Here is a 40,975-nt window from a genome sequence, read left to right on the forward strand (position 1 = left end):
CCGACGCCGGTGGGCAAAGGCGTAAGCAAAGACAAACGGACGCGGCACGGGGCCGCGTCGAAAGCCTGTCTGCACATGGGGGTGGCGCGGCACGGAGTGGCTTCGCCGCCGTGCCGCGCAGGAAGCGAAGCCGGCGCCAATGCAGGCATGTCCGCGTGCTTCGCACGACCGGACACGCCGGAGCTTGCGGGAGCGCAGCCATGACCGACCGGCGCGATGACGATTTCCGCGTGCGCCCCAACGCCCCGAAGAACCCGGGCAAGGCGCAAGGTCAGAGCTTCATTTCTAAGGTGCTCAAGCAGACCGGCAAGGCCAGTGGCGGTAAGTCCTCAATGCGCCATTCCGCAGCCGGCGGCAGCGGTGCACGCGCCGGCCAGCGCCCCGGTTCACGGCTTGGGCGCGGCCACACGGCGGCGCGCTTCGCCGGGGCGAAGCTGACATCCATGTCGCGGCGCGTGACGATCAAGACGCTGCTGGTCAATCAACGCAATGCCAGCCCGCAATCGCTGGCGAAACATCTGCGCTACATCGAGCGCGACGGCTCCGGCCGCGATGGCGAACCGGGCCGGGCCTACGGGCCGCAGACTGGCGATGCCGACCTCGATGCCTTCAAGGAGCGGGCCGCCGAAGACCGGCACCATTTCCGCTTCATCGTGTCCCCGGAAGACGGTGCCGAGCTGGATGACCTGCGCACCTATACCCGGCATCTGGTGAACCGCATGGAGGCCGACTTGGGGACACGGCTGGATTGGGTGGCAGTCGATCACTGGAACACCGACAACCCGCACACGCATTTGATCGTGCGCGGGCGTGACGACACGGGCAAAGACCTCATCATCGCGGGCGACTACATCGCCCACGGCTTCCGCCATCGGGCTGCCGAACTGGCGACGGAATGGCTGGGGCCGCGCACCGAACTGGAGATCCAGCAGACCATGCAGCGCGAGGTGGAGCAGGAGCGGTGGACAAGCCTGGATCGCATGCTGCAACACGAGGCCGGCGACGATGGCCGGGTGCAGATCGAACGCTTCAACGAGCCAACGCTGCAACGCCAGCGCCTGCTGTTGATTGGCCGCCTGCAACGCTTGCAGCGCCTGGGTTTGGCCGACGAGACGCAGCCCGGCACCTGGGCCGTCCATGCGGACGCGGAGAAGACCTTGCGCGCCCTGGGCGAGCGTGGCGACATCATCCGCACCATGCAGCGGGCCATGAGCGGCCGGCCGCGTGAGCTGGCGGTGTTCGAACCGGGCCAAGATGCAGATGGAAGCGGCCGCAGCATCGTCGGTCGCGTGGCTGCCAAGGGGCTGGCCGACGAGCTGCACGACCGAGGTTATCTGGTCATCGACGGCGTGGACGGCAAGGCCCACTACGTTGCGCTCAACGCCCGCGACGAGTTGGCGAACTATCCCACCGGAGCCGTGGTGGAGGTACGCGGCTCCGCCGAGGTGCGGGCGGCCGACAAGAACATCGCCGCGCTGGCCAGCGATGGCCTGTACCGCACCGATCATCACCTGGCGATCGAGCAAGGCCGAGCAAGGCCCGGACGTGACCCGCAGGAAGTGGTCGCCGCCCATGTTCGTCGGCTGGAAGCCCTGCGGCGGGCTGGCATCATCGAGCGCGTGGCCGAAGGGCTATGGAAGGTGCCGGACGACCTGCCCGAGCGTGGCCGCCAGTACGACGCGCAACGACTGGGTGGTGTCGCCGTGGAGCTGAAATCGCCCCTGCCGATCGAGCGGCAGGCGCGGGTGATCGGCGCGACCTGGCTGGATCAGCAGTTAATCAGCGGCGGCAAGGGACTGGGCGACCTGGGCTTTGGCGGGGAGGCCAAGGACGCTTTGCTGCAGCGCGCCGACTTCTTGGCCGAACAGGGGTTAGCCGAGCGACGCGGGCAGCGCGTGATCCTCGCCCGCAACCTGCTGGCGACGCTGCGCGGGCGCGATCTGGCGAAGGCCGCACAGGACATTGCCGCCGAAACCGGCCTGGAGCATCGGCCTGTCACGGACGGGCAACGCGTGGCCGGCATCTACCGGCGCTCCGTCATGCTGGCGAGCGGGCGCTACGCGATGCTTGATGACGGCATGGGATTCAGCCTGGTGCCGTGGCACCCGGTGATCGAGCAGCGGCTGGGGCAGCAGCTTGCCGCCACGGTGCGCGGCGGCGGTGTGTCTTGGGAGATTGGGCGGCAACGTGGCCCGTCTATCTGATAACAATGGAGGAAAGATATTTCCTACGAGTCAACCGTTGTTCCCTTTTTCGCTTCGTCGAGCAGCCATTGAGCAAACGCTTGTATTGGCTCTCTGCTCAATCCGATGGGCTCGGGGAGGATGAGGCAGAAGGTTTTGGAAATGGTTTTCCCCTCTGGCCACGGGGCCACCAGACTTCCTAGCGCAAGTTCGGTTTCAACGTAGAGGCGCGGTACTAGCGCAACACCGAGGCCGGCCAATGCGGCTTCTATCAACATTCCATGGAGATCATAGCGTGCACCAGTTGCAGGATTGGTCAGCGGGGTTCCCGTCTCCTGGGAGTACTGAAGCCAAGCTTCCGGGTTCTGTCGTCGGTGCAAGCGCGGTAATTCGTCCAGTGCGGTTTTTCGTTTGCGTCCTGTCAGAAGTTCAGGATGGCAAACCGGAACCAGCACTTCGTGCAAAAGCTGGTGAGTCCGCATTCCCGTCCACGCTGGATGCTCGAAATGGATGGCGCCATCGAAACCGCTTCCGGCGAGCACGAAGGGGTCCATGCGCTCGGCCAGATGCACAGTGATGTTCGGATGCTTCTGCTGGAATCTTGACAAGCGAGGGATGAGCCATCGCATCGCGAACGTCGGGATGGTGGCAATGTCCAGGCTCGCGCCATCGCTCGGCTGCCCCATCAAGTACTGGCTGTCCCGATCCAGGCGGTCAAGCGATTCGCGGACTTGGGCCGCGTAACGCTCTCCGTTGGGCAGGAGGCGCACACGATTGCCGACCCGCTCGAACAGCGTGACCCCGAGGAAGGCTTCCAGCCTGCCAATCTGGCGACTGATGGCTCCTTCAGTCAGAGACAGTTCCTCTGCCGCGCGCGCGAAGCTGCCGTGGCGCGCAGCCGCCTCAAATGCTGTCAGTGCCGTGCTGCTGGGAATCTTCCTTCGCATGAGCGTTCCTGGTACTGGAGCTAGTGATCGGTATAGCTTGATTTTTTATCACTGAAGCATACCGAAAGATCGTTTTATGCGTCGATATCCGGGACATACCATGATGGAACATCAACAAAGAGGGCCGGATGCACAAGAAGTCCGGTAGCGAGTGATCCATGATCTATACCGTCGAATGCAGCTTTTCCAACCCATCCAGCGAAGCGGAGTGGAATGATTTCTACAGCCTGGAAAAGCTGCCCGCTCTCATTTCAGTGAGCGGATTCCATACTTCGCAACGCTTCAAGGCGTTGAGCCCTGGCTGCCCCGTCTATCTGGCCATGCACTCGATCGACGGTCTGGCCGTGCTTGAGGGCGATGATTACCGCCAGAAGGGTGGCGGCAATTTCGCTCGTTGGCAGCAGCACATCACCGATTGGCACCGCAATCTTTATGGCGGCCTTGAACGCGCGCCTGCCATCGGTGAAGGAGACCATCTGATCGTGAGCGCAGTCGGTTCCGAGCCGCTCATCGAGATGGGGCTCAAGCCTGATCTGATGCGGGCCGTCGCATTGGAGAAATTTCCTGAAAACAGGTGGCTGGCGAAGCTGGATAGCTCCATCAGTCTCAGTGTGGAAACCCTTCCGAAGGACGTGCACCTCTATGCCCCGATGACCGCGCAATTGACGAGTGGCAATGACGCAGTGCCCCAGACGGAGGGACAGAACCGACATGCCTAACCTGACGATCTTCATCCAGGCGGAAAAGATGCCGCCCGAAGCGAATCTGGCGGAACTCACCGAACGATGCACTCGGCTTTGCACGGACGTCCTCCAGGCTGCGCTGGACAACGTGCATGTCATCTATGTCGCTGCTCGCCAGGGACGCGGGCATCCTGCTTACGCGGAAATCAAGTACCGCCTCGAACCGCTCAGAACGCCATCGGTCATGGACGCCTTCATGGCGCGACTAGATGAGGCCATAAAGCGCCATACGGGGCTAACGGCGCGCATCCGTTGCTTCGGCTATCCGGCCCCCGCCATCTATGCGCGGAACTGATTACGCGCAAGGAGCGCCGCAATGAACAAAATGAAATTTCCAGGCCAGCAGATCGGCGAGTTTTCGATCACGGCCATCAGTGACGGATACCTTTCCGCAAGTCTAGATCTTCTCTCCAATATCGATCCTATGGAGGCGTCCAAGTTGCAGCAGGACGCAGGCGTGAGCGACCCATCCTCGATCCACATCAACTGTTACCTGGTGCGTGGAAGGGGTCGCACGATCCTCATCGACGCGGGAGCTGGTGGGTTCAAGCAATGGGGTGGAAAGTTGATAGCGAATCTCGCACTTGCTGGTGTGCAGCCCTCTGACATTGACACCATTCTTCTGACCCATGCACATCCCGACCATGTTGGGGGGCTGCTTGACTCGTCAGGGGAAGCTGCCTTTCCCGATGCAGAGTTAGTCGTCCACCAGCGTGAGGTTTCTTTTTGGAAGGATGATGGCAACCTCAGCCGAGCGAGTGAGCGGGCTCGTGGCAACTTTATGTTGGCTCGGAAGGTGTTCGATCAGTATCGGGAGAAGATGCGCACGTTTACTGATAGCGAAGTTCTCCCTGGCATTAGTGCCATGTCCCTTCTAGGACATACCGCAGGGCATTCCGGTTATCGCATCGAATCCGATGATCGTAGTCTGCTGGTTTGGGGGGATATCGTTCATTTCCCGCAGATCCAAATTGCTCGTCCCGACGTATCCATTGCATTCGACCAGGATCCGATTCTCTCCGCCGAAACACGATCAAAACTATTGGATGTTGTCAGCTCGGACAAACTTCTGATCGCTGGGATGCACCTGGGCGAACTCGGGTTCGCACATATCAAGCGCAAAGGTACGCACTACGAGATTTCCTATGAAGCTTAGCGGCCGGTAGACATGTCTGGGTTTAGCCGGCAGCGGGGAATGAGATCACTGGTCCCAGGGGGCCTGCTGCCAGCGATCAAGCAAAAAGTCGCTGAATGCCGTCAGTCGGCGCGGCACCGGCTCTCGCCTTGCCCGCACGATGCTGATCTTCGAGGGCGTGGCTTCCCAGTCCGGCAACACGCGCACCAGCTGCCCGTCGCGCAGTTCCTCGTGAATGTCCCAGGTTTCGCGCAGCGAGATACCCAGCCCGGCCAGACACCAGGCATGCAGCACGTCGCCGCTGTCGCTGCACAGCGTGCCGCTGACCGCGACAGGCTTCTCCCGGCGGCCCTTGCGTAGCGGCCAGATGCTTTGCAGCAGGCCTGGATAGGCGAACACCAGGCAGTTGTGCCGTTCCAGCTCTTCCGGCTGCGCGGGACTGCCATGCGCTTTCAGGTAGACGGGAGACGCCGCCAGGATGCGCCGGTTGTCGGCCACGCGACGCGCCACCAAACGCGAATCGGCCAACTCGCCCATGCGGATCGCCAGGTCGAGGTCGCCGCTATACAGATCCTGCACCTGATCAGACAGGCGCAGGTCGAAACCGACCCTTGGATGCAGGCGGCAGAAATCGTGGATAGCCGGGGCCACGAACTTGCGCCCGAACGGCGTGGGCGCGGTCAGGCGGATGGTGCCGCTCAGTTCCTGGCTGCCGCCGGTCGCCAGTTCCTGCACTTCTTCCAGCACCGCCAGGGCGACCCGCGCCCGTTCGGCGATGGCGCGGCCTTCGCCGGTGATGCGCAGGTTGCGGGTGTTGCGCTCGAACAGCGTGGTGCCCAGCGCCTGTTCCAGCCGGGCGATCTGCTTGCTGACCGTCTTGGGCGCGAGGTGCAGGTCGCGTGCGGCGGCGGAAAAGCTTTGGCGCTCCACCACATGCACGAACACCGCCAGGTCATCGAGGTTGCGCAGGGCCATTTGGGTCATTCCGGGGAAAGTGTTTGTCTATTTTGGTCATTTAAAGGATATACCGAATTCACCAGAATGAGGTTCCTTACTTCGCATGCCGCAACGCGCACGCCTCCGCCGGAGGCGCTCGGCGGTGTGCTCGACTCGCTTGCAGGAGCCTCCGATGACCCAACGCATTCTTTTCGTCTTGACCAGCCACGACCGCAAGGGACCGGCCGGCGCCGCCGACGCCGTGCCCAGCGGTTTCTATCTGTCCGAGGTCACGCATCCGCATCGGGTGCTGGCCGATGCCGGCTATGCCGTCGACTTCGTCAGTCCCAAGGGCGGCAAGACGCACGTCGATGGACTCGACCTGGACGACCCGATCAATGCCGCGTTCTGGAACGATGCGGCGCTGCGCGGTGACACCGAGAACACCTTGGCACCCGCGCAGGTCGATCCCGATGCCTACGCCGCGATCTTCTACGCCGGCGGCCACGCGACGATGTGGGATTTCCCAGACAACGCCGAACTGGCGACCATCGCTGCGCGCATCTACGAGCGTGGCGGCGTGGTCGCGGCGGTCTGCCACGGACCGGCCGGGCTGGTGAACCTCACGCTCTCCGATGGCATCCATCTGGTCGCGGGCCACGACGTGTCGGCCTTCACCAACGACGAGGAACGCGCGGTCGGCCTGTACGACACGGTGCCGTTCCTGCTGGCCGATGCCCTGCGGGAACGCGGTGCCCGGCATCTGCCCGCGCCCAACTTCCAGGCGCAGGTGGTGGTGAGCGAGCGGCTGGTGACTGGCCAGAACCCCGCTTCGGCCAAGGGTGTGGCCGAAGCGATGCTGCCGCTGCTGGCGGCGGCGTCCGTGGATCGGGCCTGAGCCATGAACGAGCGCATGCCTTTCGTCATCTACGTCTTCGCGCTTTGCGCGTTTGCCCTGGGCTTTACCGAGTTCGTCACCATCGGGCTGGTGTCCACCATTTCCGCTCACCTGCATGCCAGCGTCGCGCAGGTCGGCACGGCGGTCACAGCCTATGCGCTGGGCGCTGTGATCGGTGCGCCGGGCCTGACGGCGCTTGCCACGCGCTGGCCGCGCAAGCGGCTGCTGCTGGTGGCGATGGGGCTGTTCACGCTGGGCAATGCGGTGGTCAGCCTGTCCGATGCACTGACGCCCATGTTGGTGGCCCGTTTCGCGTCGGGCCTGGGACATGGGGTATTTCTTGCCGTGGCCTCCAGCGGGGCAACCCAACTGGCGGGCCGGCATCGGGCCGGTGCGGCGGTGGCCGTGGTATTTGGCGGCTTGACTCTGGCCCTGGCGCTGGGCGTTCCGCTCGGCACCTACCTGGGCAGCGTGTTGAGCTGGCAGGTCATCTTCATGGCGGTAGCCGCGAGCGGCGCGATTGGCTTCCTCGGCTTACTGGCCTTGATGCCGACGGATCGGGACGACGCCTCAGTGCAGGCCAACGCGATGGATGGCCTGAAAGCGATGTTCAATCCGCGCCTGCTGGCTGGAGCCGGCATCACCGTGCTGGCGTATGCCGGGTCGTTCGCGCTCTACACCTACATTTCGCCGATCCTGCTGCAAGTGACGAACGTCAGCGAAAGCACGGCCAGCCTGTTGATGTTGGGCTACGGCGTGATGGCCGCCATTGGCAACATCTGGGGCGGACGCCTGACCGACCGCAAGGGTGCGGACTTCGCCGTGATGATCGTACTGGTCGGCCTGGCCGTGGTGCTGCTGGCGATTTGGGTATCGGCGCCGTCGTTGCCGTTGATGGTACTGCTGACGGGCCTGCTGGGTGCGTTGACCTATGCGGCGGTGCCAGCCTTGCAAGCACGGGTGATCGGACTGTCGCATATCCACGCGCCGCAAGCGCCAGCAGTGGCCGCAGGTCTGAACATCGCCGGCTTCAATGGTGGTATCGCGCTGGGTTCGCTGCTGGGGGGGGGCAGTCTGGAGATGATGGGCCTGACCAGTACCGCCTGGGTCGGTGCGGTGGCCGTGGGGCTGGGAATTGCCTGGATGCTCTGGCAGATGCGACGTTCCGCGTTCCTGGGCTCAAGACTTCATGGATAGCCGAGCCGGTATGGAGTGATCCGCTGATGGTGGCCGTGCCGGCACGGCAACCCCTGCTGGCCCACAAGCGCATCCCGCTCGAAGCACTGCTACGTTTCCGCTGGTGCTTTGCGATCAGCAGGCGTGCGAGGGCCGCGCGCGGCAGGTGGCGGCGGAACGGGTCGCGTCGTGCGACCTGATGATGGCGCTGGTATCTGCCGGCCTCGCCCCGGGCGTGCGCACATTGCGGCCAGCGGAGAGCAGGGCATCATCGAACGGGCACTGGCCGGACGCTCGCCGATGCTCGTGACCTATCTACGACGCCTGGACGGCGAACCCTCGGAAACACTGGACCGCTTCATTGAGCGCGTACAGGCCATCGAGTCACCGGAAGACGCACGGCCAACACCGGACGACTATCCTCCCTCCCTGGAGGACCCCGAACGATGAATAAGACGATCCCATTTAACGCCGGGGGGCTAGCTCGCTAGACATCCTTGGTATAATTTGTAAACCTAGTATTGATTAGCGCCTTGAATCGCCTAAGCACGCAACAGGAATTCGTCATGCTTGAGATAGAACCACTCTGCTTTTCGTCCGACTGCCCCAGCCGGGCCTTGTTCGACCAGATCGCTGACAAGTGGTCGATGATGGTGCTGACGGTGCTTGATGACGGCCCGCAACGCTTCAACGCCATCCGTCGCCGGTTGCAAGGTGTGACCCAAAAAGCGCTTACCCAATGCCTGCGCAAGCTGGAACGCAACGGCTTGGTATCGCGAGAGGTAATTTCGCTCTCGCCAGTCGCGGTGCAATATCAGATCACGCCGTTGGGCCGCACGCTGCAACAGCCTTTTCGGGCGCTGCACGAGTGGACTCTCGCGAAGCTGCCGGAGGTCGATGCGGCCCGGCGAACGTTCGACGCCGCCGCCAGCGGCGCGAGCAGTCCGGACGGAAGGCTGCTTCATTTAATGTCATGAGCGCGCCGTCCACTGATCGTGGATCGGCCGATCCATGTCCGAAGGTCAATTCAGCACATGTTTATGAAACGGCTTGACCTGCTACCCAGACCGATGCGCCGCTGGCGAGTCTCGTGCGGGGTCTGCACTTCGAGCTCGATATAGCCAAACTTAGCGAACTTCGACCATATCTACTGCTGGCGTTATCGATCGAGAGGACAGACGGTGCCGCCGCTAGTCATATGCGCGGGGCCATCTATCGATGCTTCAACCAACAAGCGCCAACGAATGTTCTCAGGCAGTAGGTTTCCTCAAACCTACTAGGGCGACGCAAAGTGCCTAATAGACACTAGGTTTATTGCGTATACCATTCTGATAGCCCTCACTTTCGAGGCAAGCGGTCCGAGCCGTCACCTTCGTTCGTTGCTCCTGTGGGCAAGCTGCTATTCGCTAATTGCTCATACACAGGAAGCACCTCTTCGGTGAAGCCGCGCCTGACTAAACATCGGGTGTGGGCGGGACATCAAAAACGGTAGATGGAGAAAACATGGATAAGCTGAAGCTTTTGACCCCCTTGAGCAATAAAGAGCTCACCTTCAAGAATCGGGTATTTATGGCGCCGATGACCAGAGGTCGATCCAAGGATCAGGTCGCCAACGAATTGACTGCAACGTATTACGCGCAGCGCGCATCAGCAGGACTCATTTTCACGGAAGGCACCCAGATCAGCGCCCAGGCGGTCGGCTGGACGAATACCCCAGGAATCTATACTCCCGAGCAAATTGCGGGGTGGAAGAAAGTAACCCAGGCAGTTCATGAAGCGGGCGGTCTGATCTTTGCCCAACTCTGGCATACCGGGAGAGCATCTCACCCGGACTTTCATGGTGGAGAACTGCCGGTGGCGCCATCGGCCGTCCCCTTCAATAGCCAAGCATTCACGCCAGAAGGCGTCAAGCCTTCTGTGACCCCACGCGAAATGACCCTTGATGAAATCAAGGCCACCATCGCGGACTATGAAAAAGCTGCGCAGGCTGCAAAGGATGCGGGCTTTGATGGCGTTGAGGTTCACGGCGCCAATGGTTACCTGCCTGCGCAGTTTCTGGAAGACGGTTCAAACAAGCGAACCGACGAGTATGGTGGCACCGTAGAAAAGCGGGCTCGGTTCCTGCTCGAGGCTACCGATGCTGCAATAAAGGTCTTCGGGCCGGCCCGAGTGTCGGTCAGGTTGTCACCACGCATTCCGTACAACGACATGGGCGACTCCAATCTCGAACAGACCTACATGTATGCGGTAGATGCGCTGGAAAAGAAAAACGTTGGCATTCTGCATTTCATGGAGTCTGCAACTCTGCCGGAAGGTGCTAAACCTCTGGCACCAGGCGCTCGCAAGCGATTCTCAGGGATTTTCGTGTTGAATGTTGGTTACGACCGGGAGTCTGCGGAACAGGTGCTGGAAAGTGGCTTGGCTGATGCAGTCACATTCGGCACGCTGTTTATCAGTAATCCTGATCTGCCTGAACGCTTCCGCCAAGGTGCTCCACTGGCAACACCGGATGCTTCCAAGTTCTACAGCGGTGCAGAAGAAGGCTATACAGACTATCCGCTGATGGCGTGATTAATCCCAATCGAAGCGCACTGGCTGAAGTCCAGGTTTTGGCCTGAGCCGGTCCGCTCCTTCACTCGCCGTGCCTTCTGGGCACGGCGTTTTTATTTAGTTAATTTCATGGCTCACGCCTTCGTGATCAAAGGCCATCCGAGTTGTGCGGCGCTACGAAGACTGGATCGAACCACCAAGCGGTGGAACGGGGCGATGACAAAAATATAAAGGCGACCAAAGCGATTGTGGCAATTGACAGCGGTTGAGAAAGTCAGTTGACGTTTGCCGCTTGGCGACAGCTGGTTGGAGCAGAAAACAGAGAGCCTGAAGTCCAAGTGCTTGTCTTCTCCACCAAGGACAATTTCGGTCGGACTGGCGCCGTAGATCTTGAAGATGCCGATATGGCCTCTCTTGCTCTCCGCTGCAAGTGAACTGAGTTGCTTGGCAGTTTTGAGGCCGAACCTGCCAACCGTCGCGTCTCGGATCGCTATAAGGCCGCTGATCCAGGGCGCTCGGCGGGAGGGGATGAACCTCGCCAAAAGTTCAGGATTGGATGACGCTCCGGATGGGAGCTCGATCGAGTAAGCATCAGCGAGATTCGGCGATGAATAGGCTTTTGCAATTCTCGAATCTGAAGGGATCGATACAAGCGTTACGCGAAGGCATTCGGTCGACATTGTGTGTTAGCCATTTTGACCGCAGGGCCTGGAAGGTAAAAGATGTGCAGCAGCCCTACTCAACGATCAATATTTACACCCGCGACCACAGATGCGCTTTTTCCGGCTAGGAGATCTCTTGCCATGTTCATAGCCGCATCGCGTGAAGGGGCCAACAACAGAGGGTAGCCCCAGAATTTGCTGAACACTAAAGCGAACGCCTTGAAACCCAGGCGTTTTGCGGCACTAGGCTCAACCATAATCATCGCTAGCACCAGTTTGCGAAGTTCGGCCTTGTGCTTTTTCATCCAGAGTGCTGTCCGTTTCTTCTCTTCAGGCGCGTGCTCATGGCTTTCGGTCGGTGGAGTATCGCTCAGGAGCACGAACGGTTCCCCACGTTTGAGATTGGCGTCGAATTCATCGAAGTCCTTTTGCGAATCCTGTCCGGGATCTTGCCCAAAACTCATCCAAACGAAGGGAAACTGCGAACTATTCATCGACATGATGCGTTCCTTTTTTTTGCTTGAGTTGGCGCCAAGTCGCCACGATGGCGCACAGGCCGGGAAGGGTGATGAAGAAAAGCGCCGAGAAAGCGATGTGCCCACCATCGCGCAGCCCGTCGAACACGCCAGTAAAACTGTTCACAAAGACCAGAACGCCACCAAGGATTAATACAGTCCACTGGGATCGGACGGTTCCGATCAATGCGAGCAAGACCGTGACGATCCAGGCGCCGTAGAAGATGGAAAACATCCACAGTGCGCCGGCGTCGAAGGTGATCGCGGGCGTCGTGCCGTTCGCCTTAACGTAGTCGTTCACATAGGAAAAGGACTGGAGCGTCACAAACAGCACAGCGCCGACGGCAGTCGTCAACCAGAATAATGCGAGCCTGTTCTTCTGGTGGCTCACGATCGCGCCTTGGTAGGCGGCTTTCGTATTTTGGGGAGGAGAAGACATGTTAGATCCTTGCTCATTCACGAAGGCAATTGACAGTAGTAACTGGACTAGTACTTGACGCTGACCGTTGCCATCATATTGCGAGGCTCTCCATACAACATCTGATTGAAGAAGCCGTTCATGACGGTGTATTTCTTGTCGAACAGGTTGTTGACGTTAACGGCCAGTTCAATGTTGTCTGTGGCGGCATAGCGCGCCATTAGCGACGCCAGCGCATAGGGCTTCTGCTCGGCGTTGACCGCGCCGCTGGGGCTGGTGGCGGACTGGTAAAAGCGGCTTTGCCAAGAAACTCCGCCTCCCACTGTCAGTTTGTTCCATGCCCCCGGGAGCCGGTAGGTAGTGAACAGCCGCGCTGTGGTGCGTGGCAATTGGCTGCTTAGCCTCGCATCCGACGAATCGGATCCGGTGAAGTGAGACACTCCGGCGTAGAGATTCCAGTCCGTCATCAACTCGCCCTGCAGGTCCACATCGATTCCACGAGACTTGGTCCCGCTAGCGCCGTAATAGGCCTGGGTGCCATCGGAAAGAATCTGGCCCGCATCGATCTGGCCCAGGTTGTCCAATCGTGCCTCGAACAAAGAAACCGACGCATTCAGGCGCCCGTCAAGATATTCGCCCTTCAGGCCAATTTCTTTGTTCTTGCCCGTCGTGGGTTTGAGCACGTTGCCATCGCGGTCGCGGTAGGTCTGCGGATTAAAGATCTCCGTATAGCTGACGTAGGCCGAGTACGTGTCGTTGATGTCGTAGATCAGCCCAGCATAGGGCGTGAACTCACCGGTCTTTTTGTAGTGGAATCGCGCGCCGTTGGTGTCCTGGTCAAGCTCGTAGTTGCTAAACCGTCCGCCGATGATGAGCTTCAAGGGATCGGCCAGTGAGAAGCGCGCCGCGGTATAGATTCCGCTTTGCTTGGTCGTGATGTTGGTTGGCGTGTAGCCCGCTGCGGCGAAATCCAGTTCAGGATAATTACCACGCCAGTCATAGATGCTGCCCAGTGGGGTGCGCCCAAAGACAAAGCCGGTGCTGTCCTGGTTGGATGTTCGCTTCGATCCCATGACACCCACCACCAGTTCGTGTCGGCGACCGAAAAGCTGGAATGGGCCGGATGCCATTGCATCAAAGCTGTTTTGACGTGTATCGGTCTTGCTCGCCAGCCCCACCGGAAGCAGGCCCTGACCGGTTACGCGATCCGGGTAGCCGGAGCCGCTGAACAGCTTCGCCTCTGAGTCGGTCTCCTGATGCGTGAACACAGCGCGTACTGTCCAGTCATTGTCGAAATGGTGCTGGATACTGGAAAAGGTCGTCTTCAACGAGTTGTCCCAGCCGCTCCAGTCAGCGGCCAAGGACTTCGAGCGCGACCAGTTGGCTCGGTAGCCGTCACTGAACCAAATCGGCATGCCACCCCAGGTCGTGCCATCGGCCCGGATGTCCTGGTAGTCGTAGCCCAAGCTGAAGGTCGTGTCCGGCGTGAGGTCCGCCTCGATGACGCCGTAGAAGGCATTTTTTTTCTGCTGATAGCGATCCAGGTAGGAATGTCGGTCGTGCTGGACGCCCACCAGTCGTGCACGAATACGGCCGTCTTCGGTTAGCGGCGTGGATATATCGGCGACGCCGCGGTAGTTGTCCCAGGAGCCGGCGCTGACTGATGCGGAGGCTGAAAACTCGCGGGTCGGGCGCTTGCGCACCAGGTTCACCGACGCAGATGGATTGCCCGCGCCGGTCAGCAGGCCGGTGGCGCCGCGTACGATCTCGATGCGGTCGTAGAACGCGGTATCCAGGAAGCTCGTTCCCTCAAAATATGATGTCGGGATGCCGTCGAACTGGAAGCTGTCAATCTGAAAGCCCCGTGAATAGAAGCTCACCCGTTCGGTGTCGTTGGTGCTTGAGGAGATCCCGGTACTGTTTTCCAGCACGTCCTTGACTGAGTTCAGTTGCTGGTCGTCCATCCGCTGGCGGGTTATGACCGTCACCGATTGTGGCGTTTCACGCAACGACAGAGGCAGGCGGGTCGCAGCCGCGGTTTGGCCTGTGGTGTAGGAGCTCGTGCCTTCAGTCGTGGATTCATCGCTTCGGCCCGTCACTGTGAGGGTCGGCAACGTCATTGCCTCTTGAGCGGCTGCTGTGCTGTTCGGGCCTTGGATCTCTTTTGATCCTTGGGCAAATGCGCCCTGAGCGCTCATGGAGATTGCGAATGCAACTGCCGAACTCAGCAGGGAGCTTGGCGCGCTCTTCCACGTTTCTTTACACGCCGTAGCCGAGGAAGCGTGCACAGCTTGATGTGCAAGCCTTTGGTGTTGGCAAAGAAACCTATAAATCGAGAAATAGCGCAGCATCAAACAAGACTCATTTGTATTTGGATGCGATATTTAACGACGAGATGCCGTAGTCTCGATGGCGAAGTTAAGCCAATTTATTATCCAGTTAGGCCAATTTCCACGGATGCCTTTCGAGGCTCCCCGATTGCTAGGCCTTTGCGGTCATGACGATTTCTGATCAGGAAGCACAATGCCGCGCAAGCCCGCACTGTCCGTGTCGGTAGTTCTTTCTGATAGGTACCTTGCTGGCGGCTTTCCTACCGCCTTTCGGAACATAGTGATGAATCCGCTGGCGTTTTCATAGCCCAAATCCAACGCTACCGTTTGCACGCTTTCGCCCTTGGTAAGGCGCTGGAGTGCAAGGATCACGTGCAACTGCCGGCGCCAGCGTCCAAAGCTCATGCCGACCTCGTGCATGAGAAGCCTGCTCATACTCCGCTCGCTCATGCCGATGCGAACAGCCCAGTTGCTCTTTGATGTTTTATCCGTGGGGTCGATTAGCAGCAATTCTGCAAGGTGGCGTAACCGTGGATCATGTGGCATCGGCAGGTGGAGGTCTTCCACGGGAGCAGTTGCCAACTCATCCAGTAGTGTGGCAACGAGCCGGTCCTCACGACTCCCGGGTGCGTACAACTCGGGAAAGCCAGCCACCCTCAACAGCAATTCACGTAGCAATGGCGAAACTGAAATCGTGCAGCATCTTTTCAGCAGACCGGATGCGGCGGTGGGCTCTACGAACAAGCAATAGCATTCCGTTTCACCCGAGCCCCATACAGAATGAGGCAAGTCTCCTGGAATCCATACAGCACATTGCGGCGGCACGATCCAAACGCCGGCTTCGACTTCGCAATTGAGCACGCCTCGGACGGAGTAGAGCAGTTGCGCTTTGCGATGCTGATGCGTTGCATGCTCCCAGTTATCTCCTACAGAGGCAGCTCTAAGAGCTACAACAGCGCGAGGCACATTGTCGAAATCCCTGGTTTCTGTCTTATCAGTGATGCAGATGCTTGCCATGACGTGCATCGAACTCCAATGAGGGTTAGCGGTTGGCCTAAATGAAAAGTATTATGGCTAAGTTGCGCAATGGCGGCTAGTCCTCGTTTGTGTATCGTGCTGATGCAGACTCCCGCGTGATGCAAAACTCGGTGCGCTAGGTGGCCTTCTCTACTGCTGCCGTTGAGCTGTCCAGCTTCGCTTGTCGGTGGCGCTGCGGCGCATGTTGGCCATTGAAGTTGGTTGTCTGGCCGCGCCGCGCTGTTGCCATGAAATGAGCGGCGTTGCAGTAGCCGTTCGCTTGGGACGAGCAGGCCTACTGCCTGTCGCCGCTCTAAAGCTGGGATGCTAAAGAACGCTCAACGCAGCATGCAGCGCACGTTGAATTCTGCCTTTGCGATAGACGTTGTGGGCATCGCGCTGGCGAAATGGTGGGTGGCAGTCTGATCGTTGAGCAGAGGAAAGCGCTGGCGCCGCGACCGGGCGTTGCGCTTGGAATGCTGGCGCGAGCGTCTTTGCGGTGTTTGTTGCGCAGCAAGACTTGATCCGCTCATGAAACGTATATCAAGGAGCATGGACATGCCGGCTACCAATCCCATCGTCCCGCTGCAAGCGTCGGAGGGGCGCATTGGGGGACTAAGTGCCGTAGTGTTGACATTGAGCGAGGCCGGCCTCCAGGTGTCGGGCTATATAGACCATTGCGTCGCGCAAAGCGGCACATCCGTCGACTGTTTCCACCTGTTGGAGCAGTGGGTCTATGAGGAGGCTGTTTCACGGCATGAAGACCCGGCACGATTTACAGGCGACGCATCTAGCGTGCAGGAGACGCGCTGGAAATCGGGGAGTCTTCAGCCGATTGGCTGGCTACGGAAGTGAGGATAAGGCATGGAGTTGCGCCATCTTCGTTGCTTTCTGGCCGTCGCCCAAGAACTGCATTTTGCCCGAGCGGCCGAGAAGCTGCACATCGAGCAATCGCCGCTCTCCCGTACCATCAAAGAGTTGGAAGACGACCTGGGCGACCAGCTGTTTGTCCGCACTAGCCGTAGTACGAAGTTGACGCGGGCGGGGAAACTGTTCCTTGAGCATGTGCCGCGTGTGTTCGCCGCTCTGGAACAGGCCCGTGATAGCGTGAAGGCGGCAGCCAACGGCTTCAATGGCCAGTTACGCATCGCGCTATCCGACGGCATCACGCCATCGCGCCTACCTTCCTTGCTTGCAATGTGCAGGCAAGAAGAGCCCGAGGTGGATCTTCGACTTTTTCAGGTACCGCTGTCGCAGCAGATAAAAGGCCTGCACGAAGACTTGTACGATGTGGGCTTTTCCCAATCCGCTGAAGTAGGCGAAGGCGTCGCGGCGGAGGCGGTCTGGAATGATCCGTTGATGGTGGCAGTACCGGCTCGACATCCGTTGCTCAAGCATAAGCGGATTCCACTGGACGAAGTGCTGCAATTCCCGCTAGTGCTGTCCGACCCGCAAGCGTGCGAAGGCCACGCACGGCAGGTTGATCGAGTGCTGCGTCACTCCGAACGGGAGCCCTTGGTTGCCGAACGTGTTCCCTCGTTTGATTTGATGATGGCGCTGGTTTCGGCGGGCTTTGCCCTGGGGTTGGCTGGTGCGCCTCATATCGCTTCTAGCCGCGAACCTGGTGTGGTGGCTCGGCCTCTAGCAGGCCGCTCGCCCATGCTCACGACCTACTTGCTGCATCGTGAGGGCGATTTTTCTGAAGTGCTGTCCCGATTCATTGAACGTGTTCGGGCCATCGACTTGCCGGAAGGCACGAAGCTCACCGTGCCACCCGACACCGATCCACTGGAGGAAGCCGACCTATGAGGAGACCAATGCTTCTCTTGCTCGCCGTGATGCTGACCGCTTGTGGCCCGCAGAAGACACCAAGAAAAATCACTGTGCCGACTGTGGAGGAATTGGCAGCCGATCCGGCGCGTTTGAAGGAGTTGCGTCAGCGGTGCAAGACAGACCGTGCGTCGCTTGGCGACGTCCTCTGCAACCGCGTGGCAGAAGCCACGCGCAAGCGGTTCTATGGCGACGGCAACACGACCTATACCCCGCCCGAGGCGCCACCTAAGTTCTAGTCGTTAGTCCTTCACAAATTATTCTTCCTCTTCGCCAAACACGCCGCAGCGCGCTCGCACCTGCGGCGTTTCTATTGGTTTCGCTCCAGCCTGGAACGATGCTTTTTGCATCATCTTGCTTTCGATAGCGGTCTTTGACCGGCACCCACCCGGCACCGATCCTCCCTCTAAGCGGCACGTCCCTGTGCCGCTTTTAAACGAGGAATCAGCGCAGGGAAATCGGAGGCCAGTCAATGCAAGCTCAGGGCGTGCTGTTCGGGCAGATCGTGGTTGTTTTCAGCATCGTGATCGCGGGTGTGTGGAGTGCAACGCAATGGACAGCCGCCGCTCTGGCCTACCAACTACGCCTTGGCTCGCCCTGGTTTGATTTCTTCGGAATGCCGGTCTATCACCCCTGGCGGCTGTTCGAGTGGTGGTTCTTTTTCGATGCCTACGCGCCGCACGTCTTCGACATAGGCGGTGCCATTGCGGGCGGCAGCGGCCTGGTCGCCGTGGTGGTTGCCATCGCCATGTCGGTGTGGCGTTCGCGGCAATCGCGCCTGGTCACGACCTATGGCTCGGCACGTTGGGCCAACGCCACCGACATTCGCAAGGCCGGGCTGATGCAGTCTGCCGGCGTCCTTCTCGGCCTGCATGCCGGCCAGTACCTGGGTCATGAAGGCCCGGAACACGTCCTGACGTTCGCGCCCACGCGCTCGGGCAAAGGCGTGGGCCTGGTGGTGCCGACCTTGCTGTCCTGGCCCGCATCGGCAGTGATCCACGACATCAAGGGCGAGAACTGGCAGATCACCGCCGGTTGGCGTTCGCGTTTCTCGCATTGCCTGCTGTTCAACCCCACCGATGCGAAGTCGGCCGCGTACAACCCGCTGCTGGAAGTGCGGCGCGGCGCGCATGAAGTGCGCGACGTGCAGAACATCGCCGACATTCTCGTTGACCCCGAAGGCGCACTGGAGAAGCGCAATCACTGGGAGAAGACTTCGCACGCGCTGCTGGTCGGCGCCATCCTGCATGTGCTGTATGCGGGCGAGGACAAGACGCTGCGCGGCGTTGCCAACTTCCTCAGCGACCCGGCGTGCCCGTTCGAGCTGACGCTGCATCGGATGATGACGACGAAGCACCTGGGCGATGCACCGCACGCGGTTGTCGCGTCCGCCGCGCGTGAAGTGCTCAACAAGAGCGACAACGAGCGGTCTGGCGTGCTCTCCACCGCGATGAGCTTCCTGGGCTTGTACCGCGACCCCACGGTGGCCGAAGTCACTTCACGCTGCGACTGGCGTATCGCCGACCTGATTGCGTCCGAGCATCCCGTTTCGCTGTACCTGATGGTGCCGCCTTCGGACATCAGCCGCACCAAGCCGTTGATCCGGCTCATCTTGAACCAGATCGGGCGACGTCTCACTGAATCGCTCGATGGCAGCGACGGCATCGAACGCCGCCACAAGCTGTTGCTGATGCTCGATGAGTTTCCGGCGCTGGGCCGGCTCGACTTCTTCGAGACGGCGCTTGCCTTCATGGCCGGCTACGGCATCCGCAGTTTCCTGATCGCGCAGTCGCTCAACCAGATCGACAAGGCGTATGGGCAGAACCATTCCATCCTCGACAACTGCCATGTGCGAGTGACGTTCGCCACCAACGACGAACGCACCGCCAAGCGCATTTCAGAAACGCTCGGCACGGCAACGGAACTGCGCGCGCAGCGCAACTACGCCGGCCACCGGCTCGCGCCGTGGCTCGGGCATCTCATGGTGTCGCGGCAGGAGACCGCACGCCCGCTGCTGACGCCGGGCGAAGTGATGCAACTCCCGCCCGATGAATCCGTGGTGATGGTGTCCAGCGTGGCGCCGATCAAGGCCAAGAAGCTGCGCTACTACACCGACGCCAATTTCAAGCAGCGCGTGCTGCCCCCGCCAGCTCTCGCGGATGGGCAGTACGCCGACGTGCCACCGGCCCGCGCCGACGATTGGAGTGGCCTGGCGATCCCCGTCGTGCCCGCCGCATCAGCCACGGCCTCAGTCGATGACCTGGGTGGCGCCGACGACGGCGGCCCGGGCCGCCAACCCGAACTCTCCGAATCCGTCGCTTACGACCCCGAGCTGGATGCGCCCGATGACCTCGCGCTGCTCGATGACGACGACGACCTGCCGCTGCCTTCTTCGGCCTCGCTCCCCGGCCAGCTTAACCCGGCCATGCAGCGCACGGCGCGGCTGGCCTCTCTCGACCCTAACGACGGAATCGACCTATGAGCCAATACCGCCTCAACCTTTTCATCCAGCACGAGCACGCCAAGCGGCTGGAAGAACTCGCCGCCAAGAAAGGCGTCTCGAAATCCAGCATCGTCGCGGCGGCGCTCGCGTCCTGGCTGTCGCCTGACGCGGGCGACCAGCGCGAAGCCGCCATTGCCAAGCGACTGGATCGACTGTCGCGGCAGGCCGAACGACTGGAGCGCGACCAGAACATCCAGATCGAAACGCTGGCGCTGTTCATCCGCTACTTCCTGACCGTCAGCACGCCGGTGCCCGAGGCGCATCAGGACGCGGCCCGTGCCCAGGGCAAGGCGCGTTTCGAGCAGTTCATCGAACAGCTCGGCAGGCACCTGCTGCGCGGCCGCAGTCTGGTGCGCGACGTGGTGGAAGAACTCCATCCCGACCCGATGCGGATGGATGACGCGGCGGCGCTGGCGGAAGCGCAGGAGCGTGCCTCATGAGTGCCGTTCCGCAGGTCCCGCCCGAACCACGCTCGTCGGCCACCACTTCACAGGATCGCCGCATCCAGATGCTGCGCACGGCAATGGGGCCGCTGATCGCCGCCGCGCTCGAAGACCCGGACGTGGTGGAAATCATGCTCAACCCTGATCGCACCCTGTGGGTGGATCGGCTGTCGTCGGGCCGCGCACCGCTGGGCGTCGAGCTGCCCGAAGCCGACGGCGAACGCATCATCCGCCTTGTCGCCGCCCACGTTGGCGCGGAAGTGCATCGCGGCCAGCCGCTCTTGACCGCTGAATTGCCCGAGACGGGCGAACGCTTCGAGGGCATCTTGCCGCCGGCAGCGCCGGGGCCGGCGTTCGCGCTGCGCAAGCGGGCCGTGAGCATCATCGGCCTGAATCGCTATGTGGCCGACGGCATCCTGACTGCCGGCCAGGCCGACTTCCTGCGCCGCGCCGTGCGCGAGCGCCAGAACATCCTGATCGCCGGCGGCACCAGTACCGGCAAGACCACGCTCGCGAATGCCTTGCTCGCGGAAATCGCTGCCACAGGCGACCGCGTGCTGGTGCTCGAAGACACCATCGAGCTGCAATGCGCCGCTCGCGACCATGTGCCGCTGCGCACGCGCGCAGGCGTCGTGTCGCTGCAGGAGCTGGTGCGCGCCACGATGCGCCTGCGTCCTGATCGCGTGATCGTCGGCGAGGTGCGCGGGGGCGAGGCGCTGGATCTCATCAAGGTGTGGGGCACCGGCCACCCTGGCGGCATCGCCACCATCCACGCCGGTTCCGCCTTGGGCGCACTGCTGCGCCTGGAGCAATTGATCCTTGAAGTGGCGGTGAATCCGCCGCGCGCGTTGATCGCCGAGGCCATCAACGTCGTCATCCACATTGCCGGGCGTGGCCGCAAGCGCCACGTCGAAAGCATCGCCCGCGTCGTCAGCTTCGACGGCGTGGGCTATCGCATGGCGGATGCGCTGGGAACACCGTTTCCCGAGCTGCCGCCAGTTTCTTCCCCGTCCCCTGAATCCTCTGGAGAACTGCTATGACGCAGATGCACATTCTTGCTTTCCGCATTTCCGTAAATCCGGCTTCGGCCTTCGCGTGCCTGCGGCGCCTGGCCGCGCCGGCGCAGCATGGCCTGCTGCTGGCCGCCATCATGCTGATGACGGCCGGCACGGCGAAAGCCTCCGGTTCCTCGATGCCCTGGGAAGGCCCGCTGACCTCGATCCTCGAATCCATCCAGGGGCCGGTGGCGCGCATCGTCGCGGTCATCATCATCATTTCCACCGGCCTGGCGCTGGCCTTCGGCGATACCAGCGGCGGCTTCCGCAAGCTGATCCAGATCGTGTTCGGCCTGTCCATCGCGTTCGCGGCGTCCTCGTTCTTCCTGTCGTTCTTTTCATTCTCCGGCGGGGCGGTCGTATGAGCGCCCCGGATGCCTTTGCGGCAGGCTTCGAGGTGCCGCTGCATCGCTCGCTGACCGAGCCAATCCTGATGGGCGGTGCGCCGCGCACTGTGGCGATCGCCAACGGCACGCTGGCCGCCGCCGTCGGGCTGGGCCTGCAACTGTGGATTCCCGGTGCGGTGCTCTGGATCGTCGGCCATTCGCTGGCGGTCTGGGGCGCGCGCATCGATCCGCAGTTCATGCAGGTCTTCGCCCGGCACATCAAGCACAAACCGCTGCTGGACGTGTAGGGGACGCCGCCATGCTGAACCTTGCCGAATACCGCCAGCGCCCGGCCTTGCTCGCTGACTGGCTTCCGTGGGCCGGGCTGATCGCGCCGGGCGTCGTCTTGAACAAGGACGGCAGTTTCCAGCGCACGGCGCGCTTTCGCGGGCCTGATCTGGACAGTGCCACGCAAGGCGAACTGATCGCCACTTCGGCGCGGCTCAACAACGCGCTGCGCCGGCTGGGTTCGGGCTGGGCCTTGTTCATTGAGGCCGAGCGCCGGCCGGCGGCGGACTACCCACACTCCGACTTTCCCGAACCGCTGTCCTGGCTCGTGGACGAGGAACGCCGCGCGGCCTTCGAGGAATCGGTGCATCACTTCGAGAGCGGCTATCACCTGACATTGGCTTACCTGCCGCCCGAGGAATCGCGCGCCCGCGCGGCCAAGCTGCTCTACGAGAACGCGCCCGGCGATGGCGTGGACTGGCGCGGCCGGCTCGATGCCTTCGTGGCGGAAACCGATCGTGTCTTCGACTTGCTCGATGGCGTGATGCCGGAAATCGCCTGGCTCGATGACGCCCAGACGCTGACCTACCTGCACGCCACGGTGTCCACGCGGCGCTATCCGGTGGCCGTGCCGGAGGTGCCGTTCCACATCGACGCGCTGCTGACCGACTCCGCGCTGGTCGGCGGTCTGGCGCCCACGCTGGGCGACCAGCACCTGCGCGTGGTGTCGGTGCGGGGCTTTCCGACCTCGACCTGGCCGGGCCTGCTGGACGACCTCAACCGCCTGGGCTTCGCCTACCGCTGGAGCACGCGCTTTCTCTGCCTGGACAAAGCCGAAGCGGAAAAGGAACTCGGCCGCCTGCGCCGCCAATGGTTCGCCAAGCGCAAGAACGTCATCGCGCTGCTGCGCGAGACGATCTTTCAGCAAGAAAGCCCGCTGGTCGATACCGACGCGAGCAACAAGGCGGCCGACGCGGATGCCGCGATGCAGGAGCTGGGTGGCGATCAGGTGGCCTTCGGTCACTTCACTGCAACGGTGACGGTGCTCGATGCCGATCCGGCCGCGGCCGACGAAAAGCTGCGCATGGTGGAGCGCGTCATCCAAGGACGCGGGTTCGTGACCATCCCCGAAACGCTGAACGCCGTGGATGCGTGGCTGTCGTCCATCCCCGGCAACGCTTACGCCAACGTGCGCCAGCCCATCGTCTCGACGCTGAACCTGGCGCACATGATGCCGCTGTCCGCCGTATGGGCGGGGCCGGAGAAGAACGGCCACCTCGATGGCCCGCCGCTGATCGTCACCCGCACCGATGGCGCCACGCCGTTCCGGCTGGTGACGCACATCGGCGACGTGGGGCACACGCTGGTCGCCGGCCCGACTGGCATGGGCAAGTCGGTGTTGCTTGCCATTCTGGTGCAGCAATTCCGCCGCTATCGCGGCTCGCGCGTGTTCGCCTTCGATATGGGCCGCTCGATGCGCGCCACCATCCTGGGCCTGGGCGGCGAGCACTACGACTTGGGTGCCGATGGCGGCATTGCCTTCCAGCCGCTCGCGCGGATCGACCGGGAAAGCTATCGCTCCTGGGCGGGGGAATGGGTGGAAGGCCGCCTGTTGCACGAAGGCGTGACGGTCGGCCCGGACGAGAAGGCGGTCATCTGGTCGGCGCTGGGCAGCCTGGCCGGGGCGCCTGTTGAGCAACGCACGCTCACCGGGCTTTCCGTGCTGCTGCAATCGAACGCGCTACGGCAGGCACTCGCGCCCTATGTGCTCGGCGGCGCGCACGGAAAGCTGCTGGACGCGGACACCGATCGTCTCGGCTTCGGTGACGTGCAGGGCTTCGAGATGGAAGAACTGATGCACAGCCCCGCCGCCGTGCAAGCGGTGCTGCGCTACCTGTTCGCCCGCTTCGATGAACGTTTCGACGGTGCGCCCACGCTGCTGATTCTCGATGAGGCGTGGCTGTTCCTCGATGAGCCGTCTTTTGCCGCGCGCATTCGCCAATGGTTGAAGACGCTGCGCAAGAAAAACGTGTCGGTGATCTTCGCCACGCAGTCGCTCGCCGACATCAAGGATTCGAGCATTGCGCCAGCGATTATCGAGAGCTGCCCGAGTCGGATTTTCTTGCCTAACCCGCAGGCCACCGAGCCGCAGATTCGCACGATCTACGAGGGCTTCGGCCTCAACAGCCGGCAAATCGAAATCGTCGCCACCGCGCAGCCCAAGCGCGACTACTACTACCAATCGCGCCTCGGCAATCGCCTGTTCGACCTCGACCTGGGGCCGGCCGCGCTCGCCTTCGCGGGCGCATCCACACCGCAAGACCAACGCGACATGGATCGCGTGCTGACACAGGCCGGCACTCCCGGCTTCGCCGGCGCGTGGCTGCGCCATCGCGGCCTCGACTGGGCCGCCGACCTGCTGCCGTCCTCACCTGGGGCGGCTTCGTTCCTCAACTCCCAATCACTGGAGATTTCGCCATGAAGACCCGTGTGCTTTCCGCTTCGCTCGCCGCCGCGCTGGCCGGCTCGCTGATGCTCGCCCAGCCGGCGGCGGCGCTGACCTTCGTTGATCCCGTCAACTTGGTGCAGAACACGCTCACCGCCATCCGCACGCTGGAGCAGATCAACAACCAGATCAATCAGCTTCAGAACGAAGCGCAGATGTTGATGAACCAGGCGCGCAATCTCGCGAGCCTGGACTTCAACATCGTCAACCGCCTGAGCTCGACGCTAGCCACCACCGAGCGCCTGATCGCCGAGGCCCAAGGGCTGGCCTATGACGTGCAGAGCATGGATGCCACGTTCGCCCGTCTCTACCCCGAGCAGTACGCCGCGACCATCAGCGGCGACCGCATGGCGCAGGACGCTCGCGAACGCTGGAAGAACACGCTCGATGGCTTGCATACCGCGATGCGGATGCAGGCGCAGGTGTCGCAGAACCTGGCCCAAGACGAAAGCGCGCTGGCCGACCTCGTGGGCCAGAGCCAATCGGCCACCGGCGCTTTGCAGGCGCAGCAGGCGACCAACCAGCTTCTTGCCTTGCAGGCCAAGCAGTCGATCCAGTCCCAGCAGCTCCAGATCACGCAAGACCGGGCGGCCTCGCTGGAACTGGCGCGGCAGGCGGCGGCGACCGAGCGCGCCCGCGAAGTGCGGCGGCGCTTCCTCGGCAGCGGCACGCCGTACACGCCGCAGTCCGTCAATTTCTACAACAACTGACGGAGGCGGCCATGCGATGCGCTCCCGTCTTGTCGGTTTCGCTGCTGGCCGTGCTACTGACCGCCTGCGGCCAGCAGTCGGCCGAGAGCCTGGCCGACGCTTTGACCGCAGATCCCGCGCGGCTCAAGGCGTTGCGTGCGCAGTGCGCGGCCGACCGGCAGGCCGAGGGCGAAGACGACTGCCGAGCCGCCGCCGACGCCTTCCGGCGGCGCTTCTTCTCCGGCCAGGCCGGGCCGGATGAATACCGGACGCTGGCCGAACTGCCACCGATTCCGGCGAGTTTCGATGAACCCATTGGAGGGGACGCGCCATGAACGACGTGACCATCATCGACCGTTTCCTCGATACGTTCTCGCGCTACATCGACTCGGGTTTCGGGCTGCTGCAAGGCGAAGTGGCGTTCCTGACGGCTACGCTGATCGTCATCGACATGACCATCGCCGGCTTGTATTGGGCCATGAGCCACGCCACCGGCCAGGGCGAGGACGTGATCGCCAAGCTGCTGCGCAAGGTGCTCTACGTCGGCGCCTTCGCCTACATCATCGGCAACTTCAACTGGCTTGCCGGCATCGTCTTTCGCTCGTTCGCCGGGCTGGGCCTGACGGCCACCGGCTCGGCCATGACGATGGAGAACTTCCTGCAACCGGGGCGGCTGGCCAAGACCGGCATCGACGCGGGCACACCGATTCTGGAGCAGATCGGCGACATGGCGGGCTTCCCCGAAGTCTTCGTGAACATCGACCCCATCGTGGTGATGTTTCTCGCCTGGCTCACCGTCATCCTGTGTTTCTTCGTGCTGGCGATCCAGCTATTCATCACGCTGATCGAGTTCAAGCTGACCACGCTCGCGGGCTTCGTGCTGGTGCCGTTCGCCTTGTGGAACAAGACCTCGTTCCTCGCCGAGAAAGTGCTGGGCAACGTGGTGTCATCGGGCATCAAGGTCTTGGTGCTGGCCGTCATCGTCGGCATCGGCTCGGGCCTGTTCGCGGAGTTCCAGGTTCACCCCGACGAACCCTCCATCGACCACGCCCTTGTCGTGATGCTGGCCTCGCTCGCGCTGCTGGCGCTGGGCATCTATGGGCCGGGCATCGCAACCGGCCTGGTGTCCGGTGCGCCGCAGCTTGGCGCAGGCGCGATGGCCGGTGCTGCCATTGGCGCCACCGGCACGGCCGTTGCCATTGGTGCTGCCGCGACGGGCGTGGGCGGTGCGGTCGTGGCCGGGGCACGCATGGCGCCGGCAGCCGCGAAGCTGGCCGGCGCCGGTGCGCGTGCCGCCACCTCGGCGGCCGGTAGCGCACGCTCGGCGTTCCAGGCCGGTTCCGCCGCTGCGGGCGGAGGGGCCAAGGGTGCGATGGCCGGCTTGGGCAATGTCGCCAAGACCGGCGCGCAGGCTGCCGGGCGCAGCGCCGCATCCGGGGCGTCCGGCGCTGCACAGAAGATGACCGGCTCTTTCCGTGCTGGATGGAACGGCACAGAGGCAGGTAGCGGCGCTGCGCCCGGTGCGGCTGGCTCCGGCCAAGCGGCCGCAGGCGAAGCCGCAGACGGCGCCGCCAGCTCGCAGAAGCAAGAGCAGCCCGCATGGGCCAAGCGGATGCACCGCCGCCAGCAGATCACCCATGCCGCGACCACTGCCGCACACACGTTGCGCGGTGGCGATGGCGGCGGCTCCGGGCAAGGCCCGAGCCTGCGCGGCTCAGACGATTAAAGCGATTCACAAGGAGAACTGACCATGCGATTCAAACGACCGCAGGTGCGCTATGCCGATACGCCGCAGCCTGCCACCCCGTATCAGGCCGCCGCGCAGGTGTGGGACGAGCGTATCGGCTCGGCCCGTGTGCAGGCGAAGAATTGGCGACTGATGGCCTTCGGCTGCCTGGTGCTGGCCTTGCTGATGGCGGGCGGCCTGGTCTGGCGCTCGGCGCAGTCCATCGTGACGCCCTACGTCATCGAAGTCGATCGATCCGGCCAGGTGCGTACCGTGGGCGAGGCCGCCACGCCGTACCGGCCTGCCGATGCGCAGATCGCGCATCACCTGGCGCGCTTCGTGACGCTGGTGCGTTCGCTGTCCATCGACCCCATCGTCGTGCGGCAGAACTGGCTCGATGCCTATGACTACACCACCGACAAGGGCGCGGCCGTGCTCAACGACTACGCGAGCAAGAACGATCCGTTCGCCCGCGTCGGCCGCGAGTCGGTGACGGTGCAGATCACCAGCGTCACGCGCGCGAGCGATGCCTCGTTCAACGTCCGCTGGACGGAGCAGCGGTTCGTCAATGGCGCACCCGCTGGCACCGAACGCTGGAATGCCGTGCTTTCCATCGTCCTGCAAACCCCGCGTACCGAACAGCGCCTGCGCAAGAACCCGCTGGGGATCTACGTCAACGGCCTGTCGTGGAGCCGCGAACTGGATTCTTCCGAAGGAGCCAAGCCATGAACCTGCCTTTCCGCTTTTACGCTTTCGTGCTGATGTTCGCGGCCACCACGTCGTCATTGCTGGGCTGCGCCTCGCAGGGCAGGCCGCCGCCGACCATCTCGCTCGATGAGCCGGTGCAGGCGCAGCCGTTGCCCGAGCCGCCCAAGCCGGTCGAAGTCGTCGCCGTGCCCGAGCCGCTGGCGCTGCCCGCGCAGTTGAAGCCGCTACCGGAGGTGGACGAAGCAGCGCCCGCGCCGGAGCCGGCCGACGAGAAGGTGCGCGTCTCGCGTGCCAACGCCGAGGCGCGCATCGCGCCGACTCGCGAGGGCTACGTCAACGCGATCCAAGTGTGGCCCTACAGCGACGGCGCGCTGTATCAGGTCTATGCGGCGCCGGGGCGCGTCACCGTGGTTTCGCTCCAGCCTGGCGAGGAACTGGTGACGGTCGCCGCTGGCGACACCGTGCGCTGGATCGTGGGTGACACGTCCAGCGGCAGCGGCGAGGCGCTGCGCGTCAACGTGCTGGTCAAGCCCACCCGCTCGGGCCTGAAAACCAATCTGGTCATCACCACCAGCCGCAGGACGTACCTGCTGGAGTTGACCTCGACCGAAAAGGCGTGGATGGCGTCGGTGTCATGGGACTACCCGAAAGACCGGATGCTGGCCTTGCAGCGCCAGTCGCAGGCGGCCAGCGCCGCCGCGCCGGTCGATACCGGACTGGCGTTGGAGAAGATCCGTTTTCGCTACGCAATCAGCGGCAGCAATCCACCGTGGAAACCGCAGCGAGCTTTCGATGATGGCGAGAAGGTCTATATCCAGTTTCCGCCGGGTATCGCGCAAGGCGAACTGCCGCCGCTGTTCGTCATCGGCGCGCAGGGTGACGGCCAGCTCGTCAACTATCGTTTCCGCTCACCGTACTACATCGTGGATCGCCTCTTTGGCGCGGCCGAACTGCGCCTGGGCGCCGATGCCGGTGACGTGGTGCGGATCGAGCGCACCGAGGGCGTGGCGCGGAGGAACTGACCATGAGCCAAGAAGACACGCCCGACCTTGCCGCCTCGCAGGCGGCGGGCAAGATCGCGCCCGAGGCGGTGGCGCTGCGCGCCCAGCCGCGCCCGGTCACGCGCCTGAACCGGCGCACGCTGGCCATCCTCGCTGGCTTCCTGTCGGTCGCTGTGCTCGGCGCGCTGATGTGGTCGCTGCAACCGCAGCGGCGCGGGGCCAACGACCAGGCCGAGCTTTACAACGTCGATCGTGTCTCCAAGTCCGAAGGGCTGGATGCGCTGCCGGCGGATTACTCCAAGCTGCCGCCGGCCTTGCCGCCCACGGTGCCCGAGTTGGGGCCGCCGCTGCCGGGCGATCTTGGCCCGGCCATCGTCAAGTCGCAGCAGCCGGTGACGGCCGCCTATGCGGCCCCCGGCAACGATCCCAACGACGCCCTGCGCAAGGAAGCCGAAGCGGCCGCGGGTTCATCGGTGTTCTTCCGCTCTGGCACGCAGAAGGCCGCGCCGGTGGCGCAGTCGCAGGCCGCCGCCGCGCCGGGCTTCGCCGCCAATGCGGCATTCGACCCGATGGCCGCCGGGCCGGCCTCGACGGCGGCCCAGCCTGCCGATCCGACGGCGATACAGAACCGGCAAGACCAGAAAGAGGCGTTCCAGAAAGCCGGAACTGCGGAAACCCGTAATTCCGGCAATCTGACGCTGCCGGGTTCGCCGTATCAGGTGATGGCCGGGACGGTCATCGCCGGGGCGCTGGTGACGGGCATCAAGTCGGACTTGCCGGGCGACGTGATCGCCACGGTCACGGAGCCGGTCTATGACACGGCCACCGGGCGCTTCCTGCTGATTCCGCAGGGTTCGCGCATCCTGGGCAAGTACAACAGCCAGGTGAGCTATGGGCAGAGCCGCGTGCAGGTAGTGTGGAACCGGATCATCCTGCCCGACACGTCTTCGCTCACGCTCGACAACCTGGTCGGAGTCGACCCGGCCGGCTATGCCGGGCTGGAAGACGACGTGGATTACCACTGGGGCCGCATCTTCGCGGGCGCGGCGTTGACCACGCTGCTGGGCGTCGGCGCCGAGCTGGCCGCGCCCGAGAACCGCCAGGACGGCGACCGCATCATCATTGCCGGGCGCGACAGCGCGCAGGACAGCATTAATCAGGTCGGGCAGGAGATGACCCGGCGCAATCTCAACATCCAGCCCACCTTGACCGAACGGCCGGGCCTGCCGGTTCGCATCATCGCCAACCGGGATCTGGTGCTGCGGCCCTACCAGCCGTTGTTCTTCAACAAGGGAATTTCACGATGACGACGCGCAAGCTGCGGCTCGGCCCGCTACCGAAAACCGAATCTACGAAGCTGACCTTTGCCTGCCCGGCCAACCTGAAAGCCGACCTTGACCACTACGCCGCGCTGCACGCGCAGACGTATGGCGAGGCCGTGGATGCCGCTGTGCTGATTCCGCATATGCTTGAGGCGTTTATGGCAGGGGATCGTGGCTTCAAGAGGGGAGGGCAGGCAACGCCGAAGCCATCGACGAAGTGAGGATTGGAGGAAGACCGCTGCGCTTGTCTGCGCTATCCTAGAGGATGATTGACGATGGAATTGCCAGAGTCGTCGCCCCTCAAGTTCCTCCATCTTCCGCACCATACAAAGCTCTTTTCGGATGACGGTAAAAGCGACGGTAGTGGCCCATGTCGATCATCGCAAATCCCTTTAACCACTCGGGCTTGCGAGACCTATTGATGATGGAGTGGGAATGAACCCGCGTCCGGCACTGCCCGGCACGATCTGGTAAAAAGCCCTGAAGCCCGCGTAAATCGCGGGCTTTTGGCTTTTTGGGTCTGGCAAGTTCAGGTAGCGTTCTGCATCGCCAAGCATGGTTTTTTATGGCGTGGCACGGGGGACTACTGCATCCGATGCCACGCCACGCTCAATCCCCGGTTCTTCTCAGGGCCTAGAGCCGATCGAACGGCTTTCGATCCAGAAGGCAGTCGATGAACGCGCCGAGCAGGGCGGGTCGATGCTGCCTGTTCGGGTAGTAGAGGAACAGCCCCGGGCGTGAAATCGACCAGTCCGCCAGGACCTGCACCAGCCGTCCCTGGGCCAGGAGTTCGCCCACGCCATCCCGCTCGAAGTGATAGGCAATGCCGAGCCCGTTGAGCGCGGCCGCGATGCCGATGTCGGCGTGATTGGTGACGACGGGGCCGTCCACCGCCACTTCGAGTCGTTGCCCTCGTTTCTCGAACTCCCAGCGGTAGTGCCTGCCATCCATTTGCAGCCGCCAGTTGATGCAGGCATGGCCATGCAGATCGGCAGGCGACTTGGGCGTTCCTCGACGCGCGAGATAGTCCGGGGACGCCACGGCGACCATGTTCAGGTCCGGCGTGAGGCGGACGGCAACCATGTCCTTCTCCAGCTGACCACCGACGCGGATGCCCGCGTCGAAGCGGCCCGCGACGATATCGGAAAGCGCGTCGTCGACCACGATGTCGAGAACCACATCGGGGTGTTCGTGGTGGAAGCGTGAAAGCCGCGGCGCAATGAGGGTTCTCGCTGCGATCCCCAGCGTGTTGATGCGCAGCGTGCCGCTCATCTGTCCCGTCGCTTCGCTGGCCTCGGCGACTGCTGCAGCCATCTCCCGAAACAGCGGAGCGATGCGCTTGTACAGCAGTTCGCCATTGGCCGAGGGCGCGACGCTTCGCGTCGTTCGATTCAGAAGGCGAGCGCCCATGCGGCCTTCGAGCTGACGGATGGTCTGGCTGAGTGCCGAAGGCGACAGGCCCAGATGCTCGGCAGCTCGGGCAAAGCTCTGGCGCTCCACGATGGCGACGAAGGCCTTGAGCTCGGCGAAGTCGGATCCACGCATTATGTATTTTTTCCTAAACAACCTATCCAGATTCTAGGGCATTCACTGACTTTACGTCGGCGCGCATCCTGAGGCCCTCACTGATCCCATGGAGCCAAAACATGAATGCCCTGACCCTTCCCGAGCCGATTGCCGCGTACTTCGCGGCCGAACACGACGCTGAAGCCCTGGGGCAGTGCTTCACGGCCCAGGCCGTTATGAAGGACGACGGCCACACCTACACGGGCATCGACGCGATCAAGGTCTTCATGGCCGAGGCATCGGCCAAGTACAGCGCGACCAGCGTGCCGTTCGCCATTGAGAGGGAGGATGGAGTCCAGCTCGTCCGCGCCAACTGTAGCGGCAACTTCCCTGGCAGCCCGATCGTGCTGTCTTACCGTTTTCGCCTGGAACGCGGCCTGATCGCCTCGCTGGAGGTCACGGTATGAGCTTCGACCTTCGTCTGACCGGCCTGCGTGCAGTGGTTACCGGCGGCACGCTGGGCCTTGGCGCTGCAGTCGTGAAGACCCTTGCGGAGGCCGGCGCTCGGGTGATGACCTCCGCGCGCACTGTGCCAGCGCAACCGGTGGAGGGGGTTACCTACGTGGCTGCCGACCTGTCGACGGCGGAGGGAACCCAACACCTTGCCCAGGCCGTCCTGCAGGCGTGGGGCGGCGTCGACATCCTGATCAACGTGCTGGGCGGTTCGAACACTCCAGGGGGCGGTTTCGCTGCGATCAGTGATGAACACTGGTTCGCCGAGCTGAATCTGAATTTGATGCCCGCCGTACGCCTGGATCGTGCGCTGCTGCCCTCGATGCTGGCGCAAGGCTCCGGCGTCATCATCCACGTCAGTTCGATCCAGCGCGTGTTGCCTCTGCCCGAGTCCACCACCGCCTACGCCGCGGCCAAGGGCGCCCTCACCACCTACAGCAAGGCGCTGGCACGCGAAGTTACGCCCAAAGGTATTCGCGTGTTGAGCGTTGCACCGGGCTGGATCGAGACCGAAGCGTCCGTCGCGTTCGCGGAGCGGATGGGCGCGGAGGCGGGAACGGACTACGAGGGTGGCAAGAAAATCGTGATGGATTGGCTGGGCGGAATTCCCGTGGGCCGACCCGCCAAACCCGACGAGGTTGCCGATTTAATCGCCTTCCTGGCGTCCCCACGATCCGCTTCGATCGCAGGGGCCGAGTACCGGATCGACGGCGGCACCGTTCCCACGATGTAGCAACAGCCGCCACAGGCTGACGAGGGCGAATCCTTCGTCCGGATCTTTCGGGCGAGGGCCGCGGTGATTATCGAGCTGCCTGATACGTACGGCTGGCGCTTTCAGTGCCGGCCAGGTTCACCGCAATCGATGCAAAGACGTTGATCCAACAGGCGCTGAAGGCTTTCAGCGCTCGAGTCGGCTCGCTGACCGACCATGGGGTTGTGAGGCCTGTCGCCGATCGAGTGGGCGTGATCGCGGCGCCCGGCCATCGCGGCAGGGCACCGTGCTTCTGCGCGACGCTTCACGCACACGCCGCGTCGCTTTGCATCAGAACGCGGCGCGTCCGAGAGACGCGCCGCCATCGACGTGCAGCGTCTGCCCGGTCATGAAGGCCGCGTCGTCCGACAGCAGGAAGGCGATGGTCGCGGCGATCTCGTCCGGCTTGCCGAAGCGTCCCATCGGTACGCCCGACAGGTAGCGCCGCTCACCTTCGCTGCCCGGCGGGTTGTTGGCGCGGAACAGTTCGGTTTCGGTCGGGCCGGGTGCCACGGCGTTGATCGTGATGCCGCTACCGGCCAGCTCCAGTCCCCAACTGCGGGTGAAGCTCACCAATGCGGCCTTCGCCGCCGCGTAAGCCGTGCGCTGGGGCATGCCGAGCACGGTCAGGCTGGAGATGTTGACGATGCGGCCCCAGCCGCGCGCCTGCATGCCGGGCAATGCGGCCTGGGTAGCCAGCAAAGCGGAGTGCAGGTTGACGCGCATGACGTCATCCAGCGCGGGCAGGGTCACCTCCGCCAGCGCCGCGGGATTGACCAGGCCGACGTTGTTCACCACGCCGTCGAGCGAGAAGCGCTGGGCGATGTCGTCCAGCGCGGCGCGGGTGGCCTCGTCATCGCCGAGGTCGACGGCGACGAAGGTGCCGGGAAAACTCGCCGGCGCGTTGCGCGCGAGGCCGACGACGTGGTGGCCGGCGGCGGCGAGCCGTGTCGAGAGCGCCAGGCCGATGCCCTTGCTGGCGCCGCTGATGAGAAAGGTACGGGACATGATTGCTCCTTCGCGCTCGCCCGCGGCGAGCGGCATTGGGTGGTTCAGAGCGCGGCCTTGCGGATGGCCGGCAGCATTTCCGCCGGATCGGGGCGGCGTGTGTAGTCGGGGTTGACCTCGGCATAGACGATGGTGCCGTCCGGCGCGATCACGTAGCGCGCCGGCATCGGCAGCGTCCAGCTCGGATCCCCGTTGAACGCAGGCAGGTCATTCTTCAACGACTTGTAGAGTTCGACCAGGTAATCCTGCAACTCGAAGCGCAGACCGAACGCGGCGGCCACGTCGTTGTGCGGGTCCGACAGGATCGGGAATTCCAGGGCGTTCTGGCGCACCGACTTGCGGCTGTTGGCGGCCACCTGCGACGAGATGGCCAGCACGCGGGCGCCTGCGGCGCGGATGTCCGGCAGCGCGGCTTGCAGCGCCTGCAGTTCCAGATTGCAGTAGGGGCACCAGACGCCGCGGTAGAAGGTGACCACCAGCGGGCCTTTGCGCAGCAGGTCGGCGGACGACACAGGATGGCCGTCCGGATCGTCGAGCGTGAAGGTGGGCGCCGGGTTGCCCGCCTTAAGGGCGTTCTGCGCCGCGCCCGAGGCGATCAGCTCGGCGGTGGCGCGGTGCATGGTGTCGATGACCGAGGGCGGCACGTTGTACGGCGGCTTGCCGGCCTGGAAGTCGGCCTTGAAGGCATCGAGTCTGTCTTGCAGTGACATGGGGCGTTCTCCGGGAAAAGGACGGGGAGCGGCAGGCGGTCCGCGCCGCGGTCCACCTGCCATGACGATCAGGCGGACGGATTCATCGAGCGCGCCACTTCCGCGGCGCTGATGCCTTCCAGCGCCAGGCCGTAGCCGGCGCCTTCGTCGACGATCCGGCGCAGCTTCTGGGTCAGGGCGATGCGGGTGTAGCGGCTGGTCAGCGGCGGCAGCTTCGCCAGTTCGCCGGCGATCTCATGGGCGCGCGCCAGCAGGCGGTCGGCGGGCACGATTTCGTTCACCGCGCCCCAGTCCTTGGCGGTCTGCGCATCGAGCTGCTGGCGGGTCAGGATGAAGTAGCGGCCGCGCACGCTGCCGATGACCTCCGGCCACAGCAGGTTGACGCCATCGCCGGGGACGATGCCGAAGTCGAAATGCGGCTTGTCCTGGAACACCGTTTCCGGCGTGGCCAGCACGATGTCGGCCAGCAGCGCGTACTCCGAATGCAGCAGCACCGGGCCATTGAGCGCGGCGATCAGCGGCACCTCGATGTCGAGGAGATTCATCAGCACCTTCTTGCCCTCGCGGAAGATCTTGTCGTAGCCACGCGGAGTGAAGAAGTCGAAGCCGTCGGGGTTGATGGCATCCATGAAGGCATCGCCGGTGCCGGTGAGAATGACCACGCGGTTGTCGGGATCGCTGCCGACGTCGAGGAACAGGTCCACGAACTGCTCGTGGGTGTGGCCGTTGAAGACCAGTTTGCCGCCGTCGCTGTGCAGGGCGATTTCTAGCACGCCCTCGGCAGAGCGGGTCAGGCGGGCGTTGGGATAGGCGTTCTGGTAAGTGTCGAAGCGGGGCATGGCGGATTCCTTATCGAGGGGAGGTTGTTTTCAGCAGAAGGGCTGAAAGACCGTGATCGAGATTGTGGATACCCGCTAGATGGAATGGCAGATATGATGTGGAGATAACCTCTATTCCACTGGGGAATAAAATGGACCGTTTGCTGGCGATGACTGCATTCGTGCGAGTAGTGGAGGCTGGTTCCTTCTCCGCGGCTGCCCGCGTGCTGGAGGTCGGGCAGCCGGCGGTATCGAAGACCGTCGCACAACTGGAACAACGGCTGGGCGTAAAGCTGCTGCTGCGCTCCACCCACGGGCTGACGCCGACGGAAGCCGGCGTGCGCTTCTACGAGCGTGCGCGCGTCGCACTTCAGGAGGCGGACGAGGCCGAACTGGCCGCACGCGGCGCGGGCACCGGTCTGTCCGGGCGGCTGCGCATTTCGGCGGCACCCACCTTCGCGCGCCTGCACGTCATCCCGCATTTGCCGCGCTTCCTCGCCGCGCACCCCGATCTAGAAGTGGACGTGGTGCTGGACGATCGTACGATCGATTTGCTCGCCGAAGGCATCGACGTCTCGTTGCGGATGGGCGCATTGGCCGACTCTAGCGTGGTGGCGCGGAGGCTGGCGTCCTCGCCGCGCTCGGTGTTCGCCACCACCGGATACCTCGCGCGTGCCGGCGTGCCGCGGGTTCCCGCCGACCTCGCCGATCACGAAACGGTGCTGTTCAGCCAGTCGGGCAATGTGTGGAACTTCACCCGCGAGGGCGCGGAAGTCTCGGTGCTGGTGCGCGGCCGGGCGCGTTTCAGCGCCGCCGAAGGCATCCGCGCCGCGGTGCTTGCCGACCTGGGCCTCGCCATCGCGTCGGACTGGATGTTCGCGCCTGAACTGGCCGATGGCCGGGTGCTGCGGCTGCTGGAGAGCTGGGCGCTTCCCGACATCGACCTGTGGGCCGTCTTCCCGACCGGGCGCCTGGCCACGGCCAAGGCCCGCGCGTTCGCCGAATTCGTCGAGGACGTGATGCGAAACGGCGGTTGACCCGGACGGGCGCGCTGGCCGGCGGCGGGACGAAGGCACGTCCTCGCTGCCTACTTGCCCCCCGTGGCATCGAGGAAGGTACCCGTCACGAAGGAGGCTTCGGCGCTTGCCAGCCAGAGGATCGCGCGGGCCACTTCTTCGGGCTGGCCACCGCGTCCCATCGGGATGCTGTCCTTGACGCGATCCACCCTTCCGGGTTCGCCGCCGCTGGCATGCATTTCGGTGTAGATGTGTCCCGGCCGGACGCAGTTGACCCGGATTCCCTCCCGTGCGACCTCCTTGGCGAAGCCGATGGTGAAGGTCTCCAGCGCGCCCTTCGAGGCCGCGTAGTCAACATACTCGTTCGGGCTGCCGAGCCTGGCCGATGCCGATGAAACGTTGATCACCACGCCGCCCTGTCCGCCGTGGCGATGGGACATGCGCTTGGCGGCCTGCTGCGCGCAGAGCATCGGACCGATCGAATTGACCGCGAAGATGCGCTGCATCCGCTCGAATCCGAGGTCTTCCAGGCGGGACTGTCTGGCGATGATGCCGGCATTGTTCACCAGCACGTCGAGGCGCCTGAAGCGCTGGTCGATGCGCTCGAACAACTGGGTGACCTGCGCGGGGTCGGCGCTGTCCGCGCGCACCGCCAGCGCCTGGCGGCCCGCCGCTTCGATATCGGCCACCACGGCCCGAGCGGCGGCCTCGTTGGAAACGTAACTGATGGCGACGTCGTAGCCCTTTTCGGCGGCGAGGCGGGCCGTCGCCGCGCCTACGCCACGGCTTCCGCCGGTAATCAGGATGACAGGAGTGTCCGAGGTCTTTTCCATTTATTCACCTTCGCGTGAGGGCTGTGGAATGAAACGGCTCAGGATAAGCACCAGCGGTACGACAGCGGCGGCGGTTGCCGCGGTGGCCAGCAGGCCGACCGTCTGGCTGCTGTGATCGGCGATGGCGCCGTAGAGGATCGGTGCGACGCCGCCGGAGCCGATCACACTGGTATAGAAGACGGCAAACGCACGCCCGGTGTCCCCATCGGACAGCTCGGGGACGGTGCCGTAGAGGACCGACGAGGTGCCGTTCAGCACGATCCCCAGCAGCGGCAGCAGGATGAGCGTCGGCAGCAGCGGGGTGAACAGCGTGCCGACGATCAGCAATGCGGTGACCGTCTCGGCCAGCGCCACGCACTTCGCGACGCCTAGCCGCTCGCCGAGCCCGCTGAAGGTGAACTTGCCGAAGGCGCCGCCGAGGAACAGCAGCGCCAGCGCCAGGCCCACCGTCGGCGAGTCGCCGCCGCGGGCATGGATCAGAAACGGCAGGAACAGCAGGTAGCCCATGCGTGTCGCGGTATCCAGCGCGCCTATCGTCGTCAGGATGCCGAAGCCACCGCGGCCCCGGCCGGCCTTGGCCTGGGCGGGCGCATCGCGGACCACGCGCGTACTGGGTGCCAGGGCCAGCAGGGCAATCACCAGTGCGACGCCCAGCACCGCCATCAACGCCAGCACGGGTCGCCAGGCCAGAAGCGGCAGCAGCAACGCGACCACCGCCGGCAGCACCGCCTTGCCGAGATCTCCCGAGAAGTTGTAGATGCCCAGCGGCCGTCGCGACTCGGTCCCATAGGTATCGGTGACCAGCATGGAGCCCCTCGGGTGCTGGATGCTCGATCCGATCCCGGCCACGACCAGCCCGACGCACAGGCCTGCGAAGCCGAGCGGCAGGGCCATCAGCAGCAGACCGGCCGACGCCAGCAGGGTTGAGAGAATCAGCGACGCCCGCGGCGACGCGTTGCGCAGCATGCGGTCCGCCGGGATTTGCAATCCGCCCATGGTCCCGTAGTAGAGCGCGCGAACTAGCGCCAGCGCCGCGTAGGAGAGGCCGAACTGCGCCTGCCACACCGGCAGGAAGGCATACAGGCCATCCGTGTAACCGTCATGCAACGCATGGGTCAGACAGGCGGCCAGCAGGCTGCGGGACCTGGGTGTGGTGGCGGTAGGTGAATCCGATGCTGCACGGAGATCGAGTGACGTCTTCATGCAATCAGGGTAAATATGATAGAAAAAATTGAAAATCGATATCTTCTCACCTATAAATTTTAGATTTTCTAAAGGAATCGCTATGCGCCGTCTTCCCCCTCTCAATGCGCTGCGTGCATTCGAAGCCGCCGTCCGCACGGGCAGCTACGCCGATGCGGCCCTGCAGCTCGGGGTCACCCATGGCGCGGTGAGCCAGCAGATCGCCACGCTGGAAGGCTGGTTGGGCGAAAAGCTCTTCACCAAGGAAGGCCGCCGCATGGTCGCCACGCCGATGGCCCGTGCCTTCGCCGCGGAGGTCGGCCTGTCGTTCGATCGCCTGGCGGTCGCCGCGAGTGCCTGCGGCCGGCCAGGTGTGCGGCGGATACTCCGGGTCAGCGCTCCGACCAGCCTGGCGATGCGCTGGTTGATCCCCCGGCTGCACCGCTACCACGCCGAGCATCCAGACGTCGAAGTCGTGGTCACCACCGTTTCGTGCGTGGTCGAGGACATGCGCGGCGGTGTCGACGTGGCGATTCGGCGGGGCGTCGCGAGGAACGACCTCTGGCCGCAACACCAGGTCGTGCCGCTGCTGGAGGATGTCGACACGCTGATCATGAGCCCGGCGCTGTTCGCCCGGCGACCGATCCACGCGCCGCGCGACATCGAGGGGCACAACCTGCTCGCCAGCGAGACCAGGGCCGGCGACTGGGACAACTGGCTGGAGGCGGCCGGGCTCCAGCACCTGGCGGGGTTGCCACGGCAGACCTTCGATCACTTCTTCGTGACCCGCCAGGCGCTGGAGGATGGGCTGGGAATCGGCATCGGCCCGATGCCGATGCTGGAGATCGACATCGCCCGCGGCAACCTGATGATGCCGCTTCCGGACATCCGTGTTCCGCGCACGGGCTACGTGGCGATCTACCCGCGCCAGGCCGATCCGGCGCAGCTGTACGCGGGCTTCGTCGACTGGCTGGCGAGCGAAGCCTCGCGACCCTCGGGCGTGGAGCCCTGAGTCAAGGCGTCCGACCAGGAGAAGGTTTCAGCGGTTAGGGGGTGACTGGTCGACGCTGCCGGGTGCTGCACGGTCCCGGCAGCGGATCGATTCGCCGATCAGGAGAAACCGACCACGGCGTGCGGCACGTAGGGCGCCTCGAGCTGGGCGATTTCTTCTTCGCTCAGCGTCAGCTGCAGGGCGGCCAGCGCATCGGGTAGGTGCTGAGGTTTCGAGGCGCCGATGATCGGGGCGCTGACGCCGGGCCTGGCCAGCACCCAGGCCAGCGCCACCTGCGCAGGGGGTACGCCGCGCGCCGCGGCGACCGCCGCCACCGCCTCGATCACCTTGCGGTCGGCCTCGGCGGTGTGCGCGTAGAGCGACTTGCCGAACTGGTCGCTTTCCGCGCGCTCGCTGGTCTCGTTCCACGGCCGCGTGAGGCGGCCACGCGCCATCGGGCTCCAGGGAATCACACCGATACCCTCGGCCCGGCACAGCGGCAGCATCTCGCGCTCCTCCTCGCGGTAGAGCAGGTTGAGGTAATTCTGCATGGTGGCGAAACGGGTCCAGCCATTGGCGCGGGCGACGTGCAGCATAGAGGCGAACTGCCAGGCGTACATCGACGAAGCACCGATGTAGCGGGCCTTGCCGGCCTTCACCACGTCGTGCAGCGCCTCCAGGGTTTCCTCGATCGGCACCTGATAGTCGAAGCGGTGGATCTGGTAGAGGTCCACGTAGTCGGTGCCCAGGCGGCGCAGCGAGTTATCGATCTCCTGCATGATCGCCTTGCGGCTCAGCCCGGCGCCATTCGGCCCGGCGTGCATGCGGCCGTTGACCTTGGTGGCGATCACCACTTCTTCGCGGCGGGTGAACTCCTTCAGCGCGCGGCCGACGATCTCCTCCGAGGTGCCGTCCGAGTAGATGTTGGCGGTGTCGAAGAAGTTGATCCCGGCCTCCACGGCCTGGCGGATCAGCGGCCGGCTCTGCGCCTCGTCGAGCGTCCAGGGGTGGCTGCCGCGGTCGGGCACGCCGTAGGTCATGCAGCCGAGGCACAGCCGCGATACGTCGAGGCCGGTGCGGCCGAGCTTGTGGTACTCCATGCGATTCTCCTGATCGGTGAGGGCGGCGTTCTGGCCGCCGGTGGCGTATTCGTCGCGCCTGTGGCCTGGCGCCTGGGCTCAAATGAATAGGCGCAGTTCCGGCTTGAACAGGCCAATGAGAAACCATATGGCCTGGAATACCAGGATGCACAGCGCGTAGAGCCTGATCTGCTCGGCGTTCCAGCTCGGCGCCATCCAGTGGATCAGCCAGAACGACGTCCATCCTTCGACGACGCGAGCGCCGCCCCAGCAGAGAATCCATAGCCAGAATGTCGCGGTCAGCGCATGCCAGGACAGCCAGGCGAGTGTGGTCATCATCGGACTCCTTTCCAATCAGATAAGTGCCGGCGGGGCACGCCCAGCGGCCGCACGCCCGTGCAGCGGACAGGGTACGCGAAACAGGGCGCTTTTTGAGCGGTGCAGAAGCGCTTGGGGGCCAGGCGCACGGCGGAGCGTATCCAGCGATTCGGCCCCGAGCCTCCTGCACGAGAAGGGCGCGCGGCGGTTGCGCGTGGGCGATTGCGGCGAGATTCCTTCGCCCATGAAAAAGGCCGCCGGGTTGCCCCGGCGGCCTCTGGTCCTGCAGTGCTGGTTTACTTCGCTTCGAACACCAGGTTGCCGTTACCGTCCTCTTCGAAGC

Annotated in this window: 44 protein-coding genes and 1 pseudogene; 29 read left to right on the forward strand and 16 right to left on the reverse strand. The window is 63.6% G+C overall.

Annotated features, from left to right (window positions below; translation table 11 throughout):
* Positions 1–200 precede the first annotated feature (200 nt).
* Positions 201–2,204, forward strand: coding sequence for a relaxase/mobilization nuclease and DUF3363 domain-containing protein (locus QMX85_RS17190; RefSeq protein ID WP_282342861.1), 2,004 nt, complete (start codon positions 201–203; stop codon positions 2,202–2,204).
* A gap of 23 nt (positions 2,205–2,227) precedes the next feature.
* Here QMX85_RS17190 and QMX85_RS17195 read toward each other — a convergent pair whose 3' ends face one another.
* Positions 2,228–3,130, reverse strand: a complete 903-nt coding sequence (locus QMX85_RS17195; RefSeq protein WP_282342862.1) for a LysR substrate-binding domain-containing protein — start codon at positions 3,128–3,130, stop codon at positions 2,228–2,230.
* A gap of 158 nt (positions 3,131–3,288) precedes the next feature.
* On the opposite strand from QMX85_RS17195, the gene QMX85_RS17200 reads away from it, so the two are divergent.
* Genes QMX85_RS17200 through QMX85_RS17210 form a run of 3 tightly spaced genes read left to right on the forward strand, consistent with a single transcriptional unit; the run spans position 3,289 to position 5,029 of the window.
* Positions 3,289–3,849 carry a sugar ABC transporter gene (locus QMX85_RS17200; protein ID WP_282342864.1) on the forward strand — a complete coding sequence of 187 codons (561 nt, stop codon included), beginning with the start codon at positions 3,289–3,291 and terminating at the stop codon, positions 3,847–3,849.
* A complete protein-coding gene (locus QMX85_RS17205) occupies positions 3,842–4,168 on the forward strand; it encodes a hypothetical protein (protein WP_040107471.1) in 327 nt (108 codons plus the stop codon). The genes QMX85_RS17200 and QMX85_RS17205 overlap by 8 nt, the downstream gene beginning before the upstream one ends.
* A 21-nt stretch (positions 4,169–4,189) precedes the next feature.
* A complete protein-coding gene (locus QMX85_RS17210; RefSeq protein ID WP_282342874.1) occupies positions 4,190–5,029 on the forward strand; it encodes an MBL fold metallo-hydrolase in 840 nt (279 codons plus the stop codon).
* A gap of 45 nt (positions 5,030–5,074) precedes the next feature.
* Here the strand turns inward: QMX85_RS17210 and QMX85_RS17215 are convergent, their stop codons facing one another.
* Positions 5,075–5,983: a LysR family transcriptional regulator gene (locus QMX85_RS17215; RefSeq protein WP_282342875.1), complete on the reverse strand. Its 909-nt coding sequence runs from the start codon at positions 5,981–5,983 to the stop codon at positions 5,075–5,077.
* A gap of 154 nt (positions 5,984–6,137) precedes the next feature.
* On the opposite strand from QMX85_RS17215, the gene QMX85_RS17220 reads away from it, so the two are divergent.
* The 5 genes and pseudogenes from QMX85_RS17220 (at position 6,138) to QMX85_RS17240 (ending at position 10,589) form a co-directional block, all read left to right on the forward strand.
* Positions 6,138–6,842, forward strand: a complete 705-nt coding sequence (locus QMX85_RS17220) for a type 1 glutamine amidotransferase domain-containing protein (RefSeq protein WP_282342876.1) — start codon at positions 6,138–6,140, stop codon at positions 6,840–6,842.
* A 3-nt stretch (positions 6,843–6,845) separates the two neighbouring features.
* Entirely contained in the window at positions 6,846–8,039 is a 1,194-nt protein-coding gene (locus QMX85_RS17225; protein ID WP_282342877.1) for an MFS transporter, read from the forward strand.
* Positions 8,039–8,468, forward strand: a pseudogene (locus QMX85_RS17230) (LysR substrate-binding domain-containing protein); the annotation flags it as partial. The gene QMX85_RS17225 and the pseudogene QMX85_RS17230, both read left to right, overlap by 1 nt.
* Positions 8,469–8,584: 116 nt before the next feature.
* Positions 8,585–8,995 carry a helix-turn-helix domain-containing protein gene (locus tag QMX85_RS17235; protein ID WP_282342879.1) on the forward strand — a complete coding sequence of 137 codons (411 nt, stop codon included), beginning with the start codon at positions 8,585–8,587 and terminating at the stop codon, positions 8,993–8,995.
* Between the two features lie 526 nt (positions 8,996–9,521).
* A complete protein-coding gene (locus QMX85_RS17240) occupies positions 9,522–10,589 on the forward strand; it encodes an alkene reductase (RefSeq protein ID WP_282342880.1) in 1,068 nt (355 codons plus the stop codon).
* A gap of 113 nt (positions 10,590–10,702) precedes the next feature.
* Here the strand turns inward: QMX85_RS17240 and QMX85_RS17245 are convergent, their stop codons facing one another.
* The 6 genes from QMX85_RS17245 to QMX85_RS17270 form a co-directional block, all read right to left on the reverse strand.
* Entirely contained in the window at positions 10,703–11,248 is a 546-nt protein-coding gene (locus QMX85_RS17245; protein ID WP_282342881.1) for a DUF2867 domain-containing protein, read from the reverse strand.
* A gap of 59 nt (positions 11,249–11,307) precedes the next feature.
* Positions 11,308–11,730 carry a hypothetical protein gene (locus tag QMX85_RS17250; protein ID WP_282342882.1) on the reverse strand — a complete coding sequence of 141 codons (423 nt, stop codon included), beginning with the start codon at positions 11,728–11,730 and terminating at the stop codon, positions 11,308–11,310.
* Positions 11,717–12,184 (reverse strand): hypothetical protein, encoded by a 468-nt coding sequence (locus QMX85_RS17255; protein ID WP_282342883.1) that lies wholly within the window; start codon positions 12,182–12,184, stop codon positions 11,717–11,719. The genes QMX85_RS17250 and QMX85_RS17255 overlap by 14 nt, the downstream gene beginning before the upstream one ends.
* Positions 12,185–12,231: 47 nt before the next feature.
* Complete coding sequence (locus QMX85_RS17260) at positions 12,232–14,361, reverse strand: TonB-dependent siderophore receptor (protein WP_282342884.1); 2,130 nt, start codon at positions 14,359–14,361, stop codon at positions 12,232–12,234.
* Positions 14,362–14,658: 297 nt separating this feature from the next.
* Positions 14,659–15,510, reverse strand: coding sequence for a helix-turn-helix transcriptional regulator (locus QMX85_RS17265; RefSeq protein WP_282342886.1), 852 nt, complete (start codon positions 15,508–15,510; stop codon positions 14,659–14,661).
* 338 nt (positions 15,511–15,848) lie between these two features.
* Complete coding sequence (locus QMX85_RS17270; RefSeq protein WP_282342888.1) at positions 15,849–16,070, reverse strand: hypothetical protein; 222 nt, start codon at positions 16,068–16,070, stop codon at positions 15,849–15,851.
* On the opposite strand from QMX85_RS17270, the gene QMX85_RS17275 reads away from it, so the two are divergent.
* The 16 genes from QMX85_RS17275 to QMX85_RS17350 all read left to right on the forward strand — a co-directional run bounded on the left by QMX85_RS17275 (position 16,069) and on the right by QMX85_RS17350 (position 30,128).
* Entirely contained in the window at positions 16,069–16,365 is a 297-nt protein-coding gene (locus QMX85_RS17275) for a hypothetical protein (protein WP_282342890.1), read from the forward strand. The two genes, QMX85_RS17270 and QMX85_RS17275, sit on opposite strands and share 2 nt — an antisense overlap.
* 9 nt (positions 16,366–16,374) lie before the next feature.
* Positions 16,375–17,319 (forward strand): LysR substrate-binding domain-containing protein, encoded by a 945-nt coding sequence (locus tag QMX85_RS17280; protein WP_282342892.1) that lies wholly within the window; start codon positions 16,375–16,377, stop codon positions 17,317–17,319.
* Positions 17,316–17,579 (forward strand): EexN family lipoprotein, encoded by a 264-nt coding sequence (locus tag QMX85_RS17285; RefSeq protein WP_282342894.1) that lies wholly within the window; start codon positions 17,316–17,318, stop codon positions 17,577–17,579. The genes QMX85_RS17280 and QMX85_RS17285 overlap by 4 nt, the downstream gene beginning before the upstream one ends.
* A 233-nt stretch (positions 17,580–17,812) precedes the next feature.
* Entirely contained in the window at positions 17,813–19,822 is a 2,010-nt protein-coding gene (locus QMX85_RS17290; RefSeq protein ID WP_282342896.1) for a conjugal transfer protein TraG, read from the forward strand.
* Positions 19,819–20,283 carry a CopG family transcriptional regulator gene (locus tag QMX85_RS17295; RefSeq protein ID WP_094852245.1) on the forward strand — a complete coding sequence of 155 codons (465 nt, stop codon included), beginning with the start codon at positions 19,819–19,821 and terminating at the stop codon, positions 20,281–20,283. The genes QMX85_RS17290 and QMX85_RS17295 overlap by 4 nt, the downstream gene beginning before the upstream one ends.
* Positions 20,280–21,326: a P-type conjugative transfer ATPase TrbB gene (gene trbB / locus QMX85_RS17300; RefSeq protein ID WP_282342905.1), complete on the forward strand. Its 1,047-nt coding sequence runs from the start codon at positions 20,280–20,282 to the stop codon at positions 21,324–21,326. The genes QMX85_RS17295 and trbB overlap by 4 nt, the downstream gene beginning before the upstream one ends.
* Positions 21,323–21,706, forward strand: a complete 384-nt coding sequence (locus tag QMX85_RS17305) for a TrbC/VirB2 family protein (RefSeq protein WP_167655145.1) — start codon at positions 21,323–21,325, stop codon at positions 21,704–21,706. Before trbB ends, QMX85_RS17305 begins: the two co-directional genes overlap by 4 nt.
* Entirely contained in the window at positions 21,703–21,975 is a 273-nt protein-coding gene (locus tag QMX85_RS17310) for a VirB3 family type IV secretion system protein (RefSeq protein ID WP_186130483.1), read from the forward strand. The genes QMX85_RS17305 and QMX85_RS17310 overlap by 4 nt, the downstream gene beginning before the upstream one ends.
* An 11-nt stretch (positions 21,976–21,986) precedes the next feature.
* Positions 21,987–24,437, forward strand: a complete 2,451-nt coding sequence (gene trbE / locus QMX85_RS17315; RefSeq protein WP_282342915.1) for a conjugal transfer protein TrbE — start codon at positions 21,987–21,989, stop codon at positions 24,435–24,437.
* Positions 24,434–25,171: a P-type conjugative transfer protein TrbJ gene (trbJ, locus tag QMX85_RS17320; RefSeq protein ID WP_282342917.1), complete on the forward strand. Its 738-nt coding sequence runs from the start codon at positions 24,434–24,436 to the stop codon at positions 25,169–25,171. The genes trbE and trbJ overlap by 4 nt, the downstream gene beginning before the upstream one ends.
* Before the next feature lie 11 nt (positions 25,172–25,182).
* Positions 25,183–25,485 (forward strand): hypothetical protein, encoded by a 303-nt coding sequence (locus QMX85_RS17325; RefSeq protein ID WP_282342919.1) that lies wholly within the window; start codon positions 25,183–25,185, stop codon positions 25,483–25,485.
* A complete protein-coding gene (trbL, locus tag QMX85_RS17330) occupies positions 25,482–26,876 on the forward strand; it encodes a P-type conjugative transfer protein TrbL (protein ID WP_282342921.1) in 1,395 nt (464 codons plus the stop codon). The genes QMX85_RS17325 and trbL overlap by 4 nt, the downstream gene beginning before the upstream one ends.
* Positions 26,877–26,900: 24 nt before the next feature.
* Positions 26,901–27,605 carry a conjugal transfer protein TrbF gene (trbF, locus tag QMX85_RS17335; protein ID WP_282342923.1) on the forward strand — a complete coding sequence of 235 codons (705 nt, stop codon included), beginning with the start codon at positions 26,901–26,903 and terminating at the stop codon, positions 27,603–27,605.
* Positions 27,606–27,637: 32 nt separating this feature from the next.
* Positions 27,638–28,606 carry a P-type conjugative transfer protein TrbG gene (gene trbG / locus QMX85_RS17340; RefSeq protein WP_282342947.1) on the forward strand — a complete coding sequence of 323 codons (969 nt, stop codon included), beginning with the start codon at positions 27,638–27,640 and terminating at the stop codon, positions 28,604–28,606.
* A gap of 2 nt (positions 28,607–28,608) precedes the next feature.
* Positions 28,609–29,892, forward strand: coding sequence for a TrbI/VirB10 family protein (locus QMX85_RS17345; RefSeq protein ID WP_282342924.1), 1,284 nt, complete (start codon positions 28,609–28,611; stop codon positions 29,890–29,892).
* Positions 29,889–30,128 carry a DUF2274 domain-containing protein gene (locus tag QMX85_RS17350; RefSeq protein ID WP_282342926.1) on the forward strand — a complete coding sequence of 80 codons (240 nt, stop codon included), beginning with the start codon at positions 29,889–29,891 and terminating at the stop codon, positions 30,126–30,128. The genes QMX85_RS17345 and QMX85_RS17350 overlap by 4 nt, the downstream gene beginning before the upstream one ends.
* A 412-nt stretch (positions 30,129–30,540) precedes the next feature.
* On the opposite strand, the gene QMX85_RS17355 is transcribed toward QMX85_RS17350, so the two are convergent.
* Positions 30,541–31,452, reverse strand: coding sequence for a LysR family transcriptional regulator (locus QMX85_RS17355; protein WP_282342927.1), 912 nt, complete (start codon positions 31,450–31,452; stop codon positions 30,541–30,543).
* A gap of 101 nt (positions 31,453–31,553) precedes the next feature.
* Between QMX85_RS17355 and QMX85_RS17360 the strand changes: the two genes are divergently transcribed.
* Positions 31,554–31,880, forward strand: coding sequence for a nuclear transport factor 2 family protein (locus QMX85_RS17360; RefSeq protein WP_282342930.1), 327 nt, complete (start codon positions 31,554–31,556; stop codon positions 31,878–31,880).
* The gene (locus QMX85_RS17365; protein ID WP_282342932.1) at positions 31,877–32,659 is read left to right on the forward strand and encodes an SDR family oxidoreductase; all 783 of its coding nucleotides are present in this window, start codon (positions 31,877–31,879) and stop codon (positions 32,657–32,659) included. The genes QMX85_RS17360 and QMX85_RS17365 overlap by 4 nt, the downstream gene beginning before the upstream one ends.
* Positions 32,660–32,968: 309 nt before the next feature.
* Here QMX85_RS17365 and QMX85_RS17370 read toward each other — a convergent pair whose 3' ends face one another.
* The 3 genes from QMX85_RS17370 to QMX85_RS17380 all read right to left on the reverse strand — a co-directional run bounded on the left by QMX85_RS17370 (position 32,969) and on the right by QMX85_RS17380 (position 35,234).
* On the reverse strand, positions 32,969–33,688 hold the full coding sequence (locus QMX85_RS17370) for an SDR family oxidoreductase (protein WP_282342949.1): 720 nt from the start codon (positions 33,686–33,688) through the stop codon (positions 32,969–32,971).
* Between the two features lie 41 nt (positions 33,689–33,729).
* Complete coding sequence (locus QMX85_RS17375; RefSeq protein WP_282342934.1) at positions 33,730–34,395, reverse strand: peroxiredoxin-like family protein; 666 nt, start codon at positions 34,393–34,395, stop codon at positions 33,730–33,732.
* A 68-nt stretch (positions 34,396–34,463) separates the two neighbouring features.
* Complete coding sequence (locus QMX85_RS17380) at positions 34,464–35,234, reverse strand: enoyl-CoA hydratase/isomerase family protein (RefSeq protein WP_282342936.1); 771 nt, start codon at positions 35,232–35,234, stop codon at positions 34,464–34,466.
* Between the two features lie 131 nt (positions 35,235–35,365).
* Here QMX85_RS17380 and QMX85_RS17385 point away from each other — a divergent pair, with 131 nt between their 5' ends.
* Positions 35,366–36,250 carry a LysR family transcriptional regulator gene (locus QMX85_RS17385; RefSeq protein WP_282342938.1) on the forward strand — a complete coding sequence of 295 codons (885 nt, stop codon included), beginning with the start codon at positions 35,366–35,368 and terminating at the stop codon, positions 36,248–36,250.
* A 50-nt stretch (positions 36,251–36,300) separates the two neighbouring features.
* Here QMX85_RS17385 and QMX85_RS17390 read toward each other — a convergent pair whose 3' ends face one another.
* Positions 36,301–37,062, reverse strand: a complete 762-nt coding sequence (locus tag QMX85_RS17390) for an SDR family oxidoreductase (protein ID WP_282342940.1) — start codon at positions 37,060–37,062, stop codon at positions 36,301–36,303.
* A complete protein-coding gene (locus QMX85_RS17395; protein ID WP_282342941.1) occupies positions 37,063–38,265 on the reverse strand; it encodes an MFS transporter in 1,203 nt (400 codons plus the stop codon).
* Positions 38,266–38,347: 82 nt separating this feature from the next.
* Here QMX85_RS17395 and QMX85_RS17400 point away from each other — a divergent pair, with 82 nt between their 5' ends.
* On the forward strand, positions 38,348–39,256 hold the full coding sequence (locus QMX85_RS17400; RefSeq protein ID WP_282342942.1) for a LysR substrate-binding domain-containing protein: 909 nt from the start codon (positions 38,348–38,350) through the stop codon (positions 39,254–39,256).
* Between the two features lie 98 nt (positions 39,257–39,354).
* On the opposite strand, the gene QMX85_RS17405 is transcribed toward QMX85_RS17400, so the two are convergent.
* Together QMX85_RS17405 and QMX85_RS17410 are read right to left on the reverse strand one after the other, a co-directional pair.
* Positions 39,355–40,335: an aldo/keto reductase gene (locus QMX85_RS17405; RefSeq protein ID WP_282342944.1), complete on the reverse strand. Its 981-nt coding sequence runs from the start codon at positions 40,333–40,335 to the stop codon at positions 39,355–39,357.
* Positions 40,336–40,413: 78 nt separating this feature from the next.
* Positions 40,414–40,650, reverse strand: a complete 237-nt coding sequence (locus QMX85_RS17410; RefSeq protein ID WP_090227195.1) for a hypothetical protein — start codon at positions 40,648–40,650, stop codon at positions 40,414–40,416.
* Between the last annotated feature and the right edge of the window lie 325 nt (positions 40,651–40,975).

Source organism: Pseudomonas sp. PS02288 (assembly GCF_029959715.1).
In the GTDB taxonomy this organism is placed as follows: Bacteria; Pseudomonadota; Gammaproteobacteria; order Pseudomonadales; family Pseudomonadaceae; genus Pseudomonas_O; species Pseudomonas_O kuykendallii.

Coding starts and splice junctions, on each gene's coding strand:
- QMX85_RS17350 (WP_282342926.1), top strand. CDS start 29,889: ATGACGACGCGCAAGCTGCGGCTCGGCCCGCTACCGAAAACCGAATCT.
- QMX85_RS17250 (WP_282342882.1), bottom strand. CDS start 11,730: ATGTCGATGAATAGTTCGCAGTTTCCCTTCGTTTGGATGAGTTTTGGG.
- trbF (WP_282342923.1), top strand. CDS start 26,901: ATGCGATTCAAACGACCGCAGGTGCGCTATGCCGATACGCCGCAGCCT.
- trbL (WP_282342921.1), top strand. CDS start 25,482: ATGAACGACGTGACCATCATCGACCGTTTCCTCGATACGTTCTCGCGC.
- QMX85_RS17305 (WP_167655145.1), top strand. CDS start 21,323: ATGACGCAGATGCACATTCTTGCTTTCCGCATTTCCGTAAATCCGGCT.
- QMX85_RS17220 (WP_282342876.1), top strand. CDS start 6,138: ATGACCCAACGCATTCTTTTCGTCTTGACCAGCCACGACCGCAAGGGA.
- QMX85_RS17265 (WP_282342886.1), bottom strand. CDS start 15,510: ATGGCAAGCATCTGCATCACTGATAAGACAGAAACCAGGGATTTCGAC.
- QMX85_RS17360 (WP_282342930.1), top strand. CDS start 31,554: ATGAATGCCCTGACCCTTCCCGAGCCGATTGCCGCGTACTTCGCGGCC.
- QMX85_RS17210 (WP_282342874.1), top strand. CDS start 4,190: ATGAACAAAATGAAATTTCCAGGCCAGCAGATCGGCGAGTTTTCGATC.
- QMX85_RS17395 (WP_282342941.1), bottom strand. CDS start 38,265: ATGAAGACGTCACTCGATCTCCGTGCAGCATCGGATTCACCTACCGCC.
- QMX85_RS17215 (WP_282342875.1), bottom strand. CDS start 5,983: ATGGCCCTGCGCAACCTCGATGACCTGGCGGTGTTCGTGCATGTGGTG.
- trbG (WP_282342947.1), top strand. CDS start 27,638: ATGTTCGCGGCCACCACGTCGTCATTGCTGGGCTGCGCCTCGCAGGGC.
- QMX85_RS17275 (WP_282342890.1), top strand. CDS start 16,069: ATGCCGGCTACCAATCCCATCGTCCCGCTGCAAGCGTCGGAGGGGCGC.
- QMX85_RS17260 (WP_282342884.1), bottom strand. CDS start 14,361: ATGAGCGCTCAGGGCGCATTTGCCCAAGGATCAAAAGAGATCCAAGGC.
- QMX85_RS17375 (WP_282342934.1), bottom strand. CDS start 34,395: ATGTCACTGCAAGACAGACTCGATGCCTTCAAGGCCGACTTCCAGGCC.
- QMX85_RS17310 (WP_186130483.1), top strand. CDS start 21,703: ATGAGCGCCCCGGATGCCTTTGCGGCAGGCTTCGAGGTGCCGCTGCAT.
- QMX85_RS17365 (WP_282342932.1), top strand. CDS start 31,877: ATGAGCTTCGACCTTCGTCTGACCGGCCTGCGTGCAGTGGTTACCGGC.
- QMX85_RS17205 (WP_040107471.1), top strand. CDS start 3,842: ATGCCTAACCTGACGATCTTCATCCAGGCGGAAAAGATGCCGCCCGAA.
- QMX85_RS17190 (WP_282342861.1), top strand. CDS start 201: ATGACCGACCGGCGCGATGACGATTTCCGCGTGCGCCCCAACGCCCCG.
- QMX85_RS17385 (WP_282342938.1), top strand. CDS start 35,366: ATGGACCGTTTGCTGGCGATGACTGCATTCGTGCGAGTAGTGGAGGCT.
- QMX85_RS17355 (WP_282342927.1), bottom strand. CDS start 31,452: ATGCGTGGATCCGACTTCGCCGAGCTCAAGGCCTTCGTCGCCATCGTG.
- QMX85_RS17290 (WP_282342896.1), top strand. CDS start 17,813: ATGCAAGCTCAGGGCGTGCTGTTCGGGCAGATCGTGGTTGTTTTCAGC.
- QMX85_RS17400 (WP_282342942.1), top strand. CDS start 38,348: ATGCGCCGTCTTCCCCCTCTCAATGCGCTGCGTGCATTCGAAGCCGCC.
- QMX85_RS17240 (WP_282342880.1), top strand. CDS start 9,522: ATGGATAAGCTGAAGCTTTTGACCCCCTTGAGCAATAAAGAGCTCACC.
- QMX85_RS17255 (WP_282342883.1), bottom strand. CDS start 12,184: ATGTCTTCTCCTCCCCAAAATACGAAAGCCGCCTACCAAGGCGCGATC.
- trbE (WP_282342915.1), top strand. CDS start 21,987: ATGCTGAACCTTGCCGAATACCGCCAGCGCCCGGCCTTGCTCGCTGAC.
- QMX85_RS17245 (WP_282342881.1), bottom strand. CDS start 11,248: ATGTCGACCGAATGCCTTCGCGTAACGCTTGTATCGATCCCTTCAGAT.
- trbB (WP_282342905.1), top strand. CDS start 20,280: ATGAGTGCCGTTCCGCAGGTCCCGCCCGAACCACGCTCGTCGGCCACC.
- QMX85_RS17200 (WP_282342864.1), top strand. CDS start 3,289: ATGATCTATACCGTCGAATGCAGCTTTTCCAACCCATCCAGCGAAGCG.
- QMX85_RS17235 (WP_282342879.1), top strand. CDS start 8,585: ATGCTTGAGATAGAACCACTCTGCTTTTCGTCCGACTGCCCCAGCCGG.
- QMX85_RS17325 (WP_282342919.1), top strand. CDS start 25,183: ATGCGATGCGCTCCCGTCTTGTCGGTTTCGCTGCTGGCCGTGCTACTG.
- QMX85_RS17380 (WP_282342936.1), bottom strand. CDS start 35,234: ATGCCCCGCTTCGACACTTACCAGAACGCCTATCCCAACGCCCGCCTG.
- trbJ (WP_282342917.1), top strand. CDS start 24,434: ATGAAGACCCGTGTGCTTTCCGCTTCGCTCGCCGCCGCGCTGGCCGGC.
- QMX85_RS17405 (WP_282342944.1), bottom strand. CDS start 40,335: ATGGAGTACCACAAGCTCGGCCGCACCGGCCTCGACGTATCGCGGCTG.
- QMX85_RS17410 (WP_090227195.1), bottom strand. CDS start 40,650: ATGACCACACTCGCCTGGCTGTCCTGGCATGCGCTGACCGCGACATTC.
- QMX85_RS17345 (WP_282342924.1), top strand. CDS start 28,609: ATGAGCCAAGAAGACACGCCCGACCTTGCCGCCTCGCAGGCGGCGGGC.
- QMX85_RS17285 (WP_282342894.1), top strand. CDS start 17,316: ATGAGGAGACCAATGCTTCTCTTGCTCGCCGTGATGCTGACCGCTTGT.
- QMX85_RS17390 (WP_282342940.1), bottom strand. CDS start 37,062: ATGGAAAAGACCTCGGACACTCCTGTCATCCTGATTACCGGCGGAAGC.
- QMX85_RS17195 (WP_282342862.1), bottom strand. CDS start 3,130: ATGCGAAGGAAGATTCCCAGCAGCACGGCACTGACAGCATTTGAGGCG.
- QMX85_RS17280 (WP_282342892.1), top strand. CDS start 16,375: ATGGAGTTGCGCCATCTTCGTTGCTTTCTGGCCGTCGCCCAAGAACTG.
- QMX85_RS17295 (WP_094852245.1), top strand. CDS start 19,819: ATGAGCCAATACCGCCTCAACCTTTTCATCCAGCACGAGCACGCCAAG.
- QMX85_RS17225 (WP_282342877.1), top strand. CDS start 6,846: ATGAACGAGCGCATGCCTTTCGTCATCTACGTCTTCGCGCTTTGCGCG.
- QMX85_RS17270 (WP_282342888.1), bottom strand. CDS start 16,070: ATGTCCATGCTCCTTGATATACGTTTCATGAGCGGATCAAGTCTTGCT.